At 44.9% G+C, this 57,671-nt stretch carries 56 protein-coding genes (2 of these 56 only partly in view); 41 read left to right on the top strand and 15 right to left on the bottom strand.

Annotation, left to right across the window (positions count from 1 at the left end):
* The 3 genes from ZX61_RS03710 to ZX61_RS03700 form a co-directional block, all read left to right on the top strand.
* Positions 1–151, top strand: the final stretch of a protein-coding gene (locus tag ZX61_RS03710) for a MalM family protein (protein ID WP_049843356.1). Its footprint begins 668 nt before the window's first position; only the last 151 of its 819 coding nucleotides appear in the window; its start codon lies beyond the left edge, outside the window; the stop codon is at positions 149–151.
* Between the two features lie 323 nt (positions 152–474).
* A complete protein-coding gene (locus tag ZX61_RS03705; protein WP_049843355.1) occupies positions 475–1,485 on the top strand; it encodes a porin in 1,011 nt (336 codons plus the stop codon).
* Positions 1,486–1,854: 369 nt separating this feature from the next.
* Complete coding sequence (locus tag ZX61_RS03700; RefSeq protein WP_049843354.1) at positions 1,855–2,469, top strand: fumarylacetoacetate hydrolase family protein; 615 nt, start codon at positions 1,855–1,857, stop codon at positions 2,467–2,469.
* Positions 2,470–2,648: 179 nt separating this feature from the next.
* Here the strand turns inward: ZX61_RS03700 and ZX61_RS03695 are convergent, their stop codons facing one another.
* The 3 genes from ZX61_RS03695 to ZX61_RS03685 form a co-directional block, all read right to left on the bottom strand.
* Complete coding sequence (locus tag ZX61_RS03695; protein WP_049843353.1) at positions 2,649–2,957, bottom strand: AzlD domain-containing protein; 309 nt, start codon at positions 2,955–2,957, stop codon at positions 2,649–2,651.
* Positions 2,954–3,673, bottom strand: coding sequence for an AzlC family ABC transporter permease (locus tag ZX61_RS03690; RefSeq protein ID WP_049843352.1), 720 nt, complete (start codon positions 3,671–3,673; stop codon positions 2,954–2,956). The genes ZX61_RS03695 and ZX61_RS03690 overlap by 4 nt, the downstream gene beginning before the upstream one ends.
* An 88-nt stretch (positions 3,674–3,761) precedes the next feature.
* Entirely contained in the window at positions 3,762–4,586 is an 825-nt protein-coding gene (locus tag ZX61_RS03685) for an AraC family transcriptional regulator (protein ID WP_049843351.1), read from the bottom strand.
* A 221-nt stretch (positions 4,587–4,807) separates the two neighbouring features.
* Between ZX61_RS03685 and ZX61_RS03680 the strand changes: the two genes are divergently transcribed.
* From ZX61_RS03680 to ZX61_RS03655, 6 genes are all read left to right on the top strand, one after another.
* A complete protein-coding gene (locus ZX61_RS03680) occupies positions 4,808–5,440 on the top strand; it encodes a LysE family translocator (RefSeq protein ID WP_049843350.1) in 633 nt (210 codons plus the stop codon).
* A gap of 230 nt (positions 5,441–5,670) precedes the next feature.
* Positions 5,671–6,090, top strand: coding sequence for a GNAT family N-acetyltransferase (locus ZX61_RS03675; protein WP_049843349.1), 420 nt, complete (start codon positions 5,671–5,673; stop codon positions 6,088–6,090).
* Positions 6,091–6,173: 83 nt separating this feature from the next.
* Positions 6,174–6,539 (top strand): hypothetical protein, encoded by a 366-nt coding sequence (locus ZX61_RS03670; RefSeq protein ID WP_049843348.1) that lies wholly within the window; start codon positions 6,174–6,176, stop codon positions 6,537–6,539.
* A gap of 126 nt (positions 6,540–6,665) precedes the next feature.
* Positions 6,666–8,774: a protein-disulfide reductase DsbD family protein gene (locus tag ZX61_RS03665; RefSeq protein WP_049843347.1), complete on the top strand. Its 2,109-nt coding sequence runs from the start codon at positions 6,666–6,668 to the stop codon at positions 8,772–8,774.
* Positions 8,774–9,274, top strand: a complete 501-nt coding sequence (locus ZX61_RS03660) for a protein disulfide oxidoreductase (protein ID WP_049843346.1) — start codon at positions 8,774–8,776, stop codon at positions 9,272–9,274. The genes ZX61_RS03665 and ZX61_RS03660 overlap by 1 nt, the downstream gene beginning before the upstream one ends.
* A gap of 9 nt (positions 9,275–9,283) precedes the next feature.
* Positions 9,284–9,982 (top strand): DsbA family protein, encoded by a 699-nt coding sequence (locus ZX61_RS03655; RefSeq protein ID WP_049843345.1) that lies wholly within the window; start codon positions 9,284–9,286, stop codon positions 9,980–9,982.
* A 56-nt stretch (positions 9,983–10,038) separates the two neighbouring features.
* Here ZX61_RS03655 and ZX61_RS03650 read toward each other — a convergent pair whose 3' ends face one another.
* Entirely contained in the window at positions 10,039–11,745 is a 1,707-nt protein-coding gene (locus tag ZX61_RS03650; protein WP_049843344.1) for a phospho-sugar mutase, read from the bottom strand.
* Positions 11,746–12,108: 363 nt separating this feature from the next.
* Here ZX61_RS03650 and coxB point away from each other — a divergent pair, with 363 nt between their 5' ends.
* Genes coxB through ZX61_RS03630 form a run of 4 tightly spaced genes read left to right on the top strand, consistent with a single transcriptional unit; the run spans position 12,109 to position 16,391 of the window.
* Positions 12,109–13,233, top strand: coding sequence for a cytochrome c oxidase subunit II (coxB, locus tag ZX61_RS03645; RefSeq protein ID WP_443083316.1), 1,125 nt, complete (start codon positions 12,109–12,111; stop codon positions 13,231–13,233).
* The gene (gene ctaD, locus ZX61_RS03640; RefSeq protein ID WP_049843342.1) at positions 13,230–14,900 is read left to right on the top strand and encodes a cytochrome c oxidase subunit I; all 1,671 of its coding nucleotides are present in this window, start codon (positions 13,230–13,232) and stop codon (positions 14,898–14,900) included. Before coxB ends, ctaD begins: the two co-directional genes overlap by 4 nt.
* A 10-nt stretch (positions 14,901–14,910) precedes the next feature.
* Entirely contained in the window at positions 14,911–15,510 is a 600-nt protein-coding gene (locus tag ZX61_RS03635) for a cytochrome c oxidase assembly protein (RefSeq protein WP_049843341.1), read from the top strand.
* Complete coding sequence (locus ZX61_RS03630) at positions 15,507–16,391, top strand: cytochrome c oxidase subunit 3 (protein WP_049843340.1); 885 nt, start codon at positions 15,507–15,509, stop codon at positions 16,389–16,391. The genes ZX61_RS03635 and ZX61_RS03630 overlap by 4 nt, the downstream gene beginning before the upstream one ends.
* A gap of 17 nt (positions 16,392–16,408) precedes the next feature.
* On the opposite strand, the gene ZX61_RS03625 is transcribed toward ZX61_RS03630, so the two are convergent.
* Positions 16,409–16,657: a DUF2909 family protein gene (locus ZX61_RS03625; RefSeq protein ID WP_049843339.1), complete on the bottom strand. Its 249-nt coding sequence runs from the start codon at positions 16,655–16,657 to the stop codon at positions 16,409–16,411.
* Between ZX61_RS03625 and ZX61_RS03620 the strand changes: the two genes are divergently transcribed.
* From ZX61_RS03620 to ZX61_RS03600, 5 genes are all read left to right on the top strand, one after another.
* Entirely contained in the window at positions 16,647–17,396 is a 750-nt protein-coding gene (locus tag ZX61_RS03620) for an SURF1 family protein (RefSeq protein ID WP_327196955.1), read from the top strand. The genes ZX61_RS03625 and ZX61_RS03620 overlap by 11 nt on opposite strands.
* Positions 17,389–17,931 (top strand): hypothetical protein, encoded by a 543-nt coding sequence (locus ZX61_RS03615; RefSeq protein ID WP_049843338.1) that lies wholly within the window; start codon positions 17,389–17,391, stop codon positions 17,929–17,931. Before ZX61_RS03620 ends, ZX61_RS03615 begins: the two co-directional genes overlap by 8 nt.
* Positions 17,932–17,949: 18 nt before the next feature.
* Complete coding sequence (locus ZX61_RS03610; RefSeq protein WP_049843337.1) at positions 17,950–18,990, top strand: COX15/CtaA family protein; 1,041 nt, start codon at positions 17,950–17,952, stop codon at positions 18,988–18,990.
* Complete coding sequence (gene cyoE, locus ZX61_RS03605; protein ID WP_049843336.1) at positions 18,983–19,879, top strand: heme o synthase; 897 nt, start codon at positions 18,983–18,985, stop codon at positions 19,877–19,879. The genes ZX61_RS03610 and cyoE overlap by 8 nt, the downstream gene beginning before the upstream one ends.
* Before the next feature lie 89 nt (positions 19,880–19,968).
* Positions 19,969–20,388, top strand: a complete 420-nt coding sequence (locus tag ZX61_RS03600) for a hypothetical protein (RefSeq protein WP_049843335.1) — start codon at positions 19,969–19,971, stop codon at positions 20,386–20,388.
* Positions 20,389–20,395: 7 nt separating this feature from the next.
* Here ZX61_RS03600 and ZX61_RS03595 read toward each other — a convergent pair whose 3' ends face one another.
* From ZX61_RS03595 to ZX61_RS03580, 4 genes are read right to left on the bottom strand one after another with little or no spacing between them, the layout of a single operon-like run.
* Positions 20,396–21,307 carry an amino acid ABC transporter permease gene (locus ZX61_RS03595; protein WP_049843334.1) on the bottom strand — a complete coding sequence of 304 codons (912 nt, stop codon included), beginning with the start codon at positions 21,305–21,307 and terminating at the stop codon, positions 20,396–20,398.
* 53 nt (positions 21,308–21,360) lie between these two features.
* Positions 21,361–22,200: a transporter substrate-binding domain-containing protein gene (locus tag ZX61_RS03590; protein WP_049843333.1), complete on the bottom strand. Its 840-nt coding sequence runs from the start codon at positions 22,198–22,200 to the stop codon at positions 21,361–21,363.
* Between the two features lie 11 nt (positions 22,201–22,211).
* Positions 22,212–23,006, bottom strand: coding sequence for an amino acid ABC transporter permease (locus ZX61_RS03585; RefSeq protein WP_049843332.1), 795 nt, complete (start codon positions 23,004–23,006; stop codon positions 22,212–22,214).
* 2 nt (positions 23,007–23,008) lie between these two features.
* Positions 23,009–23,725, bottom strand: a complete 717-nt coding sequence (locus ZX61_RS03580) for an amino acid ABC transporter ATP-binding protein (protein WP_049843331.1) — start codon at positions 23,723–23,725, stop codon at positions 23,009–23,011.
* A 305-nt stretch (positions 23,726–24,030) separates the two neighbouring features.
* On the opposite strand from ZX61_RS03580, the gene aroG reads away from it, so the two are divergent.
* Complete coding sequence (aroG, locus tag ZX61_RS03575) at positions 24,031–25,086, top strand: 3-deoxy-7-phosphoheptulonate synthase AroG (RefSeq protein WP_049843330.1); 1,056 nt, start codon at positions 24,031–24,033, stop codon at positions 25,084–25,086.
* A gap of 106 nt (positions 25,087–25,192) precedes the next feature.
* On the top strand, positions 25,193–25,516 hold the full coding sequence (locus ZX61_RS03570) for a hypothetical protein (RefSeq protein ID WP_049843329.1): 324 nt from the start codon (positions 25,193–25,195) through the stop codon (positions 25,514–25,516).
* Positions 25,517–25,574: 58 nt separating this feature from the next.
* Here the strand turns inward: ZX61_RS03570 and ZX61_RS03565 are convergent, their stop codons facing one another.
* The 5 genes from ZX61_RS03565 to ZX61_RS03545 form a co-directional block, all read right to left on the bottom strand.
* On the bottom strand, positions 25,575–26,804 hold the full coding sequence (locus tag ZX61_RS03565; protein WP_049843328.1) for a quaternary amine ABC transporter ATP-binding protein: 1,230 nt from the start codon (positions 26,802–26,804) through the stop codon (positions 25,575–25,577).
* Positions 26,797–27,696, bottom strand: a complete 900-nt coding sequence (locus tag ZX61_RS03560; RefSeq protein WP_049843327.1) for an ABC transporter permease — start codon at positions 27,694–27,696, stop codon at positions 26,797–26,799. The genes ZX61_RS03565 and ZX61_RS03560 overlap by 8 nt, the downstream gene beginning before the upstream one ends.
* A 100-nt stretch (positions 27,697–27,796) precedes the next feature.
* Complete coding sequence (locus ZX61_RS03555) at positions 27,797–28,786, bottom strand: ABC transporter substrate-binding protein (RefSeq protein ID WP_049843326.1); 990 nt, start codon at positions 28,784–28,786, stop codon at positions 27,797–27,799.
* Between the two features lie 227 nt (positions 28,787–29,013).
* Entirely contained in the window at positions 29,014–30,765 is a 1,752-nt protein-coding gene (locus ZX61_RS03550; RefSeq protein WP_049843453.1) for an SgrR family transcriptional regulator, read from the bottom strand.
* Between the two features lie 372 nt (positions 30,766–31,137).
* A complete protein-coding gene (locus tag ZX61_RS03545) occupies positions 31,138–33,105 on the bottom strand; it encodes a hypothetical protein (protein WP_049843452.1) in 1,968 nt (655 codons plus the stop codon).
* A gap of 216 nt (positions 33,106–33,321) precedes the next feature.
* Between ZX61_RS03545 and ZX61_RS03540 the strand changes: the two genes are divergently transcribed.
* From ZX61_RS03540 to ZX61_RS03450, 19 genes are all read left to right on the top strand, one after another.
* Positions 33,322–38,175 (top strand): DUF1566 domain-containing protein, encoded by a 4,854-nt coding sequence (locus ZX61_RS03540; RefSeq protein ID WP_049843325.1) that lies wholly within the window; start codon positions 33,322–33,324, stop codon positions 38,173–38,175.
* 74 nt (positions 38,176–38,249) lie between these two features.
* Positions 38,250–38,432 (top strand): Flp family type IVb pilin, encoded by a 183-nt coding sequence (locus ZX61_RS03535; protein WP_049843324.1) that lies wholly within the window; start codon positions 38,250–38,252, stop codon positions 38,430–38,432.
* A 24-nt stretch (positions 38,433–38,456) separates the two neighbouring features.
* Positions 38,457–39,299 (top strand): Flp pilus assembly protein CpaB, encoded by an 843-nt coding sequence (gene cpaB, locus ZX61_RS03530; protein WP_049843323.1) that lies wholly within the window; start codon positions 38,457–38,459, stop codon positions 39,297–39,299.
* A 20-nt stretch (positions 39,300–39,319) separates the two neighbouring features.
* Positions 39,320–40,705: a type II and III secretion system protein family protein gene (locus ZX61_RS03525; RefSeq protein ID WP_049843322.1), complete on the top strand. Its 1,386-nt coding sequence runs from the start codon at positions 39,320–39,322 to the stop codon at positions 40,703–40,705.
* Positions 40,706–40,718: 13 nt separating this feature from the next.
* The gene (locus ZX61_RS03520) at positions 40,719–41,336 is read left to right on the top strand and encodes a CpaD family pilus assembly lipoprotein (protein WP_049843451.1); all 618 of its coding nucleotides are present in this window, start codon (positions 40,719–40,721) and stop codon (positions 41,334–41,336) included.
* Between the two features lies 1 nt (position 41,337).
* Positions 41,338–42,501: a P-loop NTPase gene (locus ZX61_RS03515; RefSeq protein WP_049843321.1), complete on the top strand. Its 1,164-nt coding sequence runs from the start codon at positions 41,338–41,340 to the stop codon at positions 42,499–42,501.
* Between the two features lie 38 nt (positions 42,502–42,539).
* Positions 42,540–43,835, top strand: coding sequence for a CpaF family protein (locus tag ZX61_RS03510; protein WP_235431291.1), 1,296 nt, complete (start codon positions 42,540–42,542; stop codon positions 43,833–43,835).
* On the top strand, positions 43,835–44,749 hold the full coding sequence (locus ZX61_RS03505) for a type II secretion system F family protein (protein WP_049843319.1): 915 nt from the start codon (positions 43,835–43,837) through the stop codon (positions 44,747–44,749). Before ZX61_RS03510 ends, ZX61_RS03505 begins: the two co-directional genes overlap by 1 nt.
* The gene (locus ZX61_RS03500; RefSeq protein ID WP_049843318.1) at positions 44,746–45,600 is read left to right on the top strand and encodes a type II secretion system F family protein; all 855 of its coding nucleotides are present in this window, start codon (positions 44,746–44,748) and stop codon (positions 45,598–45,600) included. Before ZX61_RS03505 ends, ZX61_RS03500 begins: the two co-directional genes overlap by 4 nt.
* The gene (locus tag ZX61_RS03495; protein WP_049843317.1) at positions 45,597–46,337 is read left to right on the top strand and encodes a tetratricopeptide repeat protein; all 741 of its coding nucleotides are present in this window, start codon (positions 45,597–45,599) and stop codon (positions 46,335–46,337) included. Before ZX61_RS03500 ends, ZX61_RS03495 begins: the two co-directional genes overlap by 4 nt.
* Positions 46,334–46,762 carry a TadE/TadG family type IV pilus assembly protein gene (locus ZX61_RS03490; RefSeq protein WP_049843316.1) on the top strand — a complete coding sequence of 143 codons (429 nt, stop codon included), beginning with the start codon at positions 46,334–46,336 and terminating at the stop codon, positions 46,760–46,762. Before ZX61_RS03495 ends, ZX61_RS03490 begins: the two co-directional genes overlap by 4 nt.
* Positions 46,752–47,306, top strand: a complete 555-nt coding sequence (gene tadF / locus ZX61_RS03485) for a tight adherence pilus pseudopilin TadF (RefSeq protein WP_049843315.1) — start codon at positions 46,752–46,754, stop codon at positions 47,304–47,306. Before ZX61_RS03490 ends, tadF begins: the two co-directional genes overlap by 11 nt.
* Positions 47,296–48,498 carry a vWA domain-containing protein gene (locus ZX61_RS03480; protein ID WP_049843314.1) on the top strand — a complete coding sequence of 401 codons (1,203 nt, stop codon included), beginning with the start codon at positions 47,296–47,298 and terminating at the stop codon, positions 48,496–48,498. Before tadF ends, ZX61_RS03480 begins: the two co-directional genes overlap by 11 nt.
* 29 nt (positions 48,499–48,527) lie before the next feature.
* Positions 48,528–48,992, top strand: a complete 465-nt coding sequence (locus ZX61_RS03475; protein WP_049843313.1) for a TlpA family protein disulfide reductase — start codon at positions 48,528–48,530, stop codon at positions 48,990–48,992.
* Positions 48,989–49,465 carry a DUF4266 domain-containing protein gene (locus ZX61_RS03470; protein WP_049843312.1) on the top strand — a complete coding sequence of 159 codons (477 nt, stop codon included), beginning with the start codon at positions 48,989–48,991 and terminating at the stop codon, positions 49,463–49,465. The genes ZX61_RS03475 and ZX61_RS03470 overlap by 4 nt, the downstream gene beginning before the upstream one ends.
* A gap of 16 nt (positions 49,466–49,481) precedes the next feature.
* A complete protein-coding gene (locus ZX61_RS03465; RefSeq protein ID WP_049843311.1) occupies positions 49,482–50,705 on the top strand; it encodes a DUF3570 domain-containing protein in 1,224 nt (407 codons plus the stop codon).
* Positions 50,695–51,579, top strand: coding sequence for an FAD:protein FMN transferase (locus ZX61_RS03460; protein ID WP_049843310.1), 885 nt, complete (start codon positions 50,695–50,697; stop codon positions 51,577–51,579). Before ZX61_RS03465 ends, ZX61_RS03460 begins: the two co-directional genes overlap by 11 nt.
* Positions 51,576–53,315 carry a protein-disulfide reductase DsbD gene (dsbD, locus tag ZX61_RS03455; protein ID WP_049843309.1) on the top strand — a complete coding sequence of 580 codons (1,740 nt, stop codon included), beginning with the start codon at positions 51,576–51,578 and terminating at the stop codon, positions 53,313–53,315. Before ZX61_RS03460 ends, dsbD begins: the two co-directional genes overlap by 4 nt.
* Before the next feature lie 137 nt (positions 53,316–53,452).
* Entirely contained in the window at positions 53,453–54,889 is a 1,437-nt protein-coding gene (locus ZX61_RS03450) for a coniferyl aldehyde dehydrogenase (RefSeq protein WP_049843308.1), read from the top strand.
* On the opposite strand, the gene ZX61_RS03445 is transcribed toward ZX61_RS03450, so the two are convergent.
* On the bottom strand, positions 54,886–55,785 hold the full coding sequence (locus ZX61_RS03445) for a LysR family transcriptional regulator (RefSeq protein ID WP_049843307.1): 900 nt from the start codon (positions 55,783–55,785) through the stop codon (positions 54,886–54,888). The genes ZX61_RS03450 and ZX61_RS03445 overlap by 4 nt on opposite strands.
* A 152-nt stretch (positions 55,786–55,937) precedes the next feature.
* On the opposite strand from ZX61_RS03445, the gene ZX61_RS03440 reads away from it, so the two are divergent.
* Positions 55,938–56,657 (top strand): SDR family oxidoreductase, encoded by a 720-nt coding sequence (locus tag ZX61_RS03440; RefSeq protein ID WP_049843306.1) that lies wholly within the window; start codon positions 55,938–55,940, stop codon positions 56,655–56,657.
* A 212-nt stretch (positions 56,658–56,869) separates the two neighbouring features.
* Positions 56,870–57,671, top strand: partial view of a PilZ domain-containing protein gene (locus ZX61_RS03435; protein WP_049843305.1) — the 5' portion only. Its footprint extends 11 nt past the window's final position; the window shows 802 of its 813 coding nt (coding positions 1–802); its start codon is at positions 56,870–56,872; its stop codon lies off the right edge, out of view.

Raw genomic sequence — 57,671 nt, 5'->3', positions numbered from 1 at the left:
AGAAGAGACCACGAATTATTACTTTAGAAGTATCACTGAAGCTGTTGAGTCGGAAAATATACCTAAGGCGTTAGCGCTTCTAGAAGAAGCAAAAGCACTTAATGTAGAAGGCGCACAACAGGTATTTATTAAAGCAGTCAACGCTAAGTAAATTAACCATTTTTCCTCCCAAAGCCCTCGAATTGTGCGAGGGCTTTTTGCGTTTTTTACAAAAGTTCCGTTTAAATTTATAAAAGTGTGAACTTGATCGTGTAAATAAATTTATGTGGCTACCACTTGTAAAATGATAATAATTTCAAATATTTAATGTTAATTGATAAATTGCAGTGTTACGTTGTGACAAAGTTTAGATGCGTATAAGTGCCTAGTTGCACTTCATTTTTGAGTATTACCTACTACGTTTTAGGTGTTCGTGCAGTTTTTAGGCATTGCGCACTAATTCGGACATGGTTTAACCCAATACGGATATACGTTATGAACATTAAATTATTAGCCGCTTTAATCGCGGCAACAGCATGTGGTACAAACGCTTTCGCAGCAGAAATCTACAGCAGCGAAGGTTCAACTCTTTCAATTGGTGGTTATGTTGATGTGGGGATCGGGGAGTATGAGAAAGGTACCGCCGCTTCAGCACAAGATGTTGATGTCAACCAGATATCTCCTCGCATAAATATTTCTGGTACCCAGGACCTTGGTAACGGTGTCGTAGTTGATGCAAAAGGTGAATGGGCGCTCAACTATCTAGACGGTGGAGACAACTCATTTTCTACCCGCCTAGGTTACATAGGAGTTACTCATGAACAGGCAGGTCGCATGGTTGTCGGTACTCAGTGGGCTCCCTACTATGATGTTGCAGGTGTCGCCGATATGCCAATCGCATTTGCCAATGACTTCTTGTACGAAAACCACAACTTACTAGGCACTGGTCGTGCAGAAAGAATGGTCAGTTATCGAAACTCATTCGATTTTAATGAGGATGCAAGCCTAGGCTTCGGATTGGGTTGGCAAGGCGATGAAAGTGAGAAAAGCGCGGATGCTCGTGGTCAGGTTGCTCTCGGAATGAAGTTTATGGGCTTCGGTTTAGGGTATACATACTCTGGTGGCGATTTAGAGATATCAGGAGTGAAAAAAGATACCAACTCCCACGTTGTTGCAGCAAACTATGGTAGCTATGGTAGCGGCCTCTATGTTGCGGCTGTTTATGGTATGAATGAGTATTTCTATGCGGGACTGGAAGACAGCATTCAGCTTGAAGGCTTACTCGCGTTCGGACTGGAAAACGGTCTCAACTTCAGTGTGAATTATGAAGCGGTAGAAGACGATAAGACCAACAAAACTCAATATAGTACAAGTGCATTTCAGGCCGAATATACCATTACGCCAAGTCTAGTCACGTTTGCAGGTTATGAAGTCGATCTAGGTGATGATGACCCGGCAACCAAAGACGATGACAAATGGATTATTGGTGCACGTTACTTCCTATAACTAAGAATCTACTGCCTTAACACATCTATCGTGTTGACGCCTATTCGCATTTGAGTAGGCGTTTTTCTATTCTGGTAAGTGATACCAACCAGAATAAATATCTGGTCATTCTAGCTGGTTAAAATCGCTGATAGCTGCGTTATAGATATGTTTTCAAAGAATGGTGTAGGTAGAGCAACTAGCTATCTGCAATCTATGCTTTGCTCTAAGCGATTTTTCCTGCGCAATTATCTGTTCATCTATTTATCCCGATTGGTATGATACATCAGTAATATTGGGTATGAGCTCTTAGTTTTGAAACCAAACCGTTTTTTTATTAGCCACTTAGCATAGAATGTCAGGTTCTTAAATAACGTCAGGGATGGTGACATGAGTTCAGTAAAACTTGGAGAGGCTGTGGTTGAGCCAAGCAAGATTCTATGTGTTGGTCGTAACTATTTAGAACATATCCAAGAGCTGAATAATTCTGTTCCTGAGCAAATGGTGGTGTTTTCCAAACCGCCATCCTCGATTGCCTCTAATCTAAGTTCCTTTCATCAAGAACGACTCCACTACGAAGGCGAAATCTGCTTTATCGTTAAGCATGGCAATTTGTCTGCGGTGGGGGTCGGGCTCGATCTGACCAAGCGTGACCTACAGTCTCAACTAAAAGAAAAAGGTTTACCTTGGGAGCGCGCTAAAGCCTTTGATGGTTCTGCGGTGTTTAGTCGTTTTGTCCCTTTGGCTGGCTTAGAGATAGAGTCGTTAGAAATTGAGCTGTTTATCAATTGTGTCCGTGTTCAAAAAGGCTCGGTGAAACAAATGATTTATTCGCCAGCAGTGATTGTTGAAGAGCTCAAGAGTTACACTACCTTGTGCGATGGTGACATCATTATGACCGGTACCCCACAAGGTGTAGGTGAAGTGCATGCGGACGATGTGTTCTTAGCTCGATTAAAGTCCGGTGACAAAACGCTGATAGAGATTGAGTGGGTTGCTCAATAATTAACGCTTTACTCTGCCCCTAGGTCAAGGATTAACCTCCAATTGAGAGTTCAATTGGAGGTTTTTATTATGGGTTGTTGTAATCAAGCGCCTAAAGGTGGAAGCAACAATGTCGGTCTACTTCTCAAGTGCATAGCGATAATGGCGATTGTTTTGTTCCTAATTGCCGCTCTATTTGGTTAGAGCAGTTTTAGAAACAAGAACACCACCATACTGACCAAGGTTGTTAATAGAACATTCTTGGTTTTCCATGCTAGAAATGCTGCGATGAAAGCACCGACCAAGTAAGGGTTACCTGCCGAGAGCCAAAGTTTCTGTTCTGGCATAAAGACAATCGGCGCCCAAATTGCGGTTAACACAGCAGGGCTTGAGTATTTCAGCAGTCGCTGAGCCTGTGAGTTGAGCCTTAACGGTAGACGAGGCTCTAAAAAAAGATATCGACTTGCAAATACCAGTGCTGTCATCGCGAGTATAGAAAGCATAATCATTGGTTAGCCCTATTTAGTGTTTCAGCAACGTATCCGGCAAGCATTCCAGCGATACTGGCAATCATCAACCCAGACTCAACTCCTTGGGCATAGCAAATGACTGATGTGACCAATGAAACGACGACCGCAAGAAGTACCGGAGAAGATTTTACATTGGGAGCGACAATGGCGATAAAAGTTGCAGCGACTGCGAATTCCAATCCTAACTCATTCAATGCCGGGATGTAGCTTCCGGCGACAATGCCTGCGAGTGTGGCGAGATTCCAACACAGATAAAAACTCAGTCCTGCTCCTAGTGCGTACCAGCGATTAAACTGCTGTTCAGATTGTTGACCGCAGATAGCAAACAATTCATCGGTCAAAAGAAAGCCAAGGCACAGTCTCCACTTCAGTGGTAAAGGGCTAACTTTATCTCGCATTGAAACGCTATATAGTAAATGCCTAGAAGTAATAAAGAATGCCGCGAGTAGCATGGTGGCAAGCGTTGCGCCAGCTTTAAACATTCCGGTTGCGACTAGCTGAGCAGAACCGGCAAAGAGGATCGCCGACAATGCTTGGCTTTCTAAAACGGTGAGTCCAGACTCAATAGCAAATGAGCCAGCAAGTAATCCCCATGGAATAACCGCAATACTGAGTGGCACCATCGCTAGGGTACCTTGCCAAAAGAGTTTTGAACGGCTGAGTTGTATGTTGTGTTCGAAGGTCATGGTATTCATAGTTATTGTTTTGATGTGATGGATAATGATCTTATTAACTCACACTCAAGCTATAGCGGCTTGTACAAAATTGCTGGCTAGTATTGCCTTATCCTTTGCCAACAAACTGTCTTGGTGTGACGCCCAAAGCGCGCTTGAAATGTCTATGGAAGTGGCTTTGGTCATGAAAGCCAGTTTCCTGAGCGACATCTGAAATCTTAAGTCCTTGACGAAGAAGTTGTTTTGCTACCCTGAGTCGCGCTTGGATCTGATAGGCGTGTGGCGGTAGACCAAACTCTTTTTGGAAACTACGTGTGAGATAATAAGGGCTGAGTCCCGCCAGCTTGGATAAGTCCTCAAGGCTCACATCTGCTTGTGGGAAATCGTCCAAAAACTCTTTAACTAACAACAACTGGCGTTGGCTGCGCGTTTTCGGCTCCCAATCGAGTTTAGACTTGCTATGACGAGAAACGAGTTTGACTAAGGTGCCATAGATCAATGTCTCCCTAAGCAGCTTATTGTCTGATTGCGCTAAAGTGTCAAACACCAACCGTAGTTGCTGAGCGAGTTCTGGATCGTATACGACGGGCTCTGGAAAGTATGGGATGGATGAGCCAGGTGAGAGGCCTTCTGTAAGCTGAGCAAACTGATTAGGTAATGGATACATGGCTTTGTATTCCCATCCACCCTCAGTGGCAGTTTGACCGTTATGAACTTCATCAGCATTCACTAGAATGATGCTGTCTTGTGGGGCAATGTGGTTGCCCCCAGTACGATAAAAACGTTGCGCACCTTTCTCAATCACACCTATGGTATAGCCCTCGTGGCTATGACGAGAGAAATTCTGATGCGTGTATTTCGCATCTAACAATTCAAGCCCACCTAGCTCATTGGCTAAATGAAAACTGGCTGATTCTTTACTGCCTTTCGCCATAAGCTTTCCTTGCGCTCTAATGTTTGTTTACGGATCTGACAGTCTAGCTTATAGGCCTTAGTTATTTTTGTACAAAATTGCTCAAGTTGATGCTTATTTTATTAACAACTATAAAAGTCATTTAGTCTGTTTTTATGAATGGCTGTTTATTGTTTGTGGTGGATAAATTGATAGTGTTGGACTAAAATGCCGCGGTTTTTTGGTTTATTAATATTATAACTATGATTGATATTTCTGTGCTGCCGATTTATTTGACCGCTGTTGTTGCACTGCTGCTGTTACCTGGACCGGATATGTTGCTGATCGCCAGTTCAAGTATGAGCTACGGTCGTAAAGTAGGCATTTTTGCGAGCTTAGGTAACGCCACTTCAGGGATTATCCTGACCCTACTTGCTGCACTCGGTGTTTCTGCACTGATTGCCATGAGCCCAATTGCCTTAAAAGCGCTGCACTTGTTAGGTGGTGCTTACTTACTAAAAATGGGCTGGGACTGTATTCGAGCAAGTGCCGCTGATGCGCCACAAATGGATGGATCAAACAAGGTCGCGACAACTTTTTATCAGCGAGCTCTGGTAAGTAACTTGCTTAATCCTAAAGCTTTAGTGTTCTTTGTGATGTTTTTGCCTCAATTTGTTTCCAGCAACATTACCGCAAGTTCTGGCGAACAAATGTTAGCACTGGGCTTATTGCTGAATGTCTTAGGTCTCTTGTTCAACCTATTGCTGGTGGCGTTAGTGGGTACGTTGGGTAAGCCGCTACTCGAAAACGCTAAATTTAGAACATATCAGCATAAGTTTATGGGGTTGATATTTGTCGTGTTAGCGATTTGGATGTTAAGCTCATTTGCGAGCTAGCCGCATTTAATACCAACCTAAATAAGTATCTGGGCATTCTTGCTAGTTAAAATCGCTGATAGCTGCGTTATAGATTTTGTAGGTAGGTCAACTAGCTAGCTGCAATCTATGCCTTGCTCTAAGCGATTTTTCCTGCGCAATTATCTGACCACCTACTTATCCAGATTGGTATAAAAGGTCAGCGTGTGCTGGCCTTTTTTGATCTATATGGAAACAAGGAAGTAGCGCCAATGAATGTTCAGTTTGTACTTAACCCGCCGAAGAACGTTAAAGATGTAATCTACAATGGCTTGAAAGCATTCAATATGCAGTACTTCCCGGATGAGGACATTCAGAGTCTCGCCTGTTACGTAGAAGATGATGATGGTAACTTCGCCGGTGGTCTAACAGGTGAAATATTTACCAATACTCTGTTTGTTGAGTTTCTTTGGGTGGATGAGCGTGAAAGGAAGCTAGGTATTGGTTCACTGCTCATGGAACGTATCGAGTCTGAAGCAAGAGCATTAGGTGTTACAGACTTATATCTTGATACCTACAGTTTCCAAGCTCCGGGTTTTTATGCCAAATTAGGATTTGAAGAAGTTGGACGTTATACGGGGTTTCCAACCGCGGGCGTTGATAAGATTTTCTTACAAAAGAAAATTGTTTAAGAGACTTCTCACATTAAACTAACAATGTTGGCGTTTAGGGTTGTCATAATCTCTGGCTTTAATTCGTGAGTAACTCGCACAGTATGTTTAAAAACTTTGCTACGACACAGTCTGCAAAAATCACTCTAGCCCTGATTGGCTGGGTGTTTGCTATTTGTCTTACGCAAAATTCAGGCATGCTAACGGTGTGTGAGTACAAGTATACTTCTCTGGCCGATAGCACTCATGTTACCGATCAATCGACGGACATTAGCAAGCAGTGTGATTTAACGGAGAAGCTTTTAGGCAGTGCCAAGGTTAATCTTGATCACGTCGTGGTTTCTTTCTTTGTTGCGCTGTTGGTGATTGTCGCTTGGCTTATCTCAACCAGACAAGCTTCTCCTCAGTTTACTGAACCTATAGTTCCCAAATCCCGTCTTCATCTCACTTTCTGTGTCTTCAGAGAATAAACAAATTCGTTACTGGCTTTAGCCAGAGATAGTTCGTATTTGTTATTCCCCCATTGAGGGGCATATACCAACCAGAATAAGTATCTGAGTATCTATTTATTAGATTGGTTTCAATTGGACACAACAATGATAAAACAAACTCGATTTGCACCTTTTAGTCTGCTGAGCTTTTTTCTTATGCTGAGCAGTGTGCTTTTCTCGACCTTAGCATTTGCGCAGGTCGAGACGGGGTGGATGGTTAATCCGGATCATCCTCCTGCAAAAACTCGCTTTGTCGTGACAGGGCAAGTAAACCCCAAAGATAAAACTGTCGAAGGTTTTCTCGAAGTTGCTTTAGAAGGTGACTGGAAAACCTATTGGCGCTCACCCGGTGAAGGAGGCATAGCGCCAAGTATTTCATGGCAGGGCTCTTCTAACCTGGAATCCGTTGACTGGCATTGGCCTTACCCGCAGCAGTTTAATCTACTCGGTATCAACACCCTTGGTTACAAAGGGGATACCTTGATCCCAATAACGCTGCACGTCGAAGACTTTAACAAGCCAGTGAGTCTCGATGCTAAGCTGACGTTATCTTCATGTACCACCATCTGTGTACTGACCGATTATCCATTTAGCTTGGACTTTATACCGAGTGAGTTGGTCGTCTCAGAAAAGGCTATGTACCAACATGCTCAAGCGATCAGTCAGGTGCCTAAAGCATCCCCTTTGATTTCAGAGCAAAGTGCAGTTTGGGATAGTTCGACTAATCAGCTTCAAGTGACTTTGATAAAGCCACTAGGCTGGGATGCACCCGAACTTATTGTAGATAGTCGAGTAGAGGCGATCAGTGATTACAGTTATACGCTCAACCATCTTAAAGTTGAGGGAGAAAAACTTGTCGCAGTATTTGATGTATCGACATGGCTTGGTGACATCAATCTAAGCGAACAGTCCGTCGATGTGACCATCAAGGACACGGATTTTATCGCTGAACAAGCCGCGCAAGTGACAAAAGGTCTCGTATCTGCACCAATACCAAGCTTCTCTTTGGTTGAGATGATTGGTTTTGCCTTACTAGGCGGACTGATACTCAACGTGATGCCATGTGTACTCCCTGTGTTGGGGATGAAGTTGAGCGGCGTTATTAGCGCCCAAGGTATAGAGCGCCGAAAAGTGCGCTTGCAGTTTCTTGCTTCTTCAGCAGGCATTGTGACTTCGTTCTGGTTGTTGGCGGCATTTCTGCTGATTTTGAAGTTCTCCGGTAGTGCCATTGGCTGGGGTATTCAGTTCCAGAGCCCTTGGTTTATCGGCTTTATGGTGGCAGTAACGGCTCTGTTTGGTGCCAATATGCTTGGTTTGTTTGAAATTAGGCTATCGTCGAACACCAATACATGGCTTGCCTCAAAAGGGGATGACTCTTATGCAGGGCACTATCTGCAAGGTATGTTTGCCACACTACTTGCGACGCCATGTTCTGCGCCTTTCTTAGGGACGGCTGTTGCATTTGCATTAGCGGCCAGCACCGTGGATATGCTGGTCATCTTTACTGCTCTTGCGCTAGGCATGGCTTTACCTTGGATTGTAGTGGCACTGTTCCCTGGGCTTGCCTCTTACCTGCCTAAGCCGGGAGCTTGGATGAATAAGGTGAAGCTGCTGTTTGGTGCGATGATGCTTCTCACCAGCGTTTGGCTGCTTTACTTGCTCGCCAACCACCTTCCAGTGTTCTGGGTCATTGTTTTAGCAGCCACCGCGTTAGTCGTCGTGCTTATGCGCATCAAAAAGGTTTATGGCGATAAAGCGTTTGTCATCTCTGGTGGCGCATCTTTACTGCTGCTTGCTGGCGGGCTAGTGATTGGAAGTATGACGGCGGATCATTGGTCAACGCCTTTACCTGAAGATTTGTCGTGGGTAAGGCTGTCAAATGAAGCCATTACTGAGTCAGTAACAAATGGCAATACTGTGTTCGTTAACGTGACAGCAGACTGGTGTGTGACCTGTAAAGCGAACAAGATTGGTGTAATCTTGCAAGATCCCGTTTACTCAGCGCTGCAGCATCCGAATGTCACACTTATCCAAGGTGATTGGACTCACCCTGATGGGCTAGTGACGGATTATCTTCGAGCCAATGGCAGATTTGGTGTGCCGTTTAATATTGTCTACGGGCCTAATGCGCCTCAAGGCATCCCACTGCCTGTGATATTAACCGATGAAGCGGTCACACAAGCACTTAAGCAAGCGAGTGGGGAGGCGGGTTAATGAAGATAAGACCGCTCTACTGGCTCAAAGAAATATCAAAGTATTTGCTATTCGCGATTGTGATCACCACTGCAATTGATCTCTATCGTGCTCAAAATGTACCGACGGAAATGGCGCCGGATTTAGTCACAGTGGATGAAACGGGAAACCCAGTTGATGTGATCGAGATGAGCTACCAAACCCCGGTCGTTATCTATTTTTGGGCAACTTGGTGTCCGGTATGTAAGTTTGTCAGTCCTACCGTTGATCGGGTTAGTCAATATTACCCAGTGGTCGCGATCTCTGGAGCCTCTGGAACAGACTTGCGTGTTGAGGCATTCAGGCAAAAACACGGTTATCAATTTACCAACGTCAACGACGAGAACTCTCAGCTGTTTAAGCAGTGGGGTATCTCAGTGACACCAACCATATTCATTGTCAGAGACGGCAAAATCGAATCAATCACAACTGGCATTACAACACCGCCAGGTTTACTTGCACGTCTTTGGTTAAACAATTAGGAATTTACTATGTTCAATAAACTAACGTTAGCGCTAGCTACAAGCGTTCTTTTTACTGCTCCAGTAATGGCAGCCCCTCAAGATCAAAAGATTGCTGAGATTGTAGAGATGCTAGAGGCAAACCCGCAGGTTGTCGATGGATTACATGAAAGCCTAGGAATGTATATCAAGCAGCAACAGCAGTTTACTCACCTGCTAGAGAGTAGCCAAAATTACCTTAACGATCCTAATCACTCATTTATAGGTGCAGAAAACGGCGAGTTCACGATTATCAACGTGACCGACTACAGCTGCCCATTCTGTAAGAAATTAGACGTGGAGTTAGATAAGCTCGTGAAAGATTACCCGCAAATCAAAGTGGTGAATCTCTATGTACCGCTTAAAGAAGGCAGCTCTTCGGTGAACTCGGCCGCTTACGCGCTTAACGTTTGGCAAAAAGATCGTGATAAATATCAGCAAGTACATGATTTATTGGTGTCAAAACCGGGCACACATAATGCTGCATCTTTAATGAAGATTGCGCAAAAAACTGGGACGACGGAGCATCTGAATGTCAGTGATGAGGTGAAGGCGCAGTTAGAAAACAACTATGCCATGTTTACTGGTTTAGGTTTAAGAGGTACGCCAGCACTTATCATGGGTGAACAAGTTATCCCAGGTTATGTGCCTTATCAGCAACTTGAGGAAGTGGTTAAAGAGCAACTTTAGGTTTTCTACCCCATACCATTAGGTATGGGGTTTTATTTATAGAGCTCTTTAATGTATTAAAGCAAACTATGTTGGTGTTCTGAAATCAGCATCCCCATAGACTCTGACGCCTTATCAAGTACGTGTTCAAAGCTATCAGAATCTTCAAACTTCTCGATCACTTCGTAGTAACACTTCAATTTCGGTTCTGTTCCCGAAGGACGAACGATAACTCGTGCACCACACGATAGGTGATAGATAAGTACGTCACTCGCTGGTAGGTCGATGGTTTGAGTTGAACCATCAGCAAAGTACTTGGTGAGTGACTTAAGATCTTCTGTCACTTCCACTTTACTACCCGCAATCATAGTCGGAGGATTAGCTCTGAGCTTATCACCTACAGGTGGTGCTTTCGGATCCAGCGCAATACTGCGTTGCGAATTCAGATACATACCGTGCTGACGGTAGATAGCTTCTAATTGATCCCAAATGGTTTTTCCTTGGCTTTTTAGCTCGGCGGTCAATTGCGCAAAGGCAACCAGAGCGGATAGACCATCCTTATCCCAGACTTTGTTCCCAACCGTGTAGCCTAGTGCTTCTTCATAGGCAAATAGGAACTGCTGATCGTCGCTTTGCTTTTGCATTGCCACATTGGTTAGCCATTTAAAGCCTGTCAGTGTTTGGAAGTAAGTGGCATCGTGCGCATCGGCTATCTTGTTTAACAAAGTGGATGAAACAATGGTATTGCCGACAAGTTGCTTACTCGCCTCTGTTTGTGACAAGAGGTAATGACCAAATAAAGTGCCCACTTGGTCACCAGTAAGCATCTGATAGTTACCGTCTGGCTTGCGCACAGCGACAGCAAATCGGTCTGCGTCTGGGTCATTGGCACAAGCTATGTCTGCGTTGTGTTGTTTAGCCAATGCCATGACCATATCCATTGCCCCAGCTTCTTCTGGGTTCGGGAAGTTGACGGTAGGGAAAGTGCCGTCTGGTTCACTTTGTTCTGCAACACTGTAGAAGTGGTTAAAGCCCGCGTCGTTGAGTAGGGTTTGCGCCATGTTTGCCCCCACACCATGCATAGCGGTGTATGCGATAGCGACATCGTTAGGCGCAGTATGGTTAGCCAAGAGTGGATTGTTATTCATCGTCTGGCGGTAAGTTTCGTAGTAATCCTCTTTTAGCCAGACGAGTAAACCATGCTTCTCGGCATCATCTAGTGCCATAAGTGGTATCGGTTTAGTGGCCGCGATGTCAATTTCATTTGCAATGCCTGAATCATGTGGCGGGATGATTTGCGCGCCATTTTCCCAGTACACTTTAAAGCCATTGTATTCTGGTGGATTGTGGCTGGCTGTAACCACAACAGCGGCTGCTGCATCAAAGTGTTTTACCCCAAACGCAACAATTGGTGTTGCTGCTACTGCATGTGTTAGGAAAACCTTAATCCCAAGAGATGTAAGAACAGAAGCCGTATCGTGAGCAAACTGCTTAGAGTCTGTACGACCATCATAACCAATCACAACACCGCGTGTTTTTGCATCTTTGACTTGTTCAACAAGATAGTGACCAAGGCCCGTCGCGGTTTCTTGAATCACTAAACGGTTCATTCGGTTTGGACCACAACCCACTTTGCCTCGTAGGCCTGCAGTACCAAATTCCAAACGTTGGCTAAAGCGATCGTCTAGTTCATCAAATGCTTGTTCATCGATTAGGTGTTGAAGCTCTTCTCTTGTATGTGGGTCAGGATCTTTCTCTAACCAACGCGTCACTTGTTCCATCATGATGTTTTTACCTTCTTCATGTCCTAACTTAAGTCTATGTTATTTGCTGAATTTAGCCTGATTTTAATTGATATTGATTATCATTTGCGAGAGCGCAATCGCTAAACCTTTCTATGCTCTGCCTAGTCACCATTTCTAATAGGACTTTCTTGCACAATTTAGAAACGCCAACTAACGTTTATTAACATAAATATAACAAATTACATGAAATTTACTGGTTATAAGGAATTTTCCAAGTCCAAAGGCTGATTGGTACTTTCTTGCAGATGTAGGCTCAATGCAAAGACTAAGTACCCGCATCACGGTTGATGACTCTGGTAGAGGAGAGGTCTTTTGAAAAGTTTACAGTTGATACTGTGGCGATTGAGTAGTGTTTTGTTAATTTGCATCACTGCTTCTGCACGAGCAGAAGAAAGTGCCTACAACATGACTCAGGGAGTCACCAATATCAGTGAGCAGGTTTATGACCTCCATATGCTGATATTCTACATCTGCTGCGCCATCGCGGCTGTGGTCTTTGGGGCGATGTTCTACTCCATGTATCACCACCGCAAATCTAAAGGGGCGGTAGCGGCTCACTTCCATGAAAGTACTAAAGTGGAAGTGATTTGGACCGTTATTCCGATCATTATCCTCGTCTTAATGGCTATTCCCGCAACCAAAACCTTGGTCGCGATGGAAGATACTTCTCAATCTGATCTGACAATCAAAATCACGGGTTCACAATGGAAGTGGCATTATAGCTATTTCGGTGAAGACGTTGAGTTCTTCAGTTTGCTCGCAACCAGCCAAAAAGCGATTGATGGCATCGAGGAAAAGGGTGCGCATTATCTATTGGAAGTGGATAACCCGTTGGTGCTACCGATCAACCGTAAAGTGCGCTTTTTGATGACGGCTGATGACGTTATTCACTCTTGGTGGGTGCCCGACTTTGCGGTGAAGAAAGACACCATCCCAGGATTTATTAACGAGGCTTGGACTCGAATAGACAAACCGGGTGTCTACCGCGGTCAATGTGCTGAGTTATGTGGCCGCGCTCATGGCTTCATGCCAATTGTTGTTCACGCCATGGAAGAAGAGAAATACGACGAGTGGCTGCTTGCGAAGAAAGCGGAATTAGAGAAAGCGAAGCAAGAAGCCGCAGCATCACTCACCGCCTCTTTGTCTCTGGAAGAGCTAATGAGTGTTGGCGAGAAAGTGTATCTCGATCGATGCGCAGTTTGTCACCAAGCGAACGGTGCTGGGATACCCGGAGCATTCCCAGCCATTACTGGCAGTAAAGTCGCAACGGGTGATGTCTCTTCGCACATTGATATTGTGGTCAATGGTCGTTCGGGTACAGCGATGCAAGCATTCTCTAATCAGCTGACAGATAAAGAGATTGCGGCAGTGGTGACCTACCAACGAAATGGTCTCGGCAACAGTGTGGGTGATCTAGTTCAAGCATCAGATGTTAACCAGCTTAAGGCGTCTAAGGAGGGACAATGAAAACGTCCAAACCTGATTCGATCGTAGAAGACAAAACCAAATCAGCGCCAGCTACTGATGCCGATATCAGCCGCGGCAATAGCACGATTGCGGTCGACGCTGATGATCATGACCATGATCACCATGGGCCAGCTAAAGGGATTACACGTTGGCTCTACTCGACTAACCACAAAGACATAGGAACGCTTTACCTTTGGTTTAGTTTTAGCATGTTCTTAATCGGCGGCGCGATGGCGATGATTATTCGTGCTGAGCTTTTCCAGCCGGGCCTGCAATTGGTAGAGCCTCAGTTCTTTAATCAAATGACTACCGTGCATGGTCTGATCATGGTATTCGGTGCGGTGATGCCTGCTTTCACTGGGCTGGCAAACTGGATGATCCCAATGATGATTGGTGCGCCTGATATGGCTCTGCCACGGATGAACAACCTCAGTTTTTGGATTCTCCCTTTCGCTTTTGCCATTCTTATTGCCTCATTGTTTACGGAAGGTGGCGGTCCTGATTTTGGTTGGACCTTCTATGCGCCACTTTCGACGACGTATGGGCCGGACAGTACTGCATTGTTTGTTTTCTCGGTACACATTATGGGGATCAGCTCGATCATGGGGGCAATCAACGTGATCGTTACCATCGTCAATATGCGTGCACCGGGAATGACATGGTTCAAAATGCCAATGTTTGTTTGGACTTGGCTTATTACCGCGTTCCTACTGATTGCCGTCATGCCAGTTCTCGCTGGGGCAGTCACCATGGTGCTTACCGATAAATACTTTGGAACCTCGTTCTTTGATGCAGCAGGGGGCGGCGACCCTGTGATGTTCCAGCATATCTTCTGGTTCTTCGGTCACCCTGAAGTGTACATAATGATTTTGCCTTCTTTTGGTATTGTCTCTGCAATTATTCCAGCCTTTAGTGGCAAGAAGTTGTTTGGTTATCACTCAATGGTATACGCAACCTGCAGTATCGCGCTGTTGTCCTTCCTTGTTTGGGCACACCACATGTTTACCACGGGTATGCCGGTATTCGCCGAACTCTTCTTTATGTATTGCACCATGCTGATAGCGGTGCCGACCGGCGTTAAGGTGTTTAACTGGGTGGCAACCATGTGGCGAGGGGCGATGACTTTTGAAACGCCGATGTTGTTCGCGATTGCGTTTATTATTTTGTTCACTATTGGCGGCTTCTCTGGGTTGATGCTCGCGATTGTGCCTGCTGATTTTCAGTATCACGATACCTATTTTGTTGTCGCCCATTTCCACTATGTGTTGGTCTCGGGAGCTGTGTTCTCGATTATGGCGGCGGCTTACTATTGGTTGCCTAAATGGACGGGGAACATGTATGACCACAAGTTGAGTTTGTGGCATTTCTGGTGTTCGATCATTTCAGTCAATGTCCTTTTCTTCCCGATGCACTTTTTAGGCTTAGCAGGTATGCCAAGGCGTATCCCCGATTATGCGATTCAATTTGCAGACGTTAACCAAATTGTCTCAATAGGAGGCTTTGCCTTTGGCCTGTCACAGTTAATCTTCTTGTGGCTGGTGATCAAATGCATCAAAGGTGGTGAAAAGGCCTCGGCGAAACCTTGGGATCGTGCTGAAGGATTGGAATGGACAGTACCAAGTCCTGCACCTCATCATACTTTCTCAACACCGCCAAAAGTGGACTAGGGACTCTGCTATGGACGGGCAAGCGAAATCCAATAGAAAGCTTACGCTCAAGCTATGTGCTGCGGTTGTCGCCATGTTTGGCTTCGGTTTTGCTCTTGTCCCCTTATATGACGTGATGTGTGAAACATTAGGAATCAACGGAAAAACCAATACAGAGTCTGCGCTACAACCTCAAGGTATGGTCCCTGACACATCACGTCTTATTCGCGTAGAGTTTATGGCGCACAATAATCAAGGAATTCCTTGGTCTTTTGTCCCTGCACAAACTTCAATGGAAGTGCATCCCGGTGAAGTGATTCAAACCGCTTACTTCGCTAAGAATTTGTCTTCTAAAGATATTGTCGGCCAAGCTGTGCCATCGGTCTCTCCGGGGCTAGGTGCTACCTATTTCAACAAAATTGAATGTTTCTGTTTTAATCAACAGCCTTTGCAGGCTGCTGGAAAAGCAGAAATGCCGCTGATTTTCTATATCGAACCGGATATCCCAGACTCGATTCATACCCTGACTTTGTCGTACACCTTATATGACATCACAGAGAAAACGACCTCAACCGAGTTAGCTAACGTTTCATCATCAAGCGATGAGATTTTGCAAGGAGCAGCACAATGAGTTCAAAACATCAACCCTATTACGTTCCCGCTCAAAGTAGCTGGCCGATTGTTGGCGCTGTTGCTTTGTTTTTAATTGCTGTCGGTGCAGGCTTGACCGTACAGAACATGGCTGAAGGTGGGGATGGAAGTGTCTTTGGCAAGCTGATTTTGCTCGCGGGCTTTATCTTTCTGCTCTATATGTTCGCGGGTTGGTTTAGCAACGTTATTACTGAATCTATGAGTGGTAAGAATTCTGCTCAGTTGTCCCGTTCTTATAGGCAAGGGATGAGCTGGTTTATTTTTTCTGAAGTGATGTTCTTTGGCGCTTTCTTCGGCGCTCTTTTTTACGCGCGTATGATTTCTGTGCCTTGGCTTGGCGGGGCAGGTAACAATGCCATGACCCATGAGGTTATCTGGCCGACATTTGAGGCTTTATGGCCATTAACGACTACTCCAGGTGGAGACACGACCAATGCTATGCCTTGGCAAGGCTTGCCATTAATCAACACGATTATCCTGCTCACTTCTTCGATTACTCTTCATCTAGCGCATGTCAGTTTAGAGCAGAATAAGCGTATGGCGTTGATTGTCTGGCTTGAAATCACAATTGTTTTGGCGTGTTTCTTCTTGTACTACCAAGGGGTTGAGTACGCACATGCCTATCAAGATTTAGGCTTAACGCTTCAATCAGGAATTTATGGCAATACCTTTTTCTTATTAACCGGGTTCCATGGCATGCATGTTCTATTGGGCACCACATTTTTGATCATATTGCTGGCTAGAGTGGCAAAAGATCATTTCACGCCCAAAGACCATTTTGCCTTTCAGGCTGGTAGTTGGTATTGGCATTTTGTTGATGTGGTGTGGCTATGCTTGTTCGTCTTTGTATACGTGCTTTAACGTTAATCTAAACAGTGCTAGTAAGGGCGTACGTTAGGTTCAATTAGGCCGCTTAATAAGGCGGCCACCATTAACACAATAGCGAGTGCAGAAAGGAAAACGCGGCGACCTAAATAAAAGCTCATGGGTTTGTCATCTGGGAGGGAATCTTCATCAGAGTCGTCTTCCGATTCGGGACCTTTAACCATTTCAAACATCGCTCTACCGAGGTTAACAAGGATGAAGAGTAGCAGCAGTACTAGGACAAGTTTGAATATGAATACCATGAGTGGTTCCTTTTTTGCTCCGCTGAAAACCACAAGGTTTGTGGTTGTTTGTCTAATAACTGTGGTCGCCTTTTCGATATTGATCAACTTAGGTTTATGGCAATTATCTAGAGCAGATGAGAAAAGCCAAATAGAGCAAAAGGTTATACAGAGAGCGCAAATGTCACCTATTGGTTTATCTGATCTGACTCAGGAACAAATCGGTAACCCAACCGGGGTAAAAATCGTGCTTAGCGCGACCCCAGTGACTGATAGGTACTTGTTACTGGATAACCAAAGTGTTGATGGCAAGGTAGGTTATTTGGCGCTGCAGTTAGTGAAAACACAATCTGGACAACACCTGCTGCTTGAACGCGGTTTTGTTGAAGCGCCTGATTTACGCTCACAACTGCCACAGGTTAATTGGTTAAATAGTGAGCATGCACTGGAAGGCAGGCTTTATCGCAAATCGAGTAATCCGCTCAGTAAGGATTTGCACTTGGAGCAAGGCACGATGAGTCGAATTCAGAATCTTAATTTTGCTCAGTTAGAGCAGCATTGGCAGATCGAGTTAGAGCCTTTTGTTGTGCAGCCGTTGGTTGAGTCTTGGCCTTATATTCAGCCTTGGCAACCAGTCTCAATGAATCCAGACAAGCACTTAGGCTATGCAGTGCAGTGGTTTTCCATGGCGGCAGTACTTGCGTTGTTAAGTGTCGGTTTACTAGTCAGAGCTTTGAAGCAGGGAGTAAGAGATGAGTAACCCAGTTTTAAGAGGAAGGATCATTTTTGTCAGCTTAGTGGTGATGTTTGCTTTACCTGCCATTATTGCCAAAACAGTATTGAGCCAGCACTGGTATCAATCGGGTGTGACCAACAAGGGCGAACTTATTGAACCTATGGCGACACTGGAATCGTTAGGTATCGATAATCCTTACCAAGAAACACAGTGGCAGCTTGGTTATGTTGTTCCGGAGCAATGCGATGAGTTTTGTCAGCAACAAATCTATTTACTTGGTCAGAGCCATGTCGCACTTGGTAAGTATCAGCAACGCGTGCAACCTGTGCTCATCTCAACGCCTAGCAGTGAGGTATTAGCAAATTCGGAATACGCTCAGATAAAAGTGGATGATGGCTTCTCGCAGGTTGTTGACCAATTTGAATTCGTGATCGTCGATCCGCTAGGCCAGTTGGTGATGCGTTATCCCAAAGTGAGCAAACAAGGTGAGTTGGTTGTACAAAGCAAGGGATTACTTGCCGATTTGCGTAAGCTGCTCAAGTTATCTCGCGTTGGCTAACCCGCTAGGAGCCGTGATATGAAGTTGATAAACCTTGTCAGATTCAGTCTTATCCTCACATTCATTGTTGTCATGCTCGGCGCATATACTCGACTTGCGGATGCAGGACTCGGGTGCCCTGATTGGCCGGGTTGCTATGGTCAGTTAACTGTCCCTAACGAGCAGCATGAAATCGCTTTGGCTCAATCGCTGTACCCATCTCTTACCGTTGAAGCCAATAAAGCTTGGCTCGAAATGATTCACCGTTACTTTGCAGGAACTCTGGGTTTAGTGGTGTTTGCCATTACTTTTATTGGTGTCAGAACAGGGCAAATACCAATCGCGATGGCTTCGGCAATTTCTGTCGTGGTGATATTTCAAGCCTTACTTGGAATGTGGACAGTGACCATGATGTTAATGCCAATCATTGTAATGGGTCACTTGCTTGGAGGTTTTACCTTATTCAGTTTGCTAGCGCTAACTCACTGGGGACTTGAAGCGAGGCAAACTCCCTTGGTTAAGGATCGCAATAAGGCAAGGCAGAGATTGAAGCTATTAGCTGCTTCGACGCTTGTGGTGGTGGTGCTGCAAATTGCTTTAGGCGGTTGGACATCTTCTAATTATGCTGCGTTGATGTGTACGACTCTTCCGATATGTGAAGGAAACTGGACTTCTTATCTCGACTTCGGGCGCGCTTTTGAATTGATTCAACCCAAACAAGAAAGCTATGAGTTTGGCACGTTAGATTACGGCGCGCGGATGACAATTCATGTTACGCATCGAGTGGGAGCTGTTGTCGTCACTCTGTTTGTTTCGGCATTAGTATTTATGCTGTTCGCGGAGAAAAAACATGCTTACACCAAAGTAGCGAAAGGGTTATTGCTGATGCTGGCTATTCAAATTGCACTCGGCATAGGTAACGTATTATTGAGCTTACCTTTGGTTATCGCGGTGGCACACAATCTAGGGGCTGCTTTGTTGCTTTTGATCGTATTACGAACCAACTATCTAATTTGGCAAACCAGTCATCAGTCTGCAATGGATTCTGCTCTGATTAATAAGGAGAGTGCGCATGAGTAAAACACTATCTGTTACTGCTCAAGAGAGAGCACTATGGCGTAGCTACTTGGCATTGACTAAGCCTAAAGTCGTTGCTCTGATGTTACTGACCGCGGTAGTCGGAATGTGTCTTGCGGTTCCTGGCGCATTGCCTGTACAAGGTACAGTGCTTGGGCTTTTAGGCATTGGATTGATGGCAGGTTCGGCGGCGGCATTTAATCATCTGATAGACCAGCGCATAGACGCGATTATGGCTCGAACTTACAAAAGGCCGCTACCCTCAGGAGAAATCAAGTCTAGCCATGTATTTGCTTTCGCGGTTGCGATCGGGGTGTTGGGTTTCGCCGTTCTTTATATCGGTGTGAATGCTTTAACGGCATGGTTAACGTTTGCGAGCTTACTTGGCTATGCAGTAGTGTACACTATGTACTTAAAGCGTGCGACACCGCAGAACATTGTGATTGCAGGAATAGCGGGTGCCATGCCACCACTATTAGGCTGGACAGCCGTGACTGGAGAGATGCACGCCAATGGTTGGCTGTTAGTGATGATTATCTTCATCTGGACACCACCGCACTTTTGGGCATTAGCGATCCACCGCAAAGATGACTACGCGAAAGCGGATATTCCAATGTTGCCCGTTACTCACGGTATTGAATACACTAAAACGTCCATTTTGCTCTATACAGTGCTACTTGCTTTAGTGTGTTTGTTACCTGCTATAGTGGGTATGGCAGGCATATTATATTGGGTTGGGTCGACAGTTCTAAGCTTAGGTTTTATTGGACATGCATGGAAACTCAAGTTCAACCCAGATGAGAAATCAGCGATTGAAACGTTCAAATTTTCTATCTATCACTTAATGTTTTTGTTCCTGTTGCTGCTGGTGGATCATTACATAACTGTCTAAATATTAAGACGACGCCAAGATGCGCTTTTTTCTGCAATAAACTTCAGCTAGTCTACTGAGCGTTTTGTTTTCCTCAGTAGTAGGCTTTTATGTACTTGTTCGAGCAGCTTTTTAGTAAAAGATTGATTGTTCTTTTTAGCCTAATGGCTATGGGCGGTGGCGCATCGATGGCAAAATCATTTGATTTTCATGGTGACGCGATACGAGCACTTGAGTCTATCTTAGGGGGCGCTTGGGTATTGCATGCCACGGTAGCGACTACTCTCGGATTTATCGCCGCGTGGTCGACACCCGTTTCTTACTATCATTACCATCGGCTGATCCTCTCCCCTTGGGTGCTAGGTTTACTGGTGATGGTCTCCTTAGATGAACTGCTGCAAATGTTTAATCCACTGCGTGAGTTTTCTGTGCTCGACCTGACTATTAATCTGTTTTGTGTAACGTTAGGTGCTTTGCTTTACGTAAGTTTCCTTAAGCTAAAGTTTCCCCTGGGTAGTAAGGCCGTTTGATTTTCAGCTATCGATTAAGATGTCTTAGGCTCCTCTTTTCCAGCTTTTTAAAGAAAAGTGACAAAGATAAACAGATCGAAAGATAGCATAGTCCGACAATCAACCAAATTTCAAAAATCAGACCTGAAGAGTTGGCGATTTCAGTGCCGACGAACGTCATTTCTTGAATAGAGATGAGTGAGACGATCGAAGTGTCCTTGACTAGCGAGATAGCTTGTCCAGCTAATGCGGGAGTGATAACCGCGAGTACTTGTGGAGCAATCACATAGCGATATTTCGGCCATCCTGAGATACCTAATGAATCTGCGGCTTCCCATTGTCCCTCTGGAATCCCAGATAAACCAGAACGCACCACTTCAGCGACATAAGCTGCCGATAGTAGTCCAACGCAAAGTACACCAGACAGTAGGTTTTCCCATAAATTGGCAGGACCAAATAATACAGACTGTAGCCAGTTAATGTTTCCAGAATACTCTCTTAGTACACTATCTAAACCCAACAATGGGATCAGCTGGTTAGAGATAAAAAAGTAAAAGATGAAGACAAACACCAGAGGTGGGATATTTCGAATTAGTTGAACGAACATATTTGCCGGTACAGCAAATAGAGTGATTTTAGAGTGTCGAGCGACGCCGAGCGCTGTTCCTAAACTTAGGGCTAATATCATTCCCCAAACACTCAATCTTAAAGTGGCAACCAATCCTTGGAAAAAATAGGGTAGTGAACCGTCTGCGCGTGGTGTAAAAAGTAAAGATAACGCTTCTTGCCAGCGCCAAGTATAATTAACCCCTGCCGAAGAGCGGTAGTAAATCCAGTAGCTGAATCCGGCTAATAGCAGCAACAAAACGATATCGAGTTTGTTGATAGAGGGCCTGCTTACTGATGGCGAAATTGAGGTTAGAGCGTTACTTTTAGTCACTTATTTATTCCACGGTAAGAGCCTCTGACTTACCTAAATCAGAGGCGATCAAGTTATTGGCCTGAAGCGATCTGATCTTGCCAGTCTAGTGTGGAGAACCAGTATTCATAACGCTCTTTTAACCATCCGTCTTGCGTACGTGCCTGGATCCAGCTGTTGAAGAAGGCTTCTTTGTCGGCCTCGCCTAAACGGACAGCAAACGCTTCGTTGCCTTTAGACAAACGTTCCGTGAAAGGAATAAAGAGTTTATCGCTGTTTTTAACCGCTTCGTGTTCCGGCTTTGGGCTCGAGGCAATCACTGCATGTGCATTGCCGTTAAGCACTTCTTGGAACGCCTGTGCATCATCGTCAAATTGAAGAATCTTAGCTTTCGGGAAAGTTTCACGAGCAACTTGTACAGTAAAGGCTCCGCGACGTGCGGCAATTTTTACTCGGCGAGAGTTGAAGTCACTCAACTCAGAGAATCCGTCTGCGAGCTCTTTGTTCGCCGCTACCTGAACGCCAGAATGGGAGTAGGGAGCAGAGAACAACACACTTTTCGAACGCTCTGGAGTAATACTCATACCTCCAATGATGACATCAAATTTTTTCGCCAGCAGAGCTGGAATAATGCCATCCCAAGCAGTTGGTACAAATTCGACTTGCCAGCCTGAATCTTTGGCAAGACGTTTAGCAACATCTATTTCAAAACCAATTAACTCACCTTGCTTATTACGCATTGCCCAAGGAACGAAGGTCGACATGCCAACACGTAAAGTGCCGCGATCATTAATTTTATCTAAGTTCGGTGTTTCAGAAGCTAAACTAGGTAAGCTAATCGCGAGACCTAACAACGCGGTAATGGCTGCCTTAAAACCTTTCCCTGAAATGAGTTTTTTTCCTATGTTGATCATTGAAGTGTCCTTTAATGTGTGCGCCAACTTGCGCCGAGTTTATGTTCTAGCCAAGCAGAGAGCCCTGACAATGTCAGTGTTAGAGCCAGGTAGATAGCTGCCACTGTAAACCAAATCTCAAATGGCATGGCTGTCTCCGAGACAATGTTTCGTCCTTCGGTAGTTAAATCGATGATAGCCATTACACTGACAATGGAAGAGTTCTTGATTAGAGACACAACTTCGTTGGTTAGTGGAGGGAGTGTTCGTTGAATCAGTTGTGGTAAGATCACATCGTAGTAAGTAAAAAATGAGTTAAGCCCTAAGGATTTAGAGGCTTCAAACTGACCTTTCGGGATGCTATTTAAACCACCGCGAAAGATCTCTGCGGTATAAGCGCCTTGAAAAAGTGACAGAGCTAGAACCGCTGTGGAAAACCTATCTAAACCGATAACTGGGCCAAAGACAAAGTAGAGCAAATATATCTGCACCAGCAGTGGCGTATTGCGTATTGCTTCGATGTAAACAGTAGCGAGATTTCGACCAACCCAAGAGTTAGACAGTTTTAGCAGCGCGGTAGTCAATCCGATCGCTAGCGTAAAACCTAAACTGATTGCCGAGATTTTGATGGTAACCATCAGCCCTTCGACTAACTCAGCAGGCCACCATTCTCCATCTTCATAAAAAGTGATGAAATCGGGAACGCGCTCCCACTGCCATTGATAACCCATACTTTTGGCTCCAGAATCGAGTAACCAGAACAGGGTTAAGATAAGTAAGGTGATTTGCAATACTGCTGACAGAATGGGTTGGAATACTTTTTTCATTGTCAGTGACTCAGGATCTGCGCTAAGAACTGCTGCGTTCTTGGATGACTTGGGGCAGAAAAGAGTTGCTCTGGTGTTGCCATTTCAAGTATTTGCCCTTGATCCATAAAGATCACTCTGTCTGCGACTTTTTTCGCAAACCCCATTTCATGCGTTACGCAGATCATCGTGATGCCATCTTGCGCTAAGTCTGTCATGACATCTAAAACTTCTTGAATTGTCTCTGGATCGAGTGCAGAAGTAGGCTCATCAAAGAGTAGAATTTCTGGTTGCATACATAGAGAGCGGGCAATGGCGACTCTTTGTTGCTGTCCGCCAGAAAGCTGCACCGGGTATTTGTTGGCCTGTTCTTCAATATTCACCCGTTTCAGAAAATGAAGCGCGCGCTGATAGGCGTTTTCCTTGCTCAGTTTAAGCGTGCGTATTGGTGAAAGTGTTAAGTTTTCAAGCACAGTCAGATGGGGAAATAGATTAAAGTGTTGGAACACCATTCCCACTTGCCCTGGATTTAATGCTGAGTTGCGTTTGCCTAATACGGATATTATCCCTTGTTCGAGTGCTTCGAGTCCATTAATGGTTCGGATAAGGGTCGACTTACCTGAGCCTGAAGGACCGCAGACAACCAAAATCTCCCCTTTTCGTACGCATAGATTTATGTTTTTTAGTGCTTGGAATTGCCCATACCACTTACTAACGTTCGTAAATTCAATGGCGTGCATGCCTGATCTGCCGCTTTTGTTATTGTGCTAATACCTTATCAATATCAGATTGATAATGCATCTGGTGGTATAGAAAACTGGTATAAAAACTCTGCTAGCGCCTTATTTATCAGGGTGTAATCTAATTTTTACAGTCTGTGTAAAATGTAAAAATGTTAGAAATATTGCCTTTTATTTAAAATAGTGGTTGCAACCTTGGTTTTTGATAGATAAGTTACACAGAACAGGAATTAGAAAGCGTGAACGTTTTTTCACCACATAGTTTAGGTGATGCGTTCAACCAAGAGTAATAGGAAGAAGTAGCAATGTATCAAACTGATGATGTACGAATTAACAAATCCAAAGAGTTATTACCTCCAGTTGCGGTTTTAGAGAAGTTTCCTGCAACTGAATCTGCTTCTTCGACTACGTTTCGTTCTCGTGAAGCCATCTCAAATATCTTAAAAGGCGAAGATGACCGCTTGCTTGTGATCATCGGTCCTTGCTCGATTCACGATCCAGAGGCGGCGATTGAGTACGGCAAGCGTTTAAAAGTACTGCGTGATGAGCTAGGCGACCGCCTAGAAGTGGTTATGCGTGTCTACTTTGAAAAACCGCGTACTACTGTCGGTTGGAAAGGGCTTATTAATGACCCGTACCTAAACGATACCTTTAAGATCAATGACGGCTTACGCATGGGGCGTAAATTGCTTCTAGACCTAACTGACATGGGAATGCCAACGGCAAGTGAATTCCTAGATATGATTACTCCTCAGTATGTGGCTGATTTGATTAGCTGGGGCGCAATCGGTGCGCGTACGACGGAATCTCAGGTTCACCGTGAACTTGCCTCTGGTATTTCTTGCCCAGTTGGCTTTAAAAATGGTACTGATGGCAACATTAAAATTGCGTCGGATGCGATTCGCAGCGCAAGTGCTTCGCACCATTTCTTGTCAGTAACGAAATACGGCCACTCTGCAATCATCGAAACCGCGGGTAACCCAGACTGTCATATTATTCTACGTGGCGGCAAAGAGCCAAACTATAGCGCTGACCATGTTGGCACTATCAAGCAAGAGCTAGAAGCATCGGGCTTACCACAGAAAGTGATGATCGACTTCAGTCATGCGAACAGCTCTAAACAATACCAGCGCCAAATGGTGGTTGCTGAAGATGTTGCAGGTCAACTTGCAGGTGGTGAGCAGGCTATTTTTGGTGTGATGATTGAATCTCACCTAGTCGAAGGTCGCCAAGATCTAGTTGATGGTCAAGCACCAACTTATGGCCAGTCAATCACTGACGCGTGTATTGGTTGGGATGATACAGAGAAGGTGCTTCGTCAACTCGCAGATGCCGTTGAAGCGCGCCGTAATAACAAGTAATCGACCTTTTATACTCAATTACTGAAAGCTCCTTCGGGAGCTTTTTTGTTTGCTGATTGATAGCTGCGAGTTATAATGCAGGGGAATTTGTAAACTTGGCTAATTTATGAAACTGAACCAACTCGCGCTTGTGAGTCTTTTATGGTTGGCGACGACGAAGATAGTGTCTGCTGCCGATACACAACAAGAATTGTTTCTGTATTCGCTTCCTGAACCTGAAGATGCAGGGCTGTTGGTAGAGCATCAGGACACGGCTACACCGCTAGCAGCGACGGACTTATCACTGCCTGTCGAGCTTGAATACGACGCACCATGTGATGTTAAGTGTGGGGTGAGTATGACAGGGCTTGTTTTACTGCATATGATTGTCGAAGGTAAAGCTGACCAAGAGTATCGTTATTCATTGATGAATCCAAATTACGAACCATAACAATTGGAATTATAAAAACGCCACTTGTGTCGCAAGTGGCGTTTTTGTATTCAGAAGTCTAAGAGACCTTATCTAGCTTTGGGGAAGGAGAGACTTCCTCCTCAGTATTGTCAGAGAATATTTCTGCGACAGCACTACGTTCAAGTTCACCTTGTAAGTTGCCATCTTGGTCGACAACAGGGAGTGAAAAGTCACACGACATAGTATCGACCAACACTTCCTCGATCGCAGCATCTGGAGAAACCGCCGGAACTTCTTCGTAGAACTCTTGTTTGATTTCTTCTGCTATAGCTGTATCTTTCGCCGCGTCTAGTAGCCCTTCTTTGGTTAATACGCCTTGGTACCCATCTTCTGTTACGTGGTAAGCATAATCTTGTTTAAAGCCTTTCATTTGGGCAATGGCTTCTTGGATTGTATTGGCCGTTATGCGATAGGCGGGTGGATTCATCACCGTTTCAACGGTTAGGGCGCGGGCTCGGTTTACATCTTTGACGAATGCCTCTACGTAATCGTCGGCAGGGTGAAGTAAGATTTCATCAGGTGTCCCTTGCTGCACCAATTCACCATCTTTGAGAATAGCGATTCTATCACCCAATCGAAGTGCTTCATCTAGGTCGTGGGTAATGAAGATAATGGTTTTGTGTAGCTTCTCTTGTAGCTCGATTAACTGATCCTGCATTTCGCTGCGGATTAATGGATCGAGGGCCGAAAATGCCTCATCCATTAATAGTATTTCAGCATCTGTACACAGAGCGCGAGCTAAGCCGACACGCTGCTGTTGGCCACCTGAAAGCTGAGACGGGTACTGGTTCTCATAACCTTTTAATCCTACTGTATCAAGCCACTGGTTCGCCTTTTGTAGCCGTTGAGATTTTTCGACTCGTTGAATCTCTAATCCGTAGGCAACGTTATCAACCACAGTTCGGTGGGGTAGTAGGCCAAAGCGTTGGAATACCATCGACATTTTGTGACGACGAAACTCTTCAAGCTCTGTTTGGCTAAGTTGCATCACATCGGTACCTTCAACCAGAATCTGACCTTCAGTGGGATCAATAAGGCGATTGAAGTGGCGAATCAAGGTTGATTTTCCTGAGCCAGATAGCCCCATAATGACAAATATTTCGCCTTGGTTGATTTGCAGGTTAATCTCTTTCAAGCCAACCGTATGCCCGGTTTCAGCTAGTACTTTGTCTTTACTTTCCCCTTGCTTTACACGCTCCATCACTGACTTAGGCTTTTGACCAAAAACCTTATATAAGCCACTGATCTCTATAAGTGGTTTAGTCATGCCTTAGATCTCCTAAATGAGCTTGTGTACGTTTTGCGTAGGCTTGGGATGCACGATCAAATAGGATTGCGAGAGCAACGATCGCAAAGCCGTTGAGTAGGCCGAGGGTGAAATATTGGTTAGTAATCGATTTTAAAACGGGCTGACCGAGTCCTTTTACGCCAATCATTGAGGCGATCACGACCATAGACAGTGCCATCATGATGGTTTGGTTGATACCTGCCATGATAGTTGGCATTGCAAGGGGAAGCTGGACACCAAACAAGCGTTGTTTGGCGCTGGCTCCAAAGGCTGTGGAAGCCTCTAATACTTCTTTGTCTACTAAGCGGATGCCGAGATTGGTAAGGCGAATAACCGGTGGAATAGCGTAAATGACAACTGCGATAAGACCTGGGATTTTACCAATACCAAGCAGCATCACGACCGGAATTAAGTAAACGAAGGCTGGCATGGTTTGCATTACATCGAGCATTGGAGTGACTATCGATTGAACACGATTAGATCGAGCCATAGCAATACCAATTGGAATTCCTAGCACGATGGACAGCATGGTACAGACAGTGATAATGCTCAAGGTACGCATTGTGTCTTCCCACATTCCGAAGTAGCCGATCAGTATTAATGAGACAAAACAACCAACGGCTAATCTCCAAGAACGGCTAGCGGTATAAACAAGACCAGTACAAACCGCGAGAACGATCATCCAGGGCGTTGAAATAAGAAGTTTTTCAAACCAGATTAAAAAAGATAAAAGTGGGTCGAAGAAAGATTCGATTAGGTCGCCATACTCGCGGGAGAATTCTCGATATGCGCCATCAAGCGTTTTGCGGATTGCTCTTAGATCTGAGCGCTCCATTTCAGGGAAGCTGTTGAACCAGCTTTCATTTGACATCAATAAGTTCCTTTTATTCTCCTTCGCTACATAGGTAGCGAAGGAGTACATCTAAAGCATAGCGCGTCATGCGCTATATAGGTTTCTTATGCTATTGGTACTAAAGTGCTTGCTTCACCTTGTTTGCAACATTTTTCGGTACCCATGCTTGCCAGATTTGTGGGTACTCTTCTAGGAAGTGGAACATCGCTTCTTCGCCATCTGCTTGGTTGTCTTCCATCCAGGCTAGAAGCTGGTTCATATCGGCATTGCTGAACCCACGCTTAGTGAAATAGTCATAAGCTTGTGGCGCGCGGCTTGCGAACTCTTCGGTTGTAATTGTATGCACAGGTGACGGTGGATACATGGTTGCTTTTGGCGACTCACATTCAGCTTGTGTTGTACAGCCGACAAACTCTGTTTCATCAACGCCACTGCCAAAGTCGACTTTGACCATCTCATACTTGCCTAGTACTGCAGTGGGTGCCCAATAGTAGCCAAACCAAGCTTCTTCACGTTCATAGGCTTTAGCTATAGCACCGGATAAACCGGCACTTGAGCCAGGATCAACAATGGTAAAACCAGAGTTGTCTAAGCCTAAGGCTTTAAATAAGTTACCTGCGCTGATTTGGCAGTTCCAACCTGCAGGGCAGCTATAAAAGGCGGAATGGTCTGGGTCTTCTGGGTGTTCAAACAACTTAGCGTGTTTTTTAACGCCTTCGATCGTGGCAATCTCAGGATACTGTTTGACCAGATAGGCCGGAACCCAAAAACCTTCTTCACCGCCATCTACGAGAGATTTTCCCGCATAGCGAAGGCGTTTTTCGGCAACGCCTTTGTCTAATGCATCTTTAAGGCTGTTGCTCCATAACTCGGGTGCAACATCCGGTTGACCTTTTTCTATCATAGATGTGCCTGTTGGCATGGTATCACCGGGTATTAATTCGGCTTCACAGCCATAACCGTGCTCTAGAATAAATTTGTCTACGTTGGCAATCACTGTTGCAGAGTTCCAGTTCATATCAGCGATTGTAACCTTGCCACACTCTTCAGCTTGGACATGGAAAGCGGTTGCGCTTAGGGTTAGTAATGCAGCCGTTTTTAGTTTCATTGTAATTTCCTTTTTAATGAATACGTTATAAAAGTAGCGAATTGATATTTAGAGTTCAAATTAATATATTGACTCTGTGAACCAGTGTTGATGTTTTTTGTGACAAAAATAAAACAATTGCCAGCAAAAAACGACACTATGGTCACGGAAAATTACGTAGTATAACCGATTTGCGAGGGTTTTATATTTCGAGTTCGAATGATTAACGCTGTGCGATAAAAATTACATTAGTTGGTAGACCAAACATTTTTAATATCTGGCCATCCCCAGTTAGTGAGTGCGACATCCTTAAGTACACCTTGGAAGCGTAATGTCTGGCGATGATGAAACAGAGGAGAGAGCCAATATTGATTGATCAGCGCTGAAGCTATGGGTTCAAGAGTATCTAGATAGTCATGTAGTTCTGTTTTTGAGCGAAGCTCATTCAGCCTATCAAGTAACCATACCTTAGACTCCTCACCGATACAGCGTTGAATGACTGGGTTGTGATAAAGGCTATTGAACGCAGAAGCGTGTCTATTATCATCAAGGTTAATATTAGTAATGATGATGGATTCTTGTAATTGACCAGAGTCGGCTAGGGCTGTCAGTTGACGATAGCTATAATTGTTAATGGAGACCTTAACACCAAATTGCTCCAACAGGTGTTTTACTGCCAAAGCGCAATTTCGTAGTGAACTGTAGTCATAGGTGGCAATGCTCAGCTTGCGTGGGAGAGGTTCTTGAGGCATTGCTGGACGAACTATCTTATGCCACATCGGCAGCAGGTTATGGGCAATTTCACAACCGAACAGGAGGTTGTGATTATCTAGGTAATCGAACACTTTATCGGGGGTGAAATAGGTTGAAAGGAAGCGTCGTTGTTTGTCGTTCAACTCAATTTCACTACATTGGTTGAAGAGCACAAACATACATCCATCTTCCGTTCGACTTTGCTGCACGTTGCGATCTACATGTTGGCTAACAGCATGAGAGACATAATAATTACAGTTATTGCTAGACTGAGCGCCGGGCTGGTTAGTTTGAATTTGCTTATTCTCTAGATCGGATTCATCAAGATGCCAGATGGTGACTTGATCGGTTAAGGCTCGGCAGGCATAGAATCGTTCAAAAGCTTGCAAACAGAGCTTACTGTCAGAGTGTTCAGTGACTTGAAAGGGGCCACAGCCAACGACTTGTTTGATCATTGAATTGTTGATTTGTGTGACAGGTTGGATAGAGTATTTTACCCCTGATATAAGACCACCAAAACCGAGATCAGGTTTAGAAAGTTTGAAGATGATTTTATTGGGCATGGGTGAAGAGACATCGACTAAGTGATGCAACTCACTTTGATAATCTTCTAGCGTTGCTAGCTTTTGAAACAGGTCGACGACCGTAACTTCATTAATTGCCTCACCATTGTGAAAAGTTAATCCAGGTCGAAGATAAAAGCTCCATTCAAGCCTCGTTTCATCATAGTACCAGTGATGGGCAAGTTGTGGTTCCAGAGTTCCATTAACTCCGCTAGATACCAAACAACAGTATATCTGGCGCAGTAAATATCGTTCGCTAGAGCGTTGCAATTGGTGAGGGACTAAGCGTTCAAAAGGACGTTTATAAGTAAGCTGAATGTGCAGCAGGCCTTCTCGAATTGACGCACCCGAAGTGCTTTGTAGCAGCCTACCAAAAGCCAGTTCATTGTCATCGAGTATCGATAAGGCTTTTTCATATTTTCCCTCCAAGATTCTCTTTGCTGCGAGTTGTGCTTTGAGTTCGTCTAATTGCAGATTAAGTAGCAGCGTTGAGCGTTGGTTTCGACCAGGTTTTGGGGTCCATGATAGCCATGAGAGTTCAAACATTTGATTGAGCAAGTTGCGGGCGTGTCTTGGAGTGGTAAACAAGGCATCGGCTACGATAGGTAACGTCGTTTTGTGTTCCATACCAACACCCAATGGAACTAAACGAGTGTAATAGCGCAATAGATTCAGATCAGACACAACAAAATACTCAACAAACAAGAATTATCTCAGTTGATTTTGTTCCTAGTTTTGCCGAATTACCACTGTTTTTAGCAATCGATTTGTCATTTCTGTTTTTATAGGGAACAAACTGTCATCATTTTGGCTGTTTTTCTATTCCGTATTAAGGCGCAAAATAGTAAGCGACCTAGGAGGAAAAAATGGACATTCATAAACGTGAACAATTACTCAGTGCTTACTACCGAACAAGGCTAGAGAGAAGCTCATCCTTGTTTGAGAAGGTCGCGCTAATTGGCCTGATTCAACTTTTGAACTGGTAAAAATAAGCAGCACCTGATGCAATAAGCTCCTGACCCCCAAGAACCGTTATCTGGTGCTGCTTTTTTGCTACTACATGGATTTATATAAGGTGATCCATCGCCCTCGATCTAAGCCACTAATGTTGGCCCCTGTCACACTGCTTGTCTGAGACACGCCCGCGGGTAGCCAGGTGATTTCGATATTGTCGAACTGAGTGGCAACCTGTTGAGTGACTCCGGTTTTTTCGAGGATATAGCCGAAGTTTGAAGTGTTCCAGTTCATCCCTGGAGTGCTTGCCCACTGGTCTTTGAGCGAATTAGTGATTAACTGAGCCGCAACTTTGAGTTTTGGTCCAGAGATATTGCTAAATTGCACATAGTCTAAGCCACTATTTTTAACTGCGACAGCCTTGTTGTTAAGGACAATAAGTTCTTTGACATCATTACCTGCAATAGCGATCTTTTTGATGGCACTGCGTGAGCTGTTGTTCAATATATACAAAGAACTATTTGTTACCGCTGCCGAGAACTTCCCATCAGGGGAAGATTTAAGTAGACGCACGGTGCCATCGACATCAAGCGATTGAATTTGGTTAGCTGATGTGTTTTTTTCAACCCAAACGATTTTGTTACTCTTCAGACCAAATACCAACAGATTGTTAATCGCAAAGGCTGCGGTAGAGGCATTATTTACGCCAATTTCCTTAGGTGCGGTTGGTTTTAGAGTTTTAGAGTTAAGCAATACGGCATTTGCGCTTCCGCCGTCATCCACGACCAGTAACTCAGTCTCATCGAGAGAAGGGACGACGAGATTTTGGGTTGAACTAAGGGTGTAGCTTTGAGTTTCCATGGCGAGGGTGTCTGCGTTAAGTCTACGCAAATAGTCGTTAGAACTAAATCCATCGTCCAGCTCTGCAATAACAGCTTTCTGTGAATAAAGTGGTTGAATCCAGTTGAAGTTGTCATTGAAGCAACGTTTCGCAGATAGATTTGTATCAGGGTTTGTTGGTGCGGGCTTTGGTGCAGGAGGGACAGTACTTCCTGAGGCACTCGCGTATGCGTCTACTTTCTTTATTGTTATCGAACGAGATTGAGTCGACTTGTCTTGTAAACTGGTTAAGAAAATACCGCTCGAACCGGTTGTATCACAAACAGTGCTGCGCATACTGGCAGAACCTGTTTTAGGTTGATAAAGCTTGTAAGATTGAACACTGTTTAGTGCTGGTACAACCTGTACGAGCTGATGTGCTTTAGGCTGATAACCTAGCAGGTCGAGAATACTTCCGCCGTGTTTATGATCGTCATCGTCATCGTCATCGTCATCGTCGTCATCTGAAGATGCCGAAGAGTAAGCGTCAATCGTGCGAGTTGCCAGTACTGCACGGTTTGAATTGGTGATATCAATCTGTTTGATGTTGTCTGTCGCGTCAACGTAGACAATTTTGCTATTCGCGGGGTTGAACGCAACCGATTTTGCTCCGACCAAGTCAGAATTGGCCTGTGAACCATGTATGATAAGCTGGTTATCAAATGAAACATGCCTATTGGGTTGAGTTCTAAGGTCAAAGCCAGATAAGTCAAGCGTTTGATTAGCAATCATTACATCGACAGCATGGGCTATATTTACCAAAGGATTATGTTGTCCTTGAACTTGTGCTTGTCGCAATGAATTGAGCAAAATCTCAGTCTGTTGTTTGGGTCCGTGAGTGGTAGACGCACTCGAAAAGTTAACCCCTAACTTATCTCCCAACGCTGTTTGTAAATAGATTTCTGCGCTTTTAGGTTCACCTTTTAATGCTGGGTTAAACAGTACTTCATTGTAGATTAAAGTAGTGAACGGAGAGACGAGTTCTGAGTCTTTATGGGCTGTTAATATCGCCCCATTGTCATTAACGATTCGCGCATAGTTTCCGCTGTAAGAAATCTGCTGCTCAAGGGCGCTGCAAACGCCATCTGCGTCTGTGTCTGCACATTGAGGTAGGCCTGAATAACTATATACGTTTGATGTCGTAGTGGGAGTGTTTGAGTCACTAGAACTACCACCGCATGCGGAGAGCAACAGAGCACTCGATATACTGAGGGCCAAGTTGCATACTGTGTGTTTTTTGAGCATATATAACCAATTATTTTATCAATTTCTAATGTACCTAGTATTTATCCCTACTATTTAATCACTAGGCAAAATAAAAGATCAAATGATATTGATAACAAATATCATTTAAATTAATATTCCCGCTCATTTCTGTGATTGTTTTATAAATTTGGAGTTTGAACGGTGGGAATACTGGTCAAAAAGCTTGGGGCTGGAGCCATATCGGTCGCGCTTATTGGGTGTGGTGGGGGAAGTGAATCTGACAGCAAGTTAGCACCATCGGCAGAACCTACGGCAAGTCACCGTTTATCCGGCGTTGTTATGGATGGATACCTTGTTAACGCCAATGTTTGTCTAGACAAAAACAAAAACTCAATTTGTGACAGCGGCGATGGATCCGTTGTCAAAACAAACTCTCAAGGCAAATATGAATTGGCGGTGGAAGGTAGCATTCAAGGCTATAGTATTCTCGTTGAAGCTGTGGCAAACCTAACCGTTGATTTGGATAATCCCAATCAGACAATTACCAAAGACTTTACCCTAGAGTCTCCGGCGACTCACTCTGATATTGTGAGCCCTATGACGTCAATGATTGCAAGTTTGGCACAGTTATCTGGAGAAAGCTTTGAACAGGCAGCTCGTACGCTTGCTGGTGAACTCAATGTTTCAGAAGATGTGCTTAAATCTGACTATGTTTCTGGCACAAGCTCTGAAAGCCAACAGATCCACATGCTTGCCCGTGGAATTACTCGAGTGATCCAATCGGCACAAGATGCGTCAAAAGATAATGGTGTGACTGAAGAGTTTGCTCGCAAAGGTTCAATGAATCGCCTAGCAACCTTAGATCTAACCGCGATGAAACAGCGCACTGATAAGCTGTCACATGGTGCTCAAAACGCAGAGCAAGCTTTGGATCAGCTAGCTATTGACTACCGTGATGAACTTAAAGTCGACCATGCTGATATACAAGGTAGCACGGTCACTATGGTTCCACGCGCGCCTAAAAATGGTGTCATTAATGACTCTGCAGATACGTTTGATTGGACGATGGTAAAACCATTTCGCTCGCTCTCTGACTATGAGTATTCGTTAGATGCCGGGGTCACTTGGACCACGGTAACGCAAAAACCGATCTCAGTAGGTGAAAGCGAAAAAGCGGTTGGTGCAGTTCAGATTCGTGTGGCTGCGAAACCTGTTAAATTCATTGCTTCAGGTAAAGCGCTAGAATCATCGAAGGCGTTCACCGAGACTCAAGTGCCAGCAGCACCAACCCTCCTTGTTGTGAATGACGCCAATAACATTTTTGACTGGCAACACTCGGCGGGTTTTGCGCGTCTTAGTGACTATGAATTCACAGTTGATGGTGGCCGTACATGGCACATTGTCAACGCTAAACCACAAAAGGTAGCGGATATCGCAATAGCGGCAGGTGACCTTAAGCTACGCGTGCGAGAAGACTTTAACTCAGCACGCCCGGCAGGGTTGACAGCTAAGTCCGCTAAGCCGATGACGGCAACCCCAATAGCGCCAAGTGCGCCAGCATTGCTACGCGCCGATGATGACGCGGATTTGTTTGAGATTCAGCTTGTTGCTGGTTTTGATGCATTACAAAACTACCAAGTAAATCTAGGAACTGGGTGGCAGCAACTGACGTCTAACCCTCTCGTGGTGGGGAATGTCGCACTCAAAGCCAAGACAATCCGCGTACGTGTTAAAGCGAATCCGCTGGATGGTCGCCCTGTTGGTACAGAGCTGATTATTGGCCAAGCTTTTACCAAAGTATTGAATAAACCGGCTTCTCCTACGTCGCCAGTAGTGGATGATGCTAATAACCAGTTTGGGTGGACACTAGTTTCAGGTTACCAACAACCAAACCTATATGAGCTCTCTATTGATGGTGGTCAAAGCTTCCAAGCAGTTACGACAAACCCTCAATCGATTCCTGACATTAATTACCATGCCGGTAAAGTTTGCGTTCGCGTTAAAGCTGGGGCAAGCAATGGAACAGGCAGCTTACTGTGCAATGACAAACCATATACTGTAACCCCTGTGGCGCCAGCAGCACCCACAAACGGTATTGTTAATGACGCCGCTAATACATTCGATTGGACTTGGGTGGCTGGTTTTGAGGCGGCAGCTGATTATGAAGTCAGTATTGAATCTGGTGATTGGGCTTCTGTAGTGAACAAACCTATCACGCTACAAGATCGCGCTTATGCGCAAAACAGTATTCAAATCCGTGTAAAAGCGAACCCAGTCAATGGTCGCCCGGCTGGTACCGTTCTATCTAATAATTCTGTATTTACTAAGCAGCCTGATGCGCCAACCGCACCGACCAATTTAGTGGTAGACGATGATGCCAACACACTAGATTGGGCTAATGTTGCTGGTTTTAGTGAATTGGCAAATTATGAATGGTCAGCAGATTCAGGTTCTAATTGGACACCTGCCCTCGTTAAACCTATTGTTGTTGGTGATATCGCGAAATCAATTGGTGTCGTTCAGGTCCGCGTTCGCGCCAATACTCACAATGGTATGCTAGCGGGTGCAGCAGCTTCTAACCCACAGCCGTTTACAGAGACACCAAAGTTACCTGCGCCAACAGGTGGCGAGATTAAAGTAGCGAACAACTCCATAGCGCCCAATATGATTGGTTGGGATTACGTCAATAGTGGTGAAAATTATAACAGACCTGAACATTACGAATTTACCGTTGATCAAGGAGCTACATGGAACGCGGTAACCAGCAATCCCCAGTTTGTTGGGCCTAAAGCTTACGACAAAAGTCATGTTGGTCTACGTATCAAGAAGAACGCTATCACAGGTAAAGATAATCCATCGGGAAGTGTTTTATGGGCTACGTCACTAACTGGACAATTTGGGCCTATTCAGTACGTACCGATGGCAAGCTGGAATCAGGCCTCTGGTTACAGTTTGTATAATGGTTGGAACACCTATGATACGCAGTGCATTGCTGTGTATGGCAGTCAAGGTGATGGAGAGCCGACATTCTGGATGTATATCTCTGAATCGAATGCGGAAGAAGTGTTCGCCGAAGTCAATGCACTTAACAAGTGTGGTATCAAGCATTGGACTTTACCAAAAAAAGCAGAAGTATTAACGCTGTCTACGCGGAGCCGTGATACGTTGCCTAGCTTTGCTCGCTCATACTTGATTTCAGACTACTATACGGTTTGGGCTGATGAGGTTGGTAAAGCGGTTGCTTACAAAAATGGTTTAAAAGATACCTCGCAAAGTTATTACAGCAAATATGCATTTGTGAAATGGCAGTTGGCTGCTGGCTCTGAACTTGTCGTCGATGTTACCTCTCAACTTAGTGTGATTGACAGCTTCATATCTCAACAAAGCGTCGAGTTAAATACTGCGAATAACTTCCTTTCAACGTGGGTGAATGACAACCAAAACTTGAGTAAAACTTATGCTCAGTTGAGTTCTGATGCACATACGAAACTAGCTTCTCTTCAGGCATTTTCTTCCAGTTGGAAGACCAAAAAAGAGCAGCTCAAAGAGACGCTCGATAAACTAAAATTTGAAGCCCAAATAGCCCAGTCGCGTACAGATTATAAAAGTGCAAACTTTATCGTTAAAGTAAAAGAGTACACGAGCAAATTTAACCAACTGGCTAATAATAATAACGCCTTGGATGGTTTTATTGAGGCTTATGTATTTGCCAACAAGTTAGCATTGATTCAGCAACATGCGGTCACGATGACTTCTGCTAAATCGGTATTGCAAGCTGCAAGTACTGGCAGTGCGATTCATCAAGCAACGATGAACCTCTACGCTGCACTCTATGATCTAGAAAAAGGCTATACGACAACTGATGCCCTAGAGAGCAGGCTCAGTACAGTGCTTACGAGCATTAATAGTCAATATGTAGGACTGATCACTTCTATCAACGCTTTATTGAATGAGCTGAAATCAACCATTGCTCTACACAATGTTGACACATTGTACACAGCAGCAATTGATGGGCTAAATCGTGCTCACAATACGGGGTATGTTGTTTCTCAATCAGACGCCATGATAGAAGGAAGCTTTGCCAAATTAGATCTGCTTGGTCGATATCTACCTAAAGCGGCGACATACGCTCAAGGTTGGCGTTGTGTTCTTGATACCCGTCAAGCCGGTAAGAAGCGTATCTGGACGCTATTACAAGACGGCTTACCAAATGGCAAAGATGAAATGGTTTATAACGGTCAAGGCGCAGATATACCGTCCCTATTGGGGACAGGTGGCAGACTAGAATCAGTTAAGAGTAGCCGCATGTGTGGCTATAGTGATTGGGTTGTTCCTCACCCTTCTCAGCTTGAAACTCTAGCGACAGCGGCTGTATTTGGCCTGCAAGGTGCTAGTACGACGGTTGATGTCAATGTGTTCCCTAATCATAAAGCACTTCTCGCAGAATACGATAAGTCTCACTACAGCGGAGGGACCCGATTCTACTATTGGACTAATGCTGCTAGGAGTTCGTCACGTCAATATGCCTATGTTTTCGCTAGTAAGAGTGAAAGTCCAGGCACACGAATTTTTGAAGTTGACGGTGATACCTATGATCAATATGTGACTGTTGCGAGATTAATGCGGGAAGACCCAGTTGCTTGGGAATATCTTGCTCAGAACGGGACTGTTGTTACTGATCGTTCTGCAGCTGTATGTGCGAGGCACCCCGATACTGGTTATGTATGGCAGTTATTTCAGAGCACTAATGCAGATGAGCGTTACAAGTCGTACAGAGATGTACAGTCAGAGATTACCCGTCTGAATGCTGGTACCTGTGGGTTGAAAACCTGGGCTCTTCCGACTCAGGAGGAACTGAAAGCTCTGATTCCGGTTAACGCGGCTGTGTTCCCATATGCCTCCCCAAGTGACACACATTACGCACACCACGAGAAATACCTGACGAGTGGCGCTACTTCAAGTAGATACGAAGCCATTGAAGTTCAATTAGGTGAATCTTCTTCTGGCTACAGTGGAGGTTCTTATGAGTACCTTTATCGCTTAGTCGCCAAATAATCCTCATTTCAAGAAAACTATAACTAAACCAGCCTCTTTCGGGAGGCTGATTCTCTCATTTCAGGAGTCTATTCATGTTTAATAAGAAAAAACAACGCGGTGCAGCCGCGATTGAATACGCAATTTTAGCAGCAGCTATGTCGGTCGTTTTACTTTCGCTTGTTGGTGGTAGTGATGGAAGGCTTACTCAAGCGATTACTGGTGCCTATGACACGGTCATCGGAGCATTAGAGGAAACACAGGACTCAGGCGAGTAATTCGCCTGCTCTATAGGAATTAGTATGACAGCAAAACGTCTAATGGTGTTGTCTTTGGTCTTGTCGGTGGTCGGTATCGCAATACTACTACTCGGGCAAGCCAATAGTGTTGCACCTCTGCCGCAAAGTTCAAGTGAACAATTTACGAAGGTATTGATCGCTAAACACTCAATTCGTGTTGGTCAGCCATTTACTCTTAATATGTTTAAGTGGAAAGAGATCTCAGAGCAAGAGTTAACTAATTATTTAGATTACATCACCGAGGAGCAGTTTTCGAGATTGTCGTTAAAAGCGGGTATCGCACACATTGCGATTAAATCAGGCCAGGTGATGTCTTCAGCAGACCTAATTCGCCCTGAAGGTGGCGTTTCTATGGCTTACAACGTTCGTTCTGGCTATCGCGCTATTTCAGTTCCTGTTGATGAAGTGACCGCTAACTCTGGTTTCGTTCAGCCTGGAGATAAAGTCGATATCTTGATGCTTGGCTCTCAAGTTAGCGAGCTAAAAAAATACGATAACCTAGTTCAAGGTTTATACGTTACCACCATTGCAAAAGACGTGAGAGTTTTGGCATTCAATGAGCTTTCCAGTTCGGAAAACTTTCAAAAACAGCGTAGCTCCTACGGGGCTGATTTACCTGATAACAGCTCTGTTTCTCTAGAGGTAACGCCAGAGCAGGCAACGCAAATCGTTTTAGCCAATCAAATAGGTAAGTTGACGCTATCGCTACGCGGAGCTGACGAAATTGATGCCGAGATAGAACAGCCATTTACCGTTACTTCAAAGCTGATCAACCCAGACAGCCAGCAGGTCGCGCCTAACGTTGGTTTGATCCAGCTCAGACCCAATTCAGTCAAAAGTAATTAGTAGTGGTAGGAATTGAAACTATGAACAAGTTTGTGCGTTGGTCGAGCTTATTGCTACTTCCTAGCCTATTTTTCTCTGTATCTTCTTTGGCTGCTGCCTTAGATGTAAACATCAATGAAGCTAAGATGATTAATCTTTCGCAAGACGCGAAATCGATCTTTATTTCAAATACCCATATTGCTGACTATCAGCCAATGACCGATACCAAGATTATGGTGTTTGGTAAAGAGGCAGGAACAGCAACAATCACTATTCTGAATGCTCAAGAACGTGTGATTTATAGCAACAAAATAAGAGTGGTACATGATACCAAAGAGCTTGACGCGTTAATTAAAGAGCAGTTTCCACAAGCTTCAGTTCGCTCAGAATCTTTGGGCGGCAAACTATGGCTAAAAGGCTCAGTACCAACACCTGTAATGGCCCATAGCATTGTCAGTGTGGCTAAAAGCTATCTGTCACCGACAGTCGCCCCGCAGCAGGAAAAGTCGAGCAACTCTACAACAAGTACATCTAGCTCAAACCGAAACAGTTCAAACGAGAGCAACAAAGCAGACGAGCTAGTAAACCAGCTAGTCGTAACAATGCCTACTCAGGTCAATATCCGTGTTCGCATTGCGGAAGTGTCGCGTAATGTTTCGAACAAGCTGGGTATCAAATGGGGCTCTGTAGGTCAGGGTGTAGGAAGCTTTCTTTACACTAAACCTTGGGACGTTAGCAGTTGGGGTAAACCGACATTAAGCGCATTGGTCGACGCCCTTGCCTCTGATGGCACTATGTCTATCTTAGCTGAGCCAAATCTAACCGCTATGTCGGGTGAAGACGCAAGCTTCTTAGTTGGTGGTGAAATACCAATTCCATTAATCCAAGGCGACACTGCGACAGTTGAGTACAAGCCCTTTGGCGTGAACCTCAATTTTACTCCAGTGGTTCTCGGTCCGGATCGCATCAGCCTGAAGGTGTCACCTGAGGTGAGCAGTGTCGCGGTTGAAAATCAGACCAGCCTAAATGGCAATAATTATCCTTCATTTACTTCGCGTAGAGCGTCAACCACGATTGAATTGGCGAGCGGTCAAAGCTTTGCACTTGGTGGGCTACTGCAAAGCCACGAAATAGACCAAATTCAGAAGCTACCGGGTGTTTCCAATATCCCTGTGCTGGGAGGGTTATTCCGTTCTACCGAATACCAACGTCGTGAAACCGAACTGATCATTATTGCAACTGCATACCTGGTAGAGCCTGTGCGAAATGATTCTTTGCCATTACCTACTGACAATATCGTTCCACTTAGCGACTTAGAGCGATTGCTGGCAATTCCTCGCCCTAAAGGTAGAAAAGTGAAAGATACCAATACTTACACAGATAACCGCAAACCTCGCCTACTCGGTGACAATGGATTCTACTACTGAGGTAATTATGAGAATGATGAAGTATTTAATTCCCGCTCTGATCATCTTAGGTGGTTGTAGTTCCGCGCCTATTGAACGTGAGCCAACAATTAATGTTGTCGCAGTAACCAATAAGTTAACGCTTAACCTGAAAGGTGACTCTCTTTCTTCGCAGCAGCGACAAGACGTACGTACTTTTATTGAGCGTAAGGGAACGCCGTATGCACTAAGGGCGAAGGTAGTTAGTCACACCAAGAAAGGTCAAGCTCAAGCGTCGCGCATCGTTGATACCCTTGTATTGCAAGGGATGTCATTGAGAAATGTAGAGCAAACACATATTGAGCAAGCCGAAGTTGGGGACATTCAAATTTTTGTTGAATCTTTCCGCGCCAAAGTGCCGAAATGTCAGCCTCAAAAATACAGCAGTACCTTCATCAACCAGTTTAAAACACACCCATCTTTTGGTTGTGCTAACCAAACCGCACTCGCACAAATGGTAGCAAATCCGAAAGATCTCATTGTTGGCGAAGAGCTTGGCCCAACGAATGGTGCTAAGGCAGTATCGGCGATCGACAACTATATCGCCCCGCCTTCCACTAATGGAGCTGAAGATACTCAGCAAACTTTACCGTCTGCGTTTGGAACTAACTAATATGCAAAAGCAAAATATCTCTGTATTAGTCGCGGCTTCCCCTTTATTGGACTCGTACGCTCTAAGCAACGCTTTTGCGGAGCAGGGCATCACCTCTTTGACTAGCGTGGCGATTGATGAAGACGAAATCGTCAAACAGGTTGTTAAGCATGCCTTTAAAGTCATTGCCTTAGATATCATTGAACAGCCGTTAGAGCAGGCGCAAGATCTGATTCATGCGCTCAAAGTTCGTACTGGATGTCATATTGTTGCCATTGGCAGCAATGAACAGATCGCTTTTTACCGAACAGTGGTAAAAGCAGGGGCACAAGAGTATGTGCTAAATCCCGTTGAAGCTGGTGCATTAAATAACGTTGACTTTCAGACTTCTTTCCAAGAAGAGAGTAAAGGTCAAGTTATCTCTGTGGTCGGTTCTAAAGGAGGCGTTGGAGCCTCAACCATTGCTGCTAACCTTGCCCGAGAATTACACCAAAGAGGAGACACCATATCGGTTGTGGATATGGACTTTTCTACCGGTGACCTAGACTTGCAATTTGATATTCAAGGTAATACCGCGCTAGTAGAGATGCTGCAATTCCCAGAGCGTTTAGAGCCTGTTGTGTACCAACGCAGTGCGATTCAGGTCGCAAAAGGATTGAGCTTGTTTACCGGTTACTTACCTCTAGATGTGAGTCCGTTTTGGCCTGAGAAAAGTGCATTAGATCATTTTCATAAGTTCTGCTTATCGCATAGTGACAAGCTGATCCTAGACCTTCCCTCGTTCTCTCTGCGTGACCAGATTGGCTTCAGTTCCTTAGCACATGCAGACGTTAGGGTTATTGTTGTAGAGCCGACATTGGCGTCGATACGAAATGCTGGTCAAATCCTTTCCGCATTAGAGAGTTCACAGCAGCCGCAGTCTGGGAAAACCAATATTGTAGTGGCGAACCACACTAAATCAGATAAAGCGTCGCTTATTTCTTGTCATGACATTCAGAGAGCGCTTGGATTTGGTGTGGATGTGGTCATGCCGTTTGCTCCGACACATTTCCTAGCAAAAGGTGCGCTTGGTCAATCTTCTTTGAAAGGTAACCGCAAAGTAAATCGTGCTTTCGCACAACTAGCTGATCTCGCTTCTGGGCAAGTTGCTGTCGCTAAATCTCGCTTCTGGCGAAGAGGTGCTTAATGTTTGGTCATTCTAGAATCAAAGCACCTTCGATTCATATGCTGAGTAGTGTGGTGCAAGAAAACGCAACGGATCCCGTGCGAGAGCATTATCAGAGCATTCATGCTCAGGTCGTCAATGCTATTGAAGCGAGTGTGGTTGTCAAACTTTCAGCTAAGGAGCTTGAAGGCAGAATCCATATGCTCGTGAACGAGATTGTTGCTACGGATCAGCTACCACTAGGGCATCGAGATGTTTCTCTGGTAGTGAAACAGCTTGTTGATGAGTTGCGCGGTCTAGGACCGCTACAACCTTTAATTGATGACCCTATCGTTACCGATATTATGGTCAATGGTTATCGTGAAGTGTATGTAGAGAAGTTAGGCAAACTACAAAAAACTAACGTGGTATTTCGTAGCGAAGAACAACTGCTCAATTTAGCTCGACGTATAGTGGGAAAAATTGGCCGTAGAATTGATGAAACGTCACCATTGGTTGATGCTCGCTTGGAAGACGGTAGCCGTGTCAACGTCATGATACCTCCTTTGGCACTTGATGGTACCTACATTTCGATCCGTAAGTTTAGCCAAGACAAAATGTCATTGAATCAATTGGCAGAAAACGGCGCGATGTCGCAAGGAATGGTTAAGTTGCTTGATGTTGTTGTTCGTAGCCGCTTGAACGTGCTAGTCGCTGGAGGAACTGGTGCTGGTAAAACCACCTTGCTCAATGCTCTCTCTTTTAGTATCTCGCCCAATGAACGCATTGTCACAATTGAGGATGCGGCAGAGCTTAAATTGCAGCAACCGCATGTTGTCCGCGCAGAAACTCGCCCTGCCAATGCAGAGGGTTTGCCGGCTATAGGCCAGAGGGAATTAGTGAAAAATGCGCTGCGTATGCGACCTGATCGAATCATTTTAGGTGAGGTCCGCGGTGATGAAGCGTTCGAAATGATGCAAGCAATGAACACTGGTCACGATGGTTCTTTGTCTACCTTGCATGCTAACTCACCAACGGATGCTCTGGTTCGAATCGAAAACATGCTGATGATGGCGCAGTCTAGTCTTCCCCTATTCGCATTGCGTCGACAGGTAGCGGATACGATCGACATCGTTGTCCAAGTGGAGCGAATGCGTGATGGTAAACGTCGCGTGGTCGCCATTACTGAAATTCTTGGGCTGGAAGGTGAGCAGTACGTTACCCAAGACCTTTATCGCTATGTTTCACAAGGTGAAGATGTTCAAGGTAACCTGTTTGGTCACTTTCAAAGTGCTAAAACCTTGCCAGGGTTTGCCGACAAAGCAGGCTATTACCAGTTGGAGCCACAACTTCGTAGTGCTATGGAGCTGGATTAATGATTCTGGTTTTAGTTTTTGCTGTCGTTTTCTTTCTGTTAGCGTTCTTGTACTTGTTGCGTCAACACTCGGCCAAGAAGGTGGTTAAGCAGCGGGTCGATTCGGTGGCATTATCCCCAAGGCATGGCGGTGAACTGTCGATCGTGAAGAAAGCAACGTCGAATGGCATTGTGAGAAGTTTGTTTGCCCGTTTGGATGCATTGTTTTCCCGTAGCGATAAATTCGCACTTACTCTTGGTATGTTCGCTTTACCATGCTTGAGCTTTTATTTTGTTACAGAGATCGCTTGGCTTTGGCGGATAAGCAGCGGTCTTACCACTGGATTGCTGGTGTGTTGCGCTCTGTACATTGCTCGTAAGCGTCAACAGTCAGAAGAGTTTGAGCGCGACATAACGCAAGTACTTGGCCTAATCAGTCGTGCAGTTTCCGCGGGACTGTCTGTCCCTCAAGCGATTGAACAAGTTGCGCAGTCTCAGTCAGGATTACTTGGCCGTGAATTTCTTCTAATTCAAGATCAACTTTCTTTGGGGCGTAGCCTGCGCAGTACACTTGACGAGGCGTGTGCACGTCTTCCATATAAAGCATTTCGCTATTTTTCGGTGGCTTTGATTCTCAACCAAAGTAATGGTGGTCAACTGCGAGATATCCTGCATAGCTTAAGCCGCACCTTGCACGATAATCGAGCCATGCAGAAAAAAGTAAAAAGTTTGACTTCAGAGCCTCGTATGACGGCTCGCTTCTTGTCGATTCTTCCGTTTGCTTTACTTGGAGTTGTTGCCTGGATGGATCCATCTTTGTTCTCGCTATTGATTGATACAGAAAGCGGACAAGCGGTTCTGATTTATTGCGGCATCAGTATTTTAATCGGAGCTGCACTCCTCCAAGCGCTGACTAAGAACCGGAGGTTTTCATGATACCCATGTTGGGGATTGGCTTGGTGCTTATGGGAGTCATCGGAGCCGTTTCAAGCTATTTCTATGCATCGCAGAGAGATGCTGTGAAGCATAGGCTGAACAAAGTCGCTACATCAGTTTCCACTCCAAGCCATTCAGGTAATAGATGGAGATGGGCAACGAACCCTAAACGCGGGAAAAAGCTTGCAATGATCGGCTATTCAGCCAGTTATGCTGAGACGGTCTTTATGCTGTTGCGCTTAACGCTCATGGTCATAGGTGGCTCCGTGTGGATGGTTGCGCAGCAGCTAGAGATGAATGCGGCAGGTTTTGCGCAGGGCATTGCAATCGCAATTTCGGTTGGTATTGCGGTCGATAAAATCCTCGACTGGCGGGTGGCAATCGTTCGTCAAGAGATAGCAAGAATTACACCAGACGCCTTGGATTTGATGGTGGTGTGTGTGAATTCTGGTTTGCCACTAGAGGAAACTTTCAGAACCGTTGGCGGTGAGATGGAGGCTATCTCAAGGGCGCTATCGCGGGAATGGTTACTCACTGCAACTGAAATGTCAGTACTTGATTCCCCATATCAAGCTCTAGATAACCTCGATCAGCGCTTGTCTCTACCTGAAGTGAACAACATGGTGGTTACCATGTCGCAAGCACTTAAATTTGGTACTCCAATGTCAGAGGCGCTCAAGCTTATTGCCTCTGATGGTCGTCAGTATCATTTGCTAGAACTAGAAGAATGGGTCGGTAAGATCCCATCCAAAATGTCTTTTCCATTGGTCGTGTTCATCATGTTACCCGTTGTGGTCATTATCGTAGCGCCAATCGTCTTAAGCCTATTCGACACATTGGGGCAATTATGATCAAAACTCTTGTTCCCATCGCACTTTGCGGCTTGCTAGTGGGTTGCCAGTCTGCACCAGAAACCAATAGTGAGCAGGAAGATCTGAAACTAGCCAACACAGCCTTGTTAAATGGGCATGCAGATAATGCTCTGACAATTTATAAACAGCGCTTGGTTATCAGTCCAAATAATAGTGAGCTGCTGTTTCTTGCCGGTTCCGCGTGTAATCAATCCGCTCGTTTTGATGAAGCATTGCACTATCTTAATAAGGGGAATCAGCTCGCGCCTTCGTATCAATTTAAAAGGGAAATTGGCCGCGCGCATTTGGCTCTCGGTAACTTGGTACAAGCTCAATCTTCACTTGAAAAGTCGGTAGAGGGTGATGCTAAAGATGACGTCGCCTTAAACAGTCTTGGGGTCACTCATTCCCTTAATCATCAATACGGGTTGGCAAGAAAAGCTTTCTCCGACGCACTGGCTCTAAAGCCAGATAGTCTTGAATACAGAAACAATCTGGCATTGGCATGGATGTTAGATGGCAACCCTCAACAGAGTATTCGGATTCTGTATCCCATTTATCAAAGGGGAGAGGCTAGCAGTAAATTACGGCTTAACTTGGCATTGTCTTATGCGATGAGTGGAGATGCCGAGGCGGCGAAAGTGGTCGCTCAGCAAGACCTATCACAAGTAGAACTAGAAAATAATGCTCGTTTTTATCAGAGAGTGGCGAATAAGTTTGGTGGTGTATCTCAATGAAGCGTCAACAAGGCAGCCAAACTCTTGAATTCGCCATGATAGCGCTGCCTTTTGTGCTATTAATATTGGCGATTTTCGAGTTAACCCGATTCTTGTGGATCAATATGATCTTTGAGTCTGCGGTAAACAGCGCGATGCGTGAAGTGAGAGTGCTAAGCCCTTCGTACACGGCGGACCAAAAGTTTGCAGCTCGCATTGCGGAGTTTCCTCTTTTACGCTCTGAGGATATTGAAGTTAGTCAACCTCGCTACGCAAAGACCTTCGCTCAGCTGGCACAGAAAACTTCAGTGTCATCATCACAAGCTATTTTGGGGGAATACAGCGTCTCATATCGATTCGCCTTCCTAGTAGTTCCGCGATTGAATGAAGCCTTTTCAGAAGTGATGACTTTGAAGCGAACGGTTGTGGTGAGCTATGACCGCTAAAATCAAATCACAGCAAGGTGCAACGGTTGTCGAGTTTCCCTTTGTAGTGCTTGGCATTATGGTCATCGTGTTTGGTTTAGTCTCCATCTATCGCTTGATGTACGTTCAAACTCGCATGGACAGCAGTGCTTTTATGGTAGCGGACTCCGTTTCCAGAACCCTTAAAGGGACTCCAGACAGCATTCAATATAGTGCTGAAAATTTGCTGGAAGTTGCAACTAGGATGCTACCAGCAGGCTTTGAACGCCAAAAGGTTGGTGTTGTATTAGATATCTATGGAGAGGCCTCCAATACACCGATCTACTCAGTAAGCGCGGGAGCTCAATGCCAGAAGTCAACGTCAAAAGTGAAGCCAAAGAGCTTGGTTCCGGTTAATCAGCAAGTTTCCAGTGCCTTCTACGGGCGAGAAGCAACGTTGATAGAACTGCACTTATGCGTTTTAGAGCCGTTTAATCCAGACTCGCGTTTTGCGATTGATGGTCTGGTTTTACCTAACGAACTATCGAGCAATGCAGTCATGATTGGGAGGTACTATGCTAAATAACCCAATAAAACTGCGCCAGAAAGGTTCGGTGTCTTTAAGTTACTTAGCTCTGCTGATTCCTATGGTGGTGGCTGCGGCTGCGACTATTGTTATCGGTTACCAAGTTCAGTTATCTAACCGTGCAACGCAAGCTGTAGATGCGGCGAGTTTGGCCTGTGCTTTTGCGGGGTCAGTGGACAAAAATATGAATCGACACTATTTGGATTTCTATCGCCCAAAAGTGGTTGGAGTGACTTCTGAGCCAGACATGTCGTCAGGCTGCAAGGTTAAGATGGGCTATCGCCTAAACTCAATCTTCACCTCTTTAACTTTATCTGACACTTCTTTTGTCGCGAGTGCGAACTCAAGTGAACTGGTTAGGGTAGAGCCTAGTGTCTCCTCATCTCCAACCGAATTGGTCGTAGTACTTGATATTTCTGGCTCTATGTCGAGCTCAATTACTGCCTTGAAGCAGATACTAAATAACGCGCTTACTTCATTAAAAAGCCAGCAAGCACAAGCCAACAGCCGAGATCATATCAAACTCTCTGTTGTGCCATTTTCTGATGGAGTTTCAGTTACCAACGCACCTTGGTTACTGCAAGCAGGAGTGTTTTGTGTAGATGGTTTGACGAAGCAAGGAGGAAACGTTTCAGTGAGCGAAACGGTATCAAACCTTGATGTCCCCCACGATAAAGTGAGTGTTGACTTCAAAGCGCCAGATCAATGGTTAGCGGATTGTAGCGCGACTTCCCCATTATTACCGCTGACATCAGATCTAGATGTCGTGGCAAATCATATTGATAGGTTGGCTGTGACTGGGGGAACGGCCTCGTATCAAGGTTTGATATGGGGAATTAGGCAGTTAACGCCTAATTGGCAGAAAGACTGGGGTGTTACCTCTCGCTCGTCTGCAAGCCCAACCCGAAAGCTGGTACTGATGACGGACGGTGCTGACTCAAATGACACTTTGGACCAACTCATCAGTGCTGGCCTATGTGATCAAGCGTCAAACACATTTGGTATCCAGTTGAATTTCATTGGCTTCAACGTACAAGCCTCTCGTCTCGAGCAATTTAGACGTTGTGCTCAAAGTGGTTTAGGTAACGCGGGCAATGTTTATCAAGCCAACAGTACCGAAAAACTCAATGAGTACTTTGAACAGATTCTAAAGCTTGAATACGAGACCGTACTCAATTTTGGAAATAAATAAACATTAAAACAATAAGTTATGGAGAAAAAATGATTAATCGAATAATCGTATTAGTGGCTCTCATTTGGACGATACCGGCCATGGCCTTCCAAGAAGGTGACGTACTTACCGATTCAGCTGCCCAGCATTTAGGTCTTGATGCTGAGCAACTCACTATCGTCGACTTTTTTGCTGAGTGGTGTGTGTCATGTCGTCATGAACTACCCGAAGTCAACGAGCTATATGGCGAACTAAAAGGAACGGGTGTCACCGTGGTTGGTGTTGATGTTGATGAAGAAGTCGAAGTTGGTTTGGCTTTTCAAAAGGCCCTTGGACTCGATTTTCCAGTTGTGAATGACCCAGAACAGTCTCTAATTGGCGAGTTTAAGCCGATTGGTATGCCAGCACTTTATTACATCTACCAAGGACAAGTGCTTAAAGTTCGCTTTGGAGCCATTAACAACATTAGCCAAGTTATTACTGACGATCTCGCCGAAATGGGAGTTCAGTTATGAGTCGGTCTGTTTTTGGTTTGGTTGCGGCTCTGGTTGCTCTTCAACCGCTGGCCGTACAGGCTGCTCCTAAACTTGATCTCAGTAGATTAGGTAAGAATAAACCTCAAGAGCAACAACTTGATACGCAAACAGAATCGATTGAAGAAGAGGTGATTTCGACTCAAGTCTATACCAGTGGTGAGACGGATATCGGTATCCGCCGCAATGTTGAGCTTGTCCGTCCCACCACAGCTCAATTGCAGTTGAAACAGCCCAAATCTGTAAAGGAGAACAAGTCTGCATTTGAATTTGTTGACAAGGCACTTGGCATTAAACCCGTTAAGTCGTGGGAAAAAGGCACGTTGGCGCAAAAAGAGATGAAGCCAGGCGGCCCAGTGCCAGAGTTTGACTTGTTTTCGGAAAAAGTATTTGCCTACAAGCAAGGTTCGGTAGGTGGTAGCGGCGTCGGTGGCGGCGGTTGTGGTTGTAACTAATTAAAATTAAAACAAAATGAAAAAAATACCTTTAACGCTGCTTGGTGCAGCAGCAGTGGCAAATCCTGCTTTGGCAGAAGACCATATTTCACAGCACTACCTCAACTATGAAGAATACGACGGTCGAGTTAAAGCCGGTGATCACGTTATCTCTTTTGAGAAAAGTATTGGCCTAGATTGGACGATAAATGCAGAAATCGGTTACGACAGTGTCTCTGGTGCCTCTCCGTCATGGGGGCCAACGACGCCAGTCAGTGGTCCAAGTGATGCCGCTAATCGAGCTCAAGCGACTAAAAGTGCTCAAGGAAAAACAGATGAAGTGATCCGCAGAGGATATGATCCCCATGCAAGTGGCTACCAGGTTCAGAAATATGAGCTTGAAGACACTCGTAAGTCAATAGCGGCAAGCGTAACTTACCGAGATGAACTGCGTAATGAGTGGACTATTGGGCAAAACTTTTCCCGAGAAGAAGATTACGAAAGCCTTGGTGTAAACGGCAAAGCATTGATATTTGCCGACTCGCAGAAAAACCGTTCATACAGCGTAGGGGTGTCAATGCTGTTTGATAAAACTCTGGCGTTTCAGAAATTTGCAAACAATACCAATGCCCAAGATTGGGAGAATATCTTTACTGGCAGTGTCGAAGCCGGACTTTCTCAAGTGTTTAGTCCGAGTTACTACATGGTGTTCACTGGCTACGCTGGTTATCGTCAAGGTTATCTCAGCAACCACTACCTGACCGTGTTACGTGAAGTCGACATTAATGATGACGGCCAAATCGGTTCGGACGAAGTATTTCTGGGTCAAGACTCTCGTCCAGACCAACGTTTATCTGGTGGTGTGAATATTCAGGCGTTTTGGGCGCTAACAGACTCGATAACCATCCGCCCTCGTTACAAGTGGTTCCAAGATGACTGGGGCGTTCAGTCTCACCAAGTTGGCGGAAAACTCTCTTGGAAACTAACCAATTGGTTTACTCTCGCGCCGGGTTACTTTTGGTATACCCAAGATGGAGCAGATTTCTTCCGCGATCCAAATAGCGCAGACAAAACCTTTGCTGCAACTGGATACGCAACCTCCGATTTACGTTTAGGTGACTATACCGCTAACGCTTATGAACTCGGAGGTAGTTTTAAGATTTACAAAGGGCTAAGTGTCAACCTGCTTGGGGCTTACTATGAGCAATCAAACGGCTTTAAAGCCAAATGGTGGGCGATAGGAGCAAGCTATGCCTTCTAGCTCCCCATTCATCCACAAATTTCGGGCCATGACAGTGCCGTGTGAAGTGCAATTGTTTGGTTCGCAAGACGCAAGCCAAATAGCGCTGATGATTGAACACAATACACGCCGATTAGAGCAGAAGTACAATTTCTATTCTGACCAGTCATGGCTTAGTCAGCAGGTTAACAATCGTCAGGGTAGCTCGGTTGAATTAGATGACGAGTCGTTGATGGTGTTTGAGGCATTACGCAATATCGTCGATGGAACTCAAGGGGTATTTGACCCAACGGTCGGAACGGTAAAGACGTTACTTGCCAGCAATGCCTCTCTTGGACGTGACGCTATCTATCTAAAGGCTAAGCCTGCGATGGGGGTTGAGTCTTGGGAGTTGAGTGGTAAGACGTTAGACATTGCTCATCGCGACACTCGATTTGATTTTGGCGGCGTGATCAAAGAATTTGCTATCGATCAGGCGATTAATATTGCAGATAGCTTCGGTGTGTCGGCTGCGCTAATTAATTTTGGAGGAGATATCCGCACATTAGGGACTAAGCCTCAATCTCAGTCCTTCAATGTCGCTGTGCTCAATCCGGCTAACCCGTCTGAGGCCTATTTCTCTCTGCCGTTGGTCGATGCAGCGCTAACGACTTCTGCTCACTATGAACGCAAAATTGAGTTTGTAGATCAGACTACATCACACATTCTGGCTCATCAAGGAACGCACCCTAAAGTGCTTTCGGTGACAGTAGTGGCGCCAACGGCGTTAGAAGCGGGGGCGATTAGTACAGCGCTAACCATTGAGCCTCTATTAGCTGTCCCAGAAGGGGCAGGCGTTATTTTTATTGATGATCAACTTCAAATTCATCAGGACACGGAGTTTTTGACCCGATGAAACGATTTCTCGTTGCATTAGCTATATTGTTTTCTTTTTCTTCATTTGCAGATGAAGAGACGTTTCTGCCAGTCGAGCAGGCTTTTCCTTATCAATGGTCAGTAGGGGATTCTGGGCTGCAATTGCATTTTGCTGTTCATCCAGACTATTACCTGTATCAGTCACGTTTTAAGTTTACGTCGGCTGATGGTATCACTCTATCTGAGCCTGAGTTTTCTTGGAGTGGCAAAACCAAGACAGATAAATATTTTGGTCAGGTCAATGTGTTCGACAAGCCTGTTACGATTACTTTGCCCTATCATGGGGTAGGAGAGGTTAAAGTCCGATACCAAGGTTGTGCAAATAAAGGGCTTTGCTACCTACCACAAACGATCGCGATAGCTTTGCCGAATCGTGCTCAAGATAGTTCGGCATCGGTTTGGCAGAGAGTAACGCGTTTAGCTGATGATACTAAGGGACTTTCTAGCTTCCTCGACAGTGCTTCTAGAGCGCAAGCATTGATTGTTTTCTTCTTGCTAGGTTTAGGCCTTTCATTGACCCCATGCGTATTACCTATGGTTCCTATACTTTCGAGTATCATTGGTGGCGACTCTCAAATGACTGGGCGTAAAGGTTTGCTGCTTTCATCATCGTATGTGTTAGGGATGGCAACAAGCTATGCGCTGACTGGTATTTTGGTAACAACAGTTGCTAAAGGGGTTAATTTGCAAGCCGCGATGCAACAACCTTGGTTACTGACTTTGTTTGCAGGGGTGTTTGTACTGCTAGCATTGGCGATGTTTGGCTTCTATGAGTTACAACTGCCTTCTTCGCTGCAAAACAAACTTAATACGCGATCAGATAAGCTAGGTGGTGGCCGTGTTTTGAGCGTATTTGGGATGGGGGTGATTTCCGCGTTGGTGGTCTCGCCATGCGTGAGTGCGCCTTTGGCAGGGGCGTTACTTTATGTGTCTACCACTCAAGATTGGCTCTTTGGTGGCTTCACTCTATTTGTTATGGCTTTAGGTATGGGAATACCGCTTATCATCATTGGTGCCAGTGGTGGGAAACTCATGCCTAAGAGTGGCCCTTGGATGATAGCAGTCAAACAACTGTTTGGTGTGCTTCTGTTAGGTGTTGCCATTGTGCTGTTAAGTCGATTTATACCTGCTTGGGCCACAGTCCTTATGTGGTCAATGTTAGCGATAGGTACAGGCATTCACTTTGGTGCTTTAGATGCCGCAGAAGCGGGGTGGGCGAGAACTCGAAAATGTGTAGCATTTCTCTCACTGTTTTATGGTTTAGTGCTGTTTGTCGGTTACCTAATCGGTAACGATGACCCATTAAACCCGCTAGCGTTAGATCAAGTAAATCGCCCTATCAACCAATCCAATACTCAGACCGTTTTTAATAAAGTAACGACGATAGAACAGCTTAACCTAGCGTTAGCTTCTGCGAAGTCTAATCAGCAGCCAGTGGTTGTTGATTTATACGCAGACTGGTGCGTGTCGTGTAAAGCCATAGAGAAGGAAGTGTTTAACGATTCTGACGTTCAACAGAAACTGGAAAAGTGGCAAGCGATCAAGCTAGATGTTACAGAAAGCACACCTGAGCAAATGGCATGGTTGGCAGAGCGAGGGGTATTTGGGCCTCCGGCGATCTTTTTCTATTCCCCCCAGGGCACAGAGTTAGCAGAGCACCGAATAGCAGGTGGAGTAGATCTCACTAAGTTTCTGCAGCAGTTTCCTAGCCTTTAAGATCTCAATAACAAAGCAGCATTTATGCTGCTTTTTTGCACTATGAATTAAATTATTCAGTATCGATAGCGCGACTTTGTTGGAGAAAGTGGCTAACCTTAACCAAGGATTGATGATCAAACTTGTTGGCTATGAGTATGGAAAAAGTGGTAGATCTTAATCGCTGGCAGAAGGAACACATCAGAACAGAGCAAGATCTTAAGTACTTGTTTTCTGAGGTAAAGGCTAAATATTGCACAGCGCCTTATGCAGAATTGGAGCAACGCTTAGAAGTTTTGAATGCACTGAAATATGAGCTGATCGAACGCAAGCCACAGTTGGTGAAAGCGCTTTGCCAAGATTACGGGTATCGTAGCGATTTTGACAGTTTGATTTGTGACTTGTTACCCGCTGTTAGCCACATAAACTACACCATCAGGCATCTCAGAAAATGGTTGAAACCCAGCAAAAGAGATGCAGGGTTAATGTTGTTCCCTTCCAAGGTTTATGTTGAGTACCAGCCTTTAGGCGTGGTTGGTGTTATGGTGCCGTGGAATTTCCCTATAGTGTTAAGCATTGCGCCTATTGTAACGGCATTGGCTGCGGGTAACCGAGTGATGGTCAAACTCAGCGAGTTTACACCAAAAACCAATCAGGTATTGAGTGAAATCTTTGCTGAAATTCGCGAGTTTGTCTATCCCGTTGAAGGGGGAGCAGAAATTGCTAAATTCTTTGCTTCGTTGCCATTCGATCATTTACTGTTTACCGGATCCACTAAGGTTGGCAAGTTAGTTGCCTCAGCGGCGGCCAAAAATTTAACCCCAACCACACTGGAGCTTGGCGGCAAGTCTCCCGCGATTGTCGCCAATGATGCAGATATCGCCAAAGCGGTCGATTCAATTCTATTAGGTAAGTCGATTAATGCAGGACAAATCTGCGTGGCTCCAGATTATGTTTTAGTTCCTCAGGGTAAAGAGCTTCAGTTTATTGAGCGCTACTTAGAGCGCTTCTATCAGTTGTATGTAAAGGAAGGGCAGCTAAAGTCATCAACCTCAATTATCAACCAATCTCAATATCAAAGATTGCAGCAGTATCTTCTTGATGCGAAAAACTTAGGTGGGACGATTCATACCATCGACTACCTTGAGCTAGAGCCGAGACAGATGGCTCCCCAGTTAGTGACTGGGGTTAGTGACAAAATGCTGCTAATGCAGGAAGAGATTTTTGGCCCTATATTACCAGTAATCGGCTATCGCCACTTAAATGAAGTCTTCGCTTATGTTAACGCTCGTCCGCGTCCACTTGCATTATATTTGATGTCAAATGACCCGATTTTACAGCGCCAAATTATCGAGCAGACACACAGCGGTGGTATTGCAATCAATGATTCCCTGCTGCATGTTGCTGTAGAAGATGCGCCATTTGGTGGAATCGGCGAGTCTGGTATTGGTCAATATCATGGAAAAGAAGGCTTTCAAACCTTCTCTAAAGCGAAAACGGTCCTCTACTCCGCAACTTGGATGCCTCGCAGTTACTTATTACTTAAGTATCGCAAACTTGCTGTTAAGGTGTTAGGGCGCTTGTTTGTACGCTAAACAGACAAGGTATCGAATTGCTGTTTAACAAAATCAATGAAGACCTTTAGTCGTTTAGGCTGATATCTATCGCGATGATAGATGGCCGAAAAGTCGACACTGGGTATTGTCCATTTATCGAATACTTCAATGAGTTTACCGGCTTCCATCTCTTCCTGGCAATACAAGGAAGGCACTCGAATAATGCCTTGGTGATTCAACGCGCCTTTTACCAAAACACGTCCATTTTTGCATTGCAAATGTCCATGAATGGCGATCTCAGTCTTGTCTTTGGTGGTTTTATGGTCGAAACCCCAACGCTTGACTGAACCGGTTAGGCATTGATGCAGAGTAAGCTCTTTGGGGTGCGAAGGTTGGCCATGAACGTCTAGGTATTGTGGGCTCGCTAGCGTACCCATTTCTATAGTCATTAATTTTCGAGCAACAAAGCCAGAGTCATCCAAACGTCCCATGCGAAAGGCGATGTCAAAATCTTCTTCCAGTAAGTCGACTCTATGGCTGCTAAAGTCAAGGCTTACTTGGGTGTCTGGATACAGGCTCATAAAATCACAAGTGATTTGTGCGATCAGCTCTTCGCCTAGATAGCCGCCAACACAGTTGACGCGAATTTCACCTTGAACTTCCTCCACATCATCGACGGCGGCTAATATAGCTTGATCAATACCTGCTAGGGCTTTCTCACATTGTAGGTAGAATCTTTTACCAGCATCCGTGAGCTTTAAGCTGCGTGTGGTTCGAATAAGCAAAGTCACCTTCATCTGCTTTTCCAAATTGCTTATCTGGCGTGAAACGTGTGAGCGCGACACATCTAGCGCCTCAGCTGCTTTAGTGAAGTTGCCAAGTTTGGCGATCAACACAAATGAACGGATATCGGCAAGGTTAACGTTATTGAGCATGATGAAGTCCAGTTACTGCAGATTGTTTATTGTTGCAATATAGCAACAGAGTTTCAACCAGGGTGATATATATCAACAAAATAGTTTGGCTTAATATACCTCCATCGCAGCAAAACAGGCTGCTGTTGAACAAACACAGAGGAAATATTGAGATGAAAAAGCTAATTGTAATTACAGGCGCTAGTTCAGGTATAGGTGAAGCTATTGCTCGTCGTTTGAGCAGTGAAGGTCATCCTTTACTTCTACTGGCGCGTCGTGTCGAACGACTAGAAGCATTAGATCTGCCTAACACAGTATGTGAAAAAGTTGATGTGACTGACAAAGCTTCATTTGAAAGCGCAATTGCGAAAGCCGAAGCTAAGTTTGGCCCAGTTGACGGTTTGGTTAACAACGCAGGTGCGATGCTACTTGGTCAAATTGATACTCAAGATGCTAACGAATGGAAACGCATGTTTGACGTCAATGTCATTGGCCTTTTGAACGGTATGCAAGCGGTATTGGCACCTATGATGTCACGCAGTAGCGGTACAATTATTAACATCAGCTCGATTGCGGGTAAGAAAACATTCCCCAGCCATGCCGCTTATTGCGGGACTAAGTTTGCAGTTCATGCGATTTCTGAAAATGTTCGAGAAGAAGTTGCCGCTTCTAATGTTCGGGTTACTACCATTGCACCAGGGGCTGTGGAAACTGAGTTGCTATCGCATACGACTTCTCAAGAGATTAAAGATGGTTACGATGATTGGAAAGTCGATATGGGAGGGGTACTGGTAGCCGATGATGTGGCTCGTGCTGTAGAGTTTGCCTACAACCAACCACAAAACGTATGTGTTCGTGAAATTGCTCTAGCGCCAACTAAGCAGCAACCATAGTTTAAGACTCAATAAGACAACAAACGCTCTAGCCTCCCCAGCTAGAGCTTTTTGTCATCCAATGGCTCAGGCGAGAATGAACCGCCTTGGCTCATAGCCAAAAATAGACTTAGTCCAAATTCTAAGGATATTAGTTTGAAGAAGGGGTTTTCTAAACGTAGATTTCAGGCTATTACTTAAATAAGTGACAATTTGCATAGGGGCATTTGGTTGTGGACGTAGCTGAGAGAGAAAACAAAAATAGTGAAGAGTTGCAACTATCTGAAAGTCCTCAAGGACACATTAATTCGTCAGAAGAGTACAATGAAGAGAGTAAGGAAAAAGCCAAGGAGCCTTGCGAATCTATTCATTATGGAGAAGATGCATTTCATGATGTGATGCCACTGTGTGAAGTCGCATGTATTATCACAACTCCGACAGGTAAGCTTCTGAAATGTAGGACCAAGTATATTGGACTGCATTCAAACAATGTCTTATTGCTAGAAATGCCAGCAATTTCCCCTAAAGAGAAGTCTCAGTTTATGCATCGAGGCTATACGATAAAAGCATGCGTCATTTCTTCGAAGGGAGAGGGTGCACGTGTATATTTTAAAACTAATATTGAATATGTCCTGTCTGGTGGAGGGAACGATTTATTGCTCGTCACTCTGCCCAAAGCGACTCAAGTTGTGGTGGGGCTGCGTGAAAGTGCTCGTCTTGAGATTGGACTAGATGGTCACTTGGCTCCATCGAAACAAAACTTTCCTTGTCAGATAAGGGACATCTCTCAGCATGGTTGTCTTATCGTTATTGAACGAGGCAATAGCAACTATCAAGTAGGGTCTTTAGTAGAGCTGAAAATAATCGCAGATGACCAAGAGAAAGATGCAATTGATGAAACTTTGCAAGCTGTGGTGAAAAACGTCAGCAAGACAAGCTGTTATTTGAAATATGGTGTTAAGTTTGAAGATACAAGCTTAGATTATGTAAGCACTTTAATTGAAAATTTGAATTTCTGCTCAATTCAGCAAAAAT

Source organism: Vibrio sp. VPAP30 (assembly GCF_001188205.1).
In the GTDB taxonomy this organism is placed as follows: Bacteria; Pseudomonadota; Gammaproteobacteria; order Enterobacterales; family Vibrionaceae; genus Vibrio; species Vibrio bivalvicida.
This window is presented reverse-complemented; position numbering and strand designations above follow the sequence as displayed.

What these genes read in the sequence shown, in the direction of transcription:
- ZX61_RS03705 (WP_049843355.1), top strand. Translation starts at nt 475, where the DNA reads ATGAACATTAAATTATTAGCCGCTTTAATCGCGGCAACAGCATGTGGT.
- ZX61_RS03700 (WP_049843354.1), top strand. Translation starts at nt 1,855, where the DNA reads ATGAGTTCAGTAAAACTTGGAGAGGCTGTGGTTGAGCCAAGCAAGATT.
- ZX61_RS03695 (WP_049843353.1), bottom strand. Translation starts at nt 2,957, where the DNA reads ATGATTATGCTTTCTATACTCGCGATGACAGCACTGGTATTTGCAAGT.
- ZX61_RS03690 (WP_049843352.1), bottom strand. Translation starts at nt 3,673, where the DNA reads ATGAATACCATGACCTTCGAACACAACATACAACTCAGCCGTTCAAAA.
- ZX61_RS03685 (WP_049843351.1), bottom strand. Translation starts at nt 4,586, where the DNA reads ATGGCGAAAGGCAGTAAAGAATCAGCCAGTTTTCATTTAGCCAATGAG.
- ZX61_RS03680 (WP_049843350.1), top strand. Translation starts at nt 4,808, where the DNA reads ATGATTGATATTTCTGTGCTGCCGATTTATTTGACCGCTGTTGTTGCA.
- ZX61_RS03675 (WP_049843349.1), top strand. Translation starts at nt 5,671, where the DNA reads ATGAATGTTCAGTTTGTACTTAACCCGCCGAAGAACGTTAAAGATGTA.
- ZX61_RS03670 (WP_049843348.1), top strand. Translation starts at nt 6,174, where the DNA reads ATGTTTAAAAACTTTGCTACGACACAGTCTGCAAAAATCACTCTAGCC.
- ZX61_RS03665 (WP_049843347.1), top strand. Translation starts at nt 6,666, where the DNA reads ATGATAAAACAAACTCGATTTGCACCTTTTAGTCTGCTGAGCTTTTTT.
- ZX61_RS03660 (WP_049843346.1), top strand. Translation starts at nt 8,774, where the DNA reads ATGAAGATAAGACCGCTCTACTGGCTCAAAGAAATATCAAAGTATTTG.
- ZX61_RS03655 (WP_049843345.1), top strand. Translation starts at nt 9,284, where the DNA reads ATGTTCAATAAACTAACGTTAGCGCTAGCTACAAGCGTTCTTTTTACT.
- ZX61_RS03650 (WP_049843344.1), bottom strand. Translation starts at nt 11,745, where the DNA reads ATGATGGAACAAGTGACGCGTTGGTTAGAGAAAGATCCTGACCCACAT.
- ctaD (WP_049843342.1), top strand. Translation starts at nt 13,230, where the DNA reads ATGAAAACGTCCAAACCTGATTCGATCGTAGAAGACAAAACCAAATCA.
- ZX61_RS03635 (WP_049843341.1), top strand. Translation starts at nt 14,911, where the DNA reads ATGGACGGGCAAGCGAAATCCAATAGAAAGCTTACGCTCAAGCTATGT.
- ZX61_RS03630 (WP_049843340.1), top strand. Translation starts at nt 15,507, where the DNA reads ATGAGTTCAAAACATCAACCCTATTACGTTCCCGCTCAAAGTAGCTGG.
- ZX61_RS03620 (WP_327196955.1), top strand. Translation starts at nt 16,647, where the DNA reads ATGAATACCATGAGTGGTTCCTTTTTTGCTCCGCTGAAAACCACAAGG.
- ZX61_RS03625 (WP_049843339.1), bottom strand. Translation starts at nt 16,657, where the DNA reads ATGGTATTCATATTCAAACTTGTCCTAGTACTGCTGCTACTCTTCATC.
- ZX61_RS03615 (WP_049843338.1), top strand. Translation starts at nt 17,389, where the DNA reads ATGAGTAACCCAGTTTTAAGAGGAAGGATCATTTTTGTCAGCTTAGTG.
- ZX61_RS03610 (WP_049843337.1), top strand. Translation starts at nt 17,950, where the DNA reads ATGAAGTTGATAAACCTTGTCAGATTCAGTCTTATCCTCACATTCATT.
- cyoE (WP_049843336.1), top strand. Translation starts at nt 18,983, where the DNA reads ATGAGTAAAACACTATCTGTTACTGCTCAAGAGAGAGCACTATGGCGT.
- ZX61_RS03600 (WP_049843335.1), top strand. Translation starts at nt 19,969, where the DNA reads ATGTACTTGTTCGAGCAGCTTTTTAGTAAAAGATTGATTGTTCTTTTT.
- ZX61_RS03590 (WP_049843333.1), bottom strand. Translation starts at nt 22,200, where the DNA reads ATGATCAACATAGGAAAAAAACTCATTTCAGGGAAAGGTTTTAAGGCA.
- ZX61_RS03585 (WP_049843332.1), bottom strand. Translation starts at nt 23,006, where the DNA reads ATGAAAAAAGTATTCCAACCCATTCTGTCAGCAGTATTGCAAATCACC.
- ZX61_RS03580 (WP_049843331.1), bottom strand. Translation starts at nt 23,725, where the DNA reads ATGCACGCCATTGAATTTACGAACGTTAGTAAGTGGTATGGGCAATTC.
- aroG (WP_049843330.1), top strand. Translation starts at nt 24,031, where the DNA reads ATGTATCAAACTGATGATGTACGAATTAACAAATCCAAAGAGTTATTA.
- ZX61_RS03570 (WP_049843329.1), top strand. Translation starts at nt 25,193, where the DNA reads ATGAAACTGAACCAACTCGCGCTTGTGAGTCTTTTATGGTTGGCGACG.
- ZX61_RS03565 (WP_049843328.1), bottom strand. Translation starts at nt 26,804, where the DNA reads ATGACTAAACCACTTATAGAGATCAGTGGCTTATATAAGGTTTTTGGT.
- ZX61_RS03560 (WP_049843327.1), bottom strand. Translation starts at nt 27,696, where the DNA reads ATGTCAAATGAAAGCTGGTTCAACAGCTTCCCTGAAATGGAGCGCTCA.
- ZX61_RS03555 (WP_049843326.1), bottom strand. Translation starts at nt 28,786, where the DNA reads ATGAAACTAAAAACGGCTGCATTACTAACCCTAAGCGCAACCGCTTTC.
- ZX61_RS03535 (WP_049843324.1), top strand. Translation starts at nt 38,250, where the DNA reads ATGTTTAATAAGAAAAAACAACGCGGTGCAGCCGCGATTGAATACGCA.
- cpaB (WP_049843323.1), top strand. Translation starts at nt 38,457, where the DNA reads ATGACAGCAAAACGTCTAATGGTGTTGTCTTTGGTCTTGTCGGTGGTC.
- ZX61_RS03525 (WP_049843322.1), top strand. Translation starts at nt 39,320, where the DNA reads ATGAACAAGTTTGTGCGTTGGTCGAGCTTATTGCTACTTCCTAGCCTA.
- ZX61_RS03520 (WP_049843451.1), top strand. Translation starts at nt 40,719, where the DNA reads ATGATGAAGTATTTAATTCCCGCTCTGATCATCTTAGGTGGTTGTAGT.
- ZX61_RS03515 (WP_049843321.1), top strand. Translation starts at nt 41,338, where the DNA reads ATGCAAAAGCAAAATATCTCTGTATTAGTCGCGGCTTCCCCTTTATTG.
- ZX61_RS03510 (WP_235431291.1), top strand. Translation starts at nt 42,540, where the DNA reads ATGCTGAGTAGTGTGGTGCAAGAAAACGCAACGGATCCCGTGCGAGAG.
- ZX61_RS03505 (WP_049843319.1), top strand. Translation starts at nt 43,835, where the DNA reads ATGATTCTGGTTTTAGTTTTTGCTGTCGTTTTCTTTCTGTTAGCGTTC.
- ZX61_RS03500 (WP_049843318.1), top strand. Translation starts at nt 44,746, where the DNA reads ATGATACCCATGTTGGGGATTGGCTTGGTGCTTATGGGAGTCATCGGA.
- ZX61_RS03495 (WP_049843317.1), top strand. Translation starts at nt 45,597, where the DNA reads ATGATCAAAACTCTTGTTCCCATCGCACTTTGCGGCTTGCTAGTGGGT.
- ZX61_RS03490 (WP_049843316.1), top strand. Translation starts at nt 46,334, where the DNA reads ATGAAGCGTCAACAAGGCAGCCAAACTCTTGAATTCGCCATGATAGCG.
- tadF (WP_049843315.1), top strand. Translation starts at nt 46,752, where the DNA reads ATGACCGCTAAAATCAAATCACAGCAAGGTGCAACGGTTGTCGAGTTT.
- ZX61_RS03480 (WP_049843314.1), top strand. Translation starts at nt 47,296, where the DNA reads ATGCTAAATAACCCAATAAAACTGCGCCAGAAAGGTTCGGTGTCTTTA.
- ZX61_RS03475 (WP_049843313.1), top strand. Translation starts at nt 48,528, where the DNA reads ATGATTAATCGAATAATCGTATTAGTGGCTCTCATTTGGACGATACCG.
- ZX61_RS03470 (WP_049843312.1), top strand. Translation starts at nt 48,989, where the DNA reads ATGAGTCGGTCTGTTTTTGGTTTGGTTGCGGCTCTGGTTGCTCTTCAA.
- ZX61_RS03465 (WP_049843311.1), top strand. Translation starts at nt 49,482, where the DNA reads ATGAAAAAAATACCTTTAACGCTGCTTGGTGCAGCAGCAGTGGCAAAT.
- ZX61_RS03460 (WP_049843310.1), top strand. Translation starts at nt 50,695, where the DNA reads ATGCCTTCTAGCTCCCCATTCATCCACAAATTTCGGGCCATGACAGTG.
- dsbD (WP_049843309.1), top strand. Translation starts at nt 51,576, where the DNA reads ATGAAACGATTTCTCGTTGCATTAGCTATATTGTTTTCTTTTTCTTCA.
- ZX61_RS03450 (WP_049843308.1), top strand. Translation starts at nt 53,453, where the DNA reads ATGGAAAAAGTGGTAGATCTTAATCGCTGGCAGAAGGAACACATCAGA.
- ZX61_RS03445 (WP_049843307.1), bottom strand. Translation starts at nt 55,785, where the DNA reads ATGCTCAATAACGTTAACCTTGCCGATATCCGTTCATTTGTGTTGATC.
- ZX61_RS03440 (WP_049843306.1), top strand. Translation starts at nt 55,938, where the DNA reads ATGAAAAAGCTAATTGTAATTACAGGCGCTAGTTCAGGTATAGGTGAA.